This window comes from Wenyingzhuangia sp. IMCC45574 (assembly GCF_054182685.1).
In genome coordinates, this window is the sequence record NZ_CM135169.1 from 114,592 (window position 1) to 170,484 (window position 55,893).

Here is a 55,893-nt window from a genome sequence, read left to right on the forward strand (position 1 = left end):
ATAATTTCATAAAGCACTTTTTCATTATCAAACTTAACCTCTGTTTTGGTAGGGTGTATGTTAATGTCAATAGTATGTGTGGGTACTTCTAAATATAAAAAGTATCCTGGGTGGTATTCTCTATCTAACAAACCATCAAACGCACTGTTAATAGCATGGTGTAAGTAAGGACTTTTTATAAAACGGTCGTTTACAAAAAAGAACTGTTCTCCTCTTTTTTTCTTTGCAAATTCAGGTTTTATAATAAATCCTTGCACTTTTACTACATCCGTTTCTTCGTCTATAGGAATTAAGCGCTCGTTGGTTTTATGACCAAAAATATTTACAATTCGTTGTTTTAAATTTCCCGATGGAAGATTAAAAATTTCTGTATTGTTGTGGTTTAATACAAAAGCAACATCAAAATGAACCAAGGCAACGCGTTGAAATTCATCAATAATATGACGGGTTTCTACGGCATCAGACTTTAAAAAGTTTCTACGTGCAGGGATGTTAAAAAATAAATTTTTAACAGCGGTATTGGTTCCAATAGCAGTGGTTGTTACTTCTTGGTTGGTAATTCTACTTGCTTCTATTTGAATGCAGGTTCCTAGTTCTGCGGTAGCCAAGCGACTTTTCATTTCTACTTGAGCAATGGCAGCAATAGAAGCCATGGCTTCTCCACGAAATCCTTTGGTGTTTAAGTTAAACAGGTCTTCTGCTTCTCTAATTTTAGAGGTTGCGTGACGTTCAAAACACAAACGGGCATCGGTTTCGGACATACCAGAACCGTCATCAATTACTTGAATTAAGGTTTTTCCGGCATCTTTTAAGATGAGATGTATATTTTTAGCTCCTGCATCAATGGCATTTTCTAATAGCTCTTTTACTACAGATGCAGGTCGTTGTACTACCTCTCCAGCGGCTATTTGATTGGCAACATGGTCAGGTAATAATTGTATAATGTCGGACATTTAAAATTATCTTATTTAGACTTTTGAAAGGAACTCCACATGGTTTCAATTACTTTGGCATATCCTTGTTTGGCACTTTGGATTTTGTCGTAATTAAAAAGGCCCCATGTAATTAAAGAAAGAATTAAAATGATTAACAATAAACGATAGGTAGAACTCTTATCATCAAAAGCAGAAGCTTTGGTTCTAGACCATTCGTTTTTTAAGTTGTTCTTGGTTAATGTAACCTCGTAATCACCGTTGTCTTCTTTATTTCTTTCTACTCTGTATCTGTCTTCTAAAGCTTCTATACGCTCTTTACGCTCGTCGTAATAACGAGGTTTATAATCAAAAACGTAGTGCCCAATGGCTTTAAAAGGGGATTTAAACATAGTGTAAAAAGAAAAACATTATCGTCAAATTTACGAAAAATTCAACAATAATGTTTTAAATATTTAGTTAGTAAAACTACCTTTTATTTAAGGCAGCCATTTTAATTGCGGCAACTGCGCATTCAATTCCTTTATTTCCTAATTTACCACCAGAGCGGTCTAAAGACTGTTGTTGGTTGTTGTCTGTTAACACACAAAAAATAGTAGGAACTTCGTATTGTAAATTTAAGTCTTTAATTCCTTGGGTAACACCATCACATACAAAATCGAAGTGTTTGGTTTCTCCCTGAATTACACAACCAATAGCAATAATAGCATCTACATTTCTACTGTCTAACATTTTTTTACAACCGTAAATCAACTCAAAGCTACCAGGAACTTTCCAAGTAATTATATCCTCTTCAGAGACACCATTGTCTAGCAAAGTATCAATAGCTCCTAAAGTTAAGTTTTCAGTAACTTCAGGGTTCCATTCAGAGGTTACAATTCCAAAACGGAATCCTGTAACATTAGGTAAACTTTCTTTATCGTATGCAGATAAATCTGTAGTAGCCATAATTAGTTAGCGTATTTAGCTTGGTTTAAAAACTTGTCTATGTCGTTTGCTTGACTTGATTTAGGGAAGTCTGCTTTAATTGTGCTAAAGAAGTTTTCTGCAGTACCATAATCTTTTAATTCTAAAGCAACTTTCCCCGCTTTTAATAAGTATACTGGAGCTACAGCCGAGTTTGTTGTTGCTTTTGCAGCATCACTAAAGTAAGATAAAGCTTCTTGCGTATTTCCTTTTGCTAAATAAGCATCACCAATACTTCCTTTAATTACTGTGTTTAAGACAGCATCAGAAACATTTACGTCTTTTAAGTAGTTAATAGCTTCGTCGTATTGCTCTAATTTTAAGTGAGAAATACCAGCGTAGTATTTAGCTAAGTTTCCAGCATCTGTTCCTCCAAAGTTTTTAGCTACGTCTGTTAATCCGTATTTTCCTTCGGCACCTTCTAATGCTACAGTGTATAAAGAAGTATCTTCTGCTTTAGTTGCTTTGGTAAATTCTTGTTTTGCGAATGCCAATGCGTTAGCAGCTTCTTTTTCTTGTGGAGCAACTACAAATTGCTTGTACCCCATGTATCCAAATATAACAGCAACAACGGCAATTAATCCAATGAATAAAACCTTACTGTTGTTTTCTATCCATTTTTCTGATTTATTGGCAGTTTCGTCTAATGTATTAAATACTTCTGCGGTTGTACTGTTCTCCAGGTTTCCATCATTATTCTCCACGATTACTTCTTCTTCTCCTTCAACCGACTTTTTGTAACCTCTTTTTTGGTAAGTAGCCATATGCTATGTATTGTTTAAATATTTATTTTTTTATCTGAGTTGGACAAAAATAGTTTTTTTAATCGAATATCAAAACAGGGTTTTCATCAAAAAATGATAAATTGCAAGCCCTTTCAAATGGAACCCAATAGCAGATGCATCTTCAGAAATTATCCTTAGTGAACTTTAAAAATATTTCATCAGAATTATTCGATTTTGATGCAAAGATTAATTGTTTTGTTGGAAACAACGGGGTAGGGAAAACCAATGTGTTAGATGCTATTTATTATCTCTCTTATACCAAAAGTTACTTTAATGCCGTTGCTACTCAGAATATTAAGCATGGCGAAGACTTTTTTATGATAGAAGGAGACTATTTGCTAGAAGAAGAACGTTTGGAGAAAATTCTGTGTAGTCTTAAGAAGGGAACTAAGAAAGTAGTAAAAAGAAATGGAAAAGCGTACGATAAATTTTCGGATCATATTGGTAGTTTTCCATTGGTAATGATTTCTCCTGCAGACAGAGATTTAATTATTGAAGGAAGCGAAACGCGCAGAAAATTTATGGATGGGGTCATTTCTCAGCAAGATAGAAGCTATTTGCAAAACTTAGTGAATTACAATAAGTTACTAACGCAAAGAAATGCATTGTTAAAATATTTTGCTGCAAACCGTACTTTTGATGCCTTGAATTTGAATGTGTATAATGAACAGTTATCGGATTTAAGTATTAAAATTTACCAGAAACGAGTTTGGTTCTTAGAGGAATTTAGCCCTATTTTTACTTCCTGTTATCAAGAAATAAGCAATTCTAAAGAGGAGGTTGGTTTGTTGTACAAAACACAGTTACACGAAAAGCCTTTATTAACCTTGTTTGATGAGTTTTTAGAGAAAGATAGAGTTTTACAATATACATCGGTAGGAGTTCATAAAGACGATTTACAGTTTGAATTGAATGGATACCCGATTAAAAAATTTGGTTCTCAGGGACAGCAAAAGTCTTATTTAATTGCTTTAAAGCTTGCTCAGTTTGAGTTTATGAAACAATTAACAGGTAGAAAACCTATTTTGTTATTCGATGATATTTTTGACAAGCTAGATGAAAACAGAGTGTCACAAGTAATTAATTTGGTGAATAAAGATCATTTTGGACAGATTTTTATAAGTGATACGCACGGAGAAAGAACAGAAAACGTGGTAAAGCAAACCCAACAACCCTATAAAATTTTCCACCTATAATGGTTAAGAAAAAATCAGATTCAATTACTGAAAGAAGAAACGAAGCAAATCCTATGAGTGCTTTAATGAAGCATTTTATTAAGGCAAACAACCTAGAAAAAGGTTTTCAGAAAATTTCTGTAGAAGAAGAATGGGAAAAGTTAATGGGACCAGGGGTTAAGGCTTATACAGATAAGATTACTTTAAAAGCTGGAGTGTTAATTGTGAATATATCTTCTGCAGCACTAAGAACTGAGTTGGATTACGGAAAAGAAAAAATTCAGAGTATGATGAACGAAGCTTTAGGAGAAGACATTATTCAGAAAGTAATCTTACGTTAATTGCAATTCAGTATCTAAAATCTACAGTTCGGTTACAACTAATTTTTAAAACGTCTATTTAGCAGCACTTTTGATAAAAAATCAAAACAGTGTCATGAAAACATATAGACTATTTATCTTAATTTCATTCTTTTCTTTACTTGGGTATAGCCAAACTAAAATTAACGGACAGGTGTTAGACAAGCACCAGGAACCCATTCCTTTTGCTAGTATTTTTATAAAAGGTACTTACGATGGTACTACTACCGATGAAAATGGAGAATTTCAATTCTTAACTCAAGTAAAAGAAACACAAACCTTAGTTGTTAGTAATTTAGGATACCAGTCCAAAGAGATTACTAAAAAGGTAGGTGAATTACATCACCTAAAAATTAAGTTAAAAGAAAGTATCAACTCGTTAAATACTGTAGTTATTAGTGCCGGAACTTTTAGTGCCGGAGAAAAAAGTAAAACCACTACATTAAAACCTTTAGATATTGTTACCACTGCGGGTTCTTTGGCAGATCCTATTGCTGCTTTTCAGACAATGCCGGGTACTAGTACTGTAGCAGAAGATGGAAGATTGTTTGTTAGGGGAGGAAGAGCAGAAGAAACACAGATTTTTATAGATGGAATAAGAGTTTTTACACCTTATGTAGTTACAGTAAACAATGCTCCTACACGTGGAAGGTACTCTCCATTTTTGTTTAAAGGGATGTCTTTTTCTACCGGGGGATATTCTGCCGAGTACGGACAAGCATTGTCGGGAGTGTTGGTAATGAATACCCAAGACGAACCCGAAAATGAGCGAACAGATATAAGTGTAATGAGTGTGGGAGTTGGTGTAGGAAGTACTCAAATTTGGGACAAGAGTTCGTTAACTGTTAATACTTCTTATATCAACTTAGGTCCGTATACGGCATTGTATGCAGACAGTAACCAATGGAACAAACCTTATGAATCTTTTGCAGGGGAGTCGGTTTATAGAAGAAAATTTAAAAAGGGTTTGTGGAAATTATATGCTGCTTTTGATGCCGCTAATTTTGATATTACACAAACAAATATTAACAATCCAAATGGGTTGAATTTTAATACCAATGCTAAGAACGGATATTTAAATACGTCTTATACGCATAAAGTAAACAAACGCTGGTCTACTTTTTATGGGCTTAGTTACACTTTAGCAAACACAAAGTCGTTTGTTAATTCGGATAAAATTGAGAATACACAACAAGCAATCCATCTAAAAGCAAAAGCCAATTATAAAATAGGGAGTTTTTACAAGTTAAACTTTGGTGCAGAATCTTTTTTACAAGATGTAGAAGAAAATTATAGGAGTCAAGATTCAGATTTTGATTATGGATTCGATAATAGTTTGTCTGCAATCTATCAAGAGTCTACTTTTCAGTTTTCTAGAAATTTTGCTTTACAAACAGGAGCGAGGTTCTCTTACAACAATCTAACGAATAAATTCTATTTTGCAAGCCGTCTTTCTATGGCCTATAAATTGGGGAAAAGAGGTCAATTGTCTTTGGCTACAGGTACTTTTCATCAGAATCCATTAGAAAATGTGTTAAAATTTACGCAGAATGTTACTCCAGAGGAGTCTAAACAATATATTTTAAACTATCAGTACAACAAAGAAGGTAAGATTTTTAGAGCCGAAGCTTTTTATAAAAAATACAAAGACTTAATTAAATACAATACGGATTTACCACAGTTTGATAGTGACTACAACAACAATGGAAAAGGATATGCACATGGAGTAGATGTGTTTTGGAGAGATAATAAGGGGATTAAGAATTTAGATTATTGGCTTAGTTATTCGTTTTTAGATACCAAAAGAGATTTTAGAAATTATACAGATAGCTTTCAGCCCAGTTTTGCAAACAAACACAACGCTTCTATAGTTACTAAGTATTGGTTAGAAAATTGGAAAAGTCAAGTAGGTTTAACGTACAGGTTTGCATCGGGTAGAACCTATACTAACAAAAATACCACAGGCTTTTTAAATGATAAAACAAAAGCTTTTAACTCTTTAAATTTTAACTGGGCATATTTAATTAGCCCACAGAAAATATTGTTTTTTTCTGCAACTAATTTATTGGGAACTAAAAATGTAAATGGTTATAGGTATGCAAACACAGCAGATGCCAATGGTGTATTCCAAAGAGAGGCAATTAGACCCAATGCAGATCGTTTCTTTTTTGTAGGGTTCTTTTGGACGTTGAGTAAAAAAGAAACCGATAATCAATTAGATCAGTTGTAATCTTTATAGTCTGTAGGAGAGGTGCCATACCAGCGGGTAAAAGCATGTGTAAAGGCACTGGCATCGGAATAGCCAAGCAAGTATGAAATTTCTTTGACACTAAGATTTTGTTGCAAATATTCTTTTGCCATGGATTTTTTAATTGAGTTTGTTATGTGGGAGTAAGACGTATGTTCACTGGCCAATCTTCTTTGTAAACTTCGTTCTGATGTGTCTAGCTGGTTGGCCACTGATTTTATTGATGGGAAATAAGGGTCTATTAAAGAATAGATTAAAGTAATTACTTTATTGGAGTATGATTGGAGTTCTAATTTTTGATCTGTAATACGTTTGCAAGCTAATTTCTCTAAGTGTAACATTAACTTATAATCGGCATATAAAATAGGTTGATTTAAATTGTCTTTATGAAAGTAAATTGCATTTTCTGAAGCCATTATATCTATGTCGCATTCAAAAATAGTGTTTAATTCTTCTAGGTTTTTGGGATCAAAATCAAGAGTTAGTTTTAAGGGTTTTGCTTTAGAAAAAGTTAAGTAACAAATTTCCTTAAAAGAAAAATAGAGCGAGCTAATTATTAATTGTTCTAGTACTTTAGGATATTGTTTATAGGTTGGTTGATGTGGTGTGAATTTTAATTGAACATGGTTTTTATGCTGAGTTAATTCTAAAGTTATGGCATTGCTAATTAAATTAAAATAATTGCAGGCATGGTGTAATGCTTCTTCTAAAGTTCTGGAGCTTTGAATGATTTGTCCTACAATTCCCAACGCAGCAATATTGGATTGTTCTCCAAATTTTAAACCTAAATTGTTGGCTTTAGATTGTTCTAAAATAGATGTTACTAATAAAGCGTAAGTAGCAAAAGGCACCGTTGTTTCTTGTTCCGGAATTTTAATTCTGTCCAATACAATTCCTAAATCAATATTTTGTAAGCTAGCTAAGTGTATCCACTTTAGTAAAATAGTTTTATCTATAACAATGGTTTCCATATTACAAATATGAGACAAAGTAAGAAAGAAATCAAAGCTTGTCGTGTTTTAACATTTGGTTGTCGTCTGTAAACATCTCTAAAGGATGTATAGCGTTTATTTTTGATTTTGAATCTATGTGAAATTAAAATCAAAATAAAATGAAAGAATTACAAAAGTGGTTGCGTGTAAATGCGTTGTTTTCTACCACAAGTGCTGTATTAATGATAATTCTTAACGAAAAATTACAAGTGTTTTTTGGGTTTCGTAACTATTGGGTTTTTCCAATAATAGGAGGGAACTTAATTGTGTTTGCAATGGTAATCTTTTGGGTACTTAAATTCAGGTTACATCAGCGTAAATGGGTTTATCTTATAACTTTTTTCGATGTGTTATGGGTGTTAGGAAGTATGGTTTTAGTGTTTGTAAAGCCATTTAGTTTGTACAATAATGCATATATAATAATAACGAGTATTGCTTTAATTGTTGGTTTTTTAGGATGGAAACAATTTAAAAGCGTGCTGTAGAAAAATATTAAATAGCAATGATAGATCGAGTCCTGTATAACTTTTGTTATGCAGGGCTTTACTTTTTTAGGGATTGTTTTCAAAGGTTTTTTAATAATTACAGTTCAGTATTAAGATTCTACAGTTGAGTAGTTCGCTTTTTTAAAACGCATACATCTACAAGATCTTTACACTATCAAAATAATTCATCAACATAAAAGTTAAAAAGTCATGAAAAAAGTAATTATTGTATTGTTCGTTATTCTTGGAGTTGCAGCCAATGCTCAAAGTCCATATGAATCAAAAATGAAAGAAGCGTTTGGGCTATGGGGGCAAAATAAATCGGTAGAAGCAAGTCAGGTGTTTGAAAGAATTGCCAAAGTAGAAACCAAAAACTGGTTACCATATTACTATGCCGCACAGACCTTAATTACATCGGGTTTTGCCATTAAAGACGAAGAAGTTTTAAAAACAAGGTTAGACAAAGCTCAAGTGTTTTTAGACAAAGCAAAAGAGATTAGTCCTAAAAATGCAGAAATTTTAGTAGCACAAGCCACCTGGTATATTGTATGGGTTGCTTACGATGGAGCTACCTATGGAGCTATGTATTCTGGTAAAGTAGCTAAAATTTATAAGAAAGCATTTAAAATTGCACCTAATAACCCAAGAGTTGTGTTTGGTAAAGCAGAGTGGGATATGGGAACAGCAAGATTCTTTGGAAAAGATACTTCGCCTTATTGTAAAGAAATAGAGAAAGCCATAGAACTTTTTGATAAATTTGAGAAACCTACACCTTTTTACCCAATGTACGGAAAAGAAAGAGCACAACAGGTTTTGGCTCAGTGTGGTAAACAAAAATAATTATGATACAAAAACTCGTTAAATATATTTTTACCTGTGTTATTATTGGAATTGTTGTATTCTTTATAAGTACTAGTTTGTTTAGTACTTGGGAGTTTATTTCTGCGAATTGGTTGTTAAGAGTCCTTGCATTTAATATTATGTATGCATTAGTTTTAGGATTTTCCAATGCAGGTTATTTTTTCTTATTAGGAAAGTACAAGTGGAAAGAGCATCAATCTAAATTAAGAGTAATTATAGGTATTGTCGGTTCAATTCCAATTACATTAATTGGTCTGTTCTTCTTAAAGATGTTCGAAATGATGTACTTAGAAGGCCATGATTTTAATTACTTTCTAAGCCATCAAAGATTATCAAATTATGTGTTTGGATCCTTAATATCACTAGTTATAGTAATTATTTTCCATGCCATTTATTTCTATAAACAAGCACAAGAAAGAAAGGTAAAAGATTCCCAAATAGTAGCAAAGACAGAATCTGCAAAGTTTGAATCTTTAAAAAGTCAGTTAGATCCTCACTTTTTGTTTAATAGTTTAAATGTATTAACGAGTTTAATAGAAGAAAACCCTAGAGGAGCAGAGAAGTTTACAACTGGGTTGTCTAAGATATACAGATATATTTTAGAACAGAAGGATAAAGACGTGGTTGCTGTAACAGACGAACTCACCTTTGCCAACACCTATATGCGACTATTAAAAACTAGGTTTGAAGAAGGAATTGAGTTTGAAATTACAGAGGATTTAAAAGAATTAGAGTTTAAAATAGTGCCTTTGTCTTTACAGTTGTTGTTAGAAAATGCAGTAAAACACAATGCAATTACGCCTCAAAAACCTTTAGTAATTAAAATTTATCAGGAAAATAATAAGCTGGTGGTAGAGAACAGTTTTAATCCAAAGCAAGTATTAGAAAAAAGTACCAAAGTAGGTTTAGAGAATATAAGACAACGCTACAAGCTTATTACCAAAGAAACTGTAGAGGTAGTGCAAGAAAACAAATTGTTTGTTGTTAAACTTCCTTTTTTAACAAAAGACATTAAAATTATGAAAACAAGCTATTTAAACGAATCGGAAAGATATATAAGAGCGCAAAAACGAGTAGAAGAATTGTCTAACTTTTACTGGGCATTAGGATCTTACTTTGTGGTAATTCCATTTTTAATCTTCATTAACTATAAAACCTTTTGGGGCTATCAATGGTTTTGGTTTCCCATGTTTGGATGGGGAATGGGAATGATATTACAGGCAGTTAGGCTTTTTGTACTTGGAAATTCTTGGCAAAATAGAAAGATTAAACAATTAATGGAACAAGAGGACTTTTAAAACATAGGAAATTATGGAAATAATAAACAATTCAGATGAAGAAAAATATTTGAGAGCAAAAAGAAGAGTAGAAGATTTGTATAAATTCTACTGGAACCTCTGTTCTTATATAGTAGTAATTCCGTTTTTAATTTTTATCAACTTTTATGTAACTCCAGGTTTTCATTGGTTTTGGTTTCCAATGTTCGGATGGGGACTAGGACTGGCTTTACATGCGGTTAAGCTTTTTGTGTTAGGTAGTAGTTGGCGAGACAAGAAGGTGCAAGAATTAATGAGAAACGATAAATTTTAAAAAGATTGTAATGGAAATAGTAGAAAACACAGATTATAAATACATAAGAGCTCAGAACAAAGCAGAGGAGATAGCTCAGTTTTATAAAAGACTAACAACTTTTATTGTGATAATGCCTATTCTTATAGTTATTAACTACAGAACAGGATGGTGGCATCAGTGGTTTTGGTTTCCTCTTGCTGGTTGGGGATTCGGTTTGTTAAAAAATGCTGCACAGGTATTTGACTTTAATAAACGTTGGAAAGAAAAGAAGATTAAAGAATTAATGGAAAAAGATAATCTATAGCTTATGAGAGTTATTATTATAGAAGACGAAAAACCGTCGGCAAGACGTTTGGAGCGTATGTTGAATGAAATAGGTATTTCTGTAGCCATTCAATTACATTCGGTAGCAGAGTCTGTGGAGTGGTTAAGTAGCAACGAACATCCAGATTTAATAATGCTAGACATTCAGTTGTCCGATGGTTTAAGCTTTGAGATTTTTGAACACATAAAATTAAAAAGCGCTATTATTTTTACCACTGCTTATGATGAATATGCTTTACGGGCTTTTAAACAAAACAGCATAGATTACCTGCTAAAACCTATAGATAGTGAAGAGTTAGAAAATGCAATTGATAAGTTTAAAGAATTACAGCCCCAAAAAGTGGACTTGCCTTTAGATGTAAATCAGTTACGACAAATGTTGGTGAATCCTTTAGAAGCCAATTATAAAACAAGGTTTACAGTAAAAATAGGGCAGCATTTAAAAATGATTGCAGCGGATGATATTGAGTGTGTGTATAGCGAAAATAAAGGAACGTATTTGTTTACAAATAGTCAAAGAAGCTTTTTGGTTGATGAAACCTTAGAAAGCATAGCATCTAAATTAAACCCAGAACAGTTTTTTAGAGTAAACCGTAAGTTTTATGTGCATGTTGATGCGATTAAAGACATGGTTTCTTATACAAATAGCAGGTTGCAAATTTTTTTAAACAATTTCAATCAAGAAGAAATTATTGTGAGTAGGGAGAAGGTAAAAGCGTTTAAGGAATGGATAAGTTAAAAATGTCGTTTTTCGTTGGATCATTATTCATTGTGGCGATTTGGGTTCATAAATAATTATTCTAGATTGATAAGTTAGACCAAAAATTTCGTTTAAATATTAGTAAATAACATCCCGACTCCGCTCGATGACCGAGTATTATACTGAATTGATTTTTGTATATACGGTGTTCTAGCGTCCCGAAGTTTCGGGAGAGAACTTAGTATGTATTAAATTTTAAATTAAAACAACGTAGTAGATATAAAAATTCTACTTACAAATTTGTTTCCTGGCCTTTGGTAATCATTGGTTAATAAGAAACTACCTCTGTACCCAATACCTATTAAAGCTTGTCTAATATTAAAATAAGTATTGTCAAAAATAATTTCAAACCCAGCAGAATTTTGTTGGGTTTTTACTGTTATTAACTCATTAGGCCTATCTACGTTTACGGCAGAATAGCTAACATTACTAAAGTCTGCAAATAAGTTTGCTCTAATTCTCTTAAAATAAGTAATACCTAAAACCCCAAGATCAGGGTAGAATAGCGGTAATTGATAGTTTAAGGATAGATTAGATGCTTCAACGGCATTGCTAGTTTCAAACCCTCTAGCGTATCTAAAACTGTCTGTTTGTTGTATTTCGTTTTTTAAATAACCAAAAGATGCGTAACTATTGTGATCTTTAAAAAATCCAGGTAAAAATAATCTGTTAAAAGACGAAATATAATTTCCGTTTAAATAACTCCTATTATTAAATCCCTTGTTAAAACTTAGTAACGTTGATACTCCAGCCCTTGCATTAATGTTTTGAACGGCTTTTCTGCGTACACTAGATGCTTGTAATTGTAGTCTTAGATAATTAGAAGTAAGACCGTCTATTTCTATATTTTGATTTGTTTCATCAACCGTAAAATTATGCGCAAATCTGCTTTCTAGTTCGTATCCTAAATTAAGAGCAATGTTGTTGTTGTAATTACCATTTACCTGAGAGTAGGGGATAGTTACACTAGGAACCAATTGCAGCGTTTGAAATTGATGAATTCCGTTAATGATACTATTTTCTAGAGAGTTAAAAGCGGTTCCTTTAAACTCTCTATGCTGGTATTCCAATGCAATATTTAACATAGGAAACCATTTTTGATAAGATGCCATTAGGTTAAAACCAAAAGAGTTTTGTTCGTTTAGGTAAACATTGGTTCCTGCATTTAAAGAAAAATCATTTAACAATGTTGTTGCTGTAACATTGGCTGTAACTTCTTGATCAGAAAGGGTGTAGAGCCAGTCATGGAATTTTAAGTCTTCTAATAGAGAAGTATAACGTTTGGTGCTAAATTGTTGTTTTGGGATGCTGTCTAAAATGTTACCTCCTTCAAAAGCTACAGTTTTATCATTGTTCCAATCCATTAGAATAGGTTCCTTAAAACGTACTTTAACAGGAGCTATGTTTGTAGATGATACTTGAGTACCATTACTTGTTGTTTCTGTAAAATATAATGTGTTATTGCTAACAGATGGTTGGTAAGCTCCTATGGACGAATTGGTTACTTGTTCTAGCTTTTTAGTTCCTTGTAAATCGGTTCTGTAAATATTATCTATCCCATTAAAAGAAGCAGAAAAGTAAACCATGTCGTTTTCCACAAATAGATTGTCTAGGGTGTGACTGGTCCATTGGGTTAACTGAGTTTCTTTAAGGGTATGAACATTGTTGCTAAAAATGGCCAAACGATGATTTTCTTGTTTTAAATAAACCAATGTCTCGTTATTGATGAATTTAGGTCTAGAAATTACGCCTGTTGTAGGTAGGTTGTCTAGCTCATTTCCCTTTTTGTCTAAAATAACCAAGTGATACTTTCCTTCATTCGCTTCTACAGCAACTATCAAGCTATTGTCTGCATTAAAAAAAGGTGAGAAGTATCTTTTTTTAGAGGTGATTTTTCTTCTTTTACCTGTTTTTAAATCGTGAACTAACACATCGCTATAATTGGTGTAATTGTATCTAGGATGGTAAGAAAAACCGGTAAATAAAATTTGGTTATTCTGGTAGTGAAAGTAATTATCTTGGTTGATAATATTGGGCGTTAATTTATGTTCTTCTCCATTAAGATCTATTTCGTAAAAAGTTGGAATTTCGTTTAACTGTGTTTTAAGAGTTATGATATTCCCATTTTCCATTTTTTGAGGAAAATTGTAAACAGCTACTTTAGAATTTGTTTGGGTAATGGCTTGGTATTTTAGAGCATCTAAACTCTCTCTTTGCGTTGCCCATTGTTGTTTATTAGCTTCTGCAGCTTTTTTGTAGAGCCCTTTTGTAGTTAAACCAGTTTCTTTTTTTAATTGATAAGAAAAAGGGTAGAAAGGAAATTGATAAGCTGCTGCTTTATTGGTAATATTATTGATACGAGATGGGTTGAAATGATTTCTATAGTAGTTTAGCATTTGGTAACCATTTAAATAATGATTAGGAACCAAATCTTTAAAAGATCCATTTCTTGTTTTGCTGTAATTGTATAGAATATGGTCTCTATAGAGTGCTCTTTGCAAAGCGGTAAACTTAGGCAAACGACCACGACCACTTTGTGTTAAAGCAGTTTCCATAACTACGGCATCTCCTTCAAAATACCAATCGGGTATAGACAGAACACTACCTAGTCCCCAACCAGATTCCCCAAACAGGTAGTATAAAATTTTTGTAACTCCACTTTTGTGGTTTAAGAATTGCTGCACATGGCGGTACTCATGTATGGCAAGTGTACTAATCCAGTTGGTCGTTCCTAATGAGTTAAATGTTGTTGGTGCGGTGTTAAAGAACTCGCTTCTAAAAGGACTTACGGTTACAAAACCGTTAGATTCTACAGTATTAGAGCGTAATACAATGTCTATAGGCTGGTAGTGAAACCCTATAGACTTAGAGTTGTTTTTTTGAATATAACTAATGGTGTTAGCTATGTCTTGAGCTTCTTTTTCCTGACCAGCTTTGTAAATAACATTTACATAGGTACTGTATAATTTAAACCAGTTTTGAGGCTCGTGTTGGTTTTGAGAGTAAAAACAATTGGTTGCTATTAAACAAATAATTAATATTAGCTTTTTCACTTTTTCTTTGTTTTGGCGGCTACCACCAACTCAATCTTATCCAAAGTGGTTGCAGTGGTAAATAAACCGTAATTTATAGTGACTTTTTTCTTGTCAATTTTTTCAATAGTTCCACATGCTCGTCCATCAATTAATCGCACTTTATCATCAACCTTAAAGATATAACTTGCCTTTTTCTCTTGGGCAATTTTTTCTTCTTTTTTCTTTTCTTTTCTAACTTCAACCACTTTTTTAAGGACCTCTTGCTCTGTTTTCTTTATCACATTTTCTACCTGAACCTTTTCTTTACGTTCCTGTACTTTTTGTGTTTTTGTCTTTTTTACCTTAGGGTTGGCTTTGTCGTATTTCGTTTTTTCAATCAATACCCATTTGTCTAAATCACTTTTAAACTCTTTCTTGTTGTTGGTCTGAAAGTATTTGTTTAACAGCTCGTTAACTTTTCTTCCAACAGATAACATACGTTGATTTTTATCGTACAATGTTTGAAAACTTTCTAGTTTTTCTTGAATTTTAGCTTCTTTTTCTGCTAGTTGGTCTGCATGCTCTTTTGCTTTAGAACTTTGTTGTTCCATTTGTAACGTATTTCGTTGCAAATTCGTACGTTCTTGTTGTAATTTAGAGATGGTCTTATCAAAACGAACTTTGGTTTTGTCTATTTTCTTTTTAGCTCGGTTGATTAAACTATAGGGAATTCCGTTTTTCTGAGCTACCTCAAACGTAAATGAACTACCTGGCTGTCCTATTAGTAATGTAAATAAAGGCTCTAGCGTTCTACTGTCAAAAGCCATATTGGCATTTACTACATTGTCTAGCTCATCTGCCAACACTTTTAAATTGGTGTAGTGGGTTGTAATAACTCCATAAGCCCCACGTTCGTAAAATTCTTCTAGAAATATTTCGGCCAAAGCACCACCCAATTCAGGGTCAGAACCTGTACCAAATTCATCAATTAAGAAAAGAGAGTTTTTGGTACATTTTTTAAGAAAACCACGCATGTTCTTTAGTCTATAGCTATACGTACTTAGTTGATTCTCTATGGATTGATTGTCTCCAATATCTGTTAAAATATGATCAAAGAAATGGGTTGTACTGGTTTCATGTACAGGGATTAAAATACCGCTCTGAATCATTATTTGTAACAATCCAATGGTTTTTAAGGTGATACTTTTCCCTCCTGCGTTAGGTCCAGAAATTACAATAATTTGTTGTTCTTTATGTAGAGAAAGCGATTGTGGAATAACGGGTAAGTGTAAGGCTTTGTTTTTCTCTAATAAAATAGGGTGGTAGGCCTCAACGTAGTTTATTTCCTGATCTTCGGCAAAATCGGGTTTTACACCATTAATTTGCTTTGCATACATTGCTTTTGCCTTAATAACGTCTAAGGCTATTAATAGGTCTAAATATTCCTCTATAAGAGGAGCAAAAGGGCGAATTTGTTCGGTAAGAATTCTTAAAATTCTATCTATTTCTTGTTTCTCCTCTAAAATTAACTCCTGTAATTGCCTGTGGTAGTTTAAAGTACTCTGAGGAGCTATAAAAACAATACTTCCAGTTTTAGAAGTCCCTAAAATACTTCCTTTAATTTTTTTTCTATGAATAGCTTGTACGGCTAATACGGGCTGGTTTTCAATGATAGATTCACGAATATCATCTAAAAATCCAGCTTTGTTGTATTTTGCCAATTCAGCATTAAAAGAAACGCTAATCTGACTACGGACATCGTTTAAGCGTTTGCGAATTTGATGTAACAATTCCGAAGCTTTGTTTTGAACCTCTCCGTAGTTGGTAATAATTTTAGCAATCTCTTCTACAATGGTTGTAGTATACTCAATAGGTGTTGTTAAAATAGCCAGATTAGGATAGTAATCTTTAAATTTTTCAAAGTATTGAATTAGCTCATTAGAGGTATTAGAAATATTAGATATTTTTAAAAATGCTTCAGGAAGTAATTTACTGTTCTCAATTTTTAACAACTTTATTTCTTTGTCTATAGCATCAAAATAGTGGTTTGGAATTCTATTTTCTGCGACCAAAGAACCTAAATATTCATTAACTCTAGCCAATGCAATTTCTAAGTCTGGTTTGTTAGAAAAAGGGAGCAAGCTTTCTACTTTTTCTTTAGCTTTTTCTGAATGACAATATGTTGCAATTGCCGTTAATATTTCTTGAAACTCTAAGTCTTCTAATGTCTTTTTAGCGATGATTCCCATTGAAAAGTTTACTTTTACTTTGTAAAACTGGCACAAAAGTACATATTCAAACATAATTATTATGCAGAATCAACTACCAGATGATTGGAGATTGTTATTAAAAGGTGAATTTACGAAAGAATATTGGCAAGATTTAGAAAAGAAAGTAACCAATGCCTACACTACTACAACTTGTTTTCCTCCAAAAAACGATGTATTCAATGCTTTTAAATTGACCTTTTTAGATAATGTAAAGGTAGTTATTTTAGGGCAAGACCCTTATCATGGAGTTGGCCAGGCAAATGGTTTGTGTTTTTCTTATATAGGTCAAAATAAATTTCCTCCATCGTTAAAGAATATATACAAGGAGGTTAGTTCTGATTTAAATATTAACATGCCAGCTACCAATGGAGATTTAACCTCTTGGGCTAAGCAAGGAGTGTTGTTGTTAAATGTAACTTTAAGTGTTGAAGCGAATAAACCTAACAGCCATAAAGGCTTTGGTTGGGCTAAGTTTACAGACCAAGTAATTCGTAAAATTTCTGAAGAAAAAGAACATGTGGTTTTTTTATTGTGGGGAGGTTTTGCTCACAAAAAAGAGAAATTAATAGATGAGGATAAACATTTAATATTAAAAGCCACACATCCTTCTCCGCTTGGAGCCAATAAAGGAGGTTGGTTTGGCAGTAAACACTTTTCTAAAACAAATTTATATCTAGTTGCTCACAAAAAACAAGAAATTGATTGGCAACTAGAAGAGTTTGATGAACAATTGAATCTGTTCTAGTACAGAAATTATGGTTTGTTTTCAGATAAGATTGGTACTTAAGTATTAGTTTTTAATGCTTGGAATTAGTTAGATTTGATGGTAACATTAAAAAAATGCGGTTATTCTTATTTGTTTTGGCTATTAATTTAGGTTTATAGGGTAGTTGTAGGTTAGTGTCTTAAATTATTAATTTAATGATAGATATAGATAGTCTTATTGAAGAGAAAATTACAGAATTAAGTTTCAGTAGTAGTACTTGTAAAACCTATAAAATATGGGTTTTTAGATTTTTAGAATTCATAGAAATTAAAGATGTAAACTCAATTGAATTCATTCACATTGAAAAATATTTGAATCATATAATTGAAATAAGTAATTATAGTTTATCTTCTCAAAGGCAAGCATATTCTTCCTTAGAGTTTTTATTTAATAAAACATTAGATAAAAATTTTCCTTTTAATAAAATAAAAATTGCTATTGCCCCTTCAAAAATACCTGTTGCTATTCCTAAGGAAGAAGTTTTACAGATTTTAAATCACATTACTAATATTAAACACAAAACGATACTAGCACTTATATATTCTTGTTGTTTGAGTACTGAAGATGTTATAAACATTCAAATTGATGATTATAATTCTGATGAGAAAGTATTAACCATAAGAAAAGACCAAAAAATATATAGAAAAGCTCCAGTTGGAAACATATTAGTTCCAATGTTAACAAATTATATTGATGAATATAATCCGATAAATTACCTTTTTGAAAATAACACAAACCATAAGAAATATTCCAATTCTTCAATTAGAAAAACTTTTAACGATGCAAGAGACAATTTAGGGCTAGATAAAAATTATACATGCCAAAATTTAAAGTATTCATATGTGAAGCACTTAGTTGACGAGGGATTTCAATTAACAGATGTTCTTAACCATATTAAGCTTAAAACTTATGAGAAATATTCTAAAATTGAAGGGTTACATAATTCTATCATAGTCTCTCCTATAGATTCATTGATAAAAAAAAATCCAAAAATAAAACTAAAAATAACTGATGAGCAATCTGAGAACTTCATTTTAACAGACAAACAAACAAAAAGAATGTTAGAAAAAAAACCTAACTTAATAAAATCGTTTATTGAAAATGAAATAAACGATTCTGATATTACAGCTATAGGTTACCGTAAAAAACAATTAGAAGTATTTAAGAACTTACTTACAGATGAGAATTATTTTAAGGATGAACTAACAAGACTTAATATTTCTGGTAAGGAAAATCTTTGGCAATATTTCTTTGAGAAGAATACATGGATTTTTGGTTATGGTCTTAATTTTATTTTTTCAACTAATTTAGAACACAAGAAAATTGAACAAGTAGTGTCAGGATTTTCCTTCAATGAATATGGGAAAAGAGTTGATGGTTTGCTTAAAACTAGAGGTTTAATAAGTTCTCTATGCTTTGTTGAAATTAAAGTACATGATACTAGGCTTTTGAGTAATAGGCCATATCGCTCAGATTGTTGGAGTGTATCAAATGAACTTTCAGGGGCTGTTTCTCAAATTCAGAAAACTGTTCAAAGGTCGATAACAAATTTACCTACGCAAAATAGAATGATAGACAGAGAAGGTAATCCTACTAATGAAACTATATTTTTATACAAACCCAAATCGTATCTTATAATAGGTAACCTTAATGAATTTGTAACTGAGCATGGGGTAAATGAAAGTAAATTCTCGTCATTTGAATTATTCAGACAAAATACAAATTCTCCTGAAATAATAACATATGATGAATTGTATGAAAGGGCAAAATTTTTATTAGATAATAAAATTAATAAGTAAAAAGGTTCATCAACATTAACCATTAATAATATCTAATAATTTTGGATAATAAAAAATAAAAGAAGTTTTATCACTTAAGCCTGACTACCATAACAATCCGTAGTACATTGACAATACTTTCTGTTGTAAATGTGTAAGAAAACCAAAGCTATTGTGGGAACGTAAATAAGAGATTCAGGAATTTTTACCAACTGTACTTGTTCGTTGGTAATAATTGCTGTTAACAAAAACCAAGAAATCCAAAGTGAGTTTTGCATCCAATTTTTAGCACTATTTTTTGTAGATAAGTACACCGCTCCAAAAGAAAATAAAAGGAAAAAAACATCAAAATACTTCCACCAGTATGGTGTATTAGCACAGCAAGGATCTGCTACAGCACAAGATTTAGCTAAAAATAATAAGGGAGTAGCCAAACAGTGAATTAAGCACAATCCGCTTATAAAAGCTCCTATAATATCTGATTTTTGACTTACTGATTTAATGACCATTTGCTGTATTCTAAATTACGGCCACAAAAATAGCAAAATAGCTTAAATATGCAACTGTGTTGCGTTTTTGTTTTGTTTATAAATCTTTTAGGTGAATTTGCTTAGCTTCAAATCTGTAAGTGTTTGGAATTTGTTGCATTTGAAAAAAACTTATATTCCTGTTTTTTAATCTTTTTACAATTATATCCTTGTCGTTTTTTGCCATACGAATTCCGAAATAGATTGCTTTTATGGCGTTTGGAGGATGATAGATTTTACCTGTTGATTTGGAAATAACCCTAAACTCCTTCTCATATTCCCATCTTTTCGATTTACGAAAGGCAGATTTATGTATAATAAAGTTATAACCAAGTAAAATATGTAAAAAATAAACTTTAGGAGGATATTTCTTATAAACAACATTTGAGTATGAATTCTTATTATCTATTAAATAGTTAAAGTCATATTCAATACAAAAGCCTTTATGTGAATCAGAATAATGAGCCCACAATAATTCATCATCAAGGCTTTTGGACAGAGAAAAAATACCTATTTGATTTCTAAGACTTAATTCTTTTTCAATATTTTCTTGAAACAAAATACTATTCTCTTTGGAGTATAGATTAAACTTTTTGAGTAACCAACTACTAAAACTATTGATTTTAGTTTTGTCTGATAATGTATCGCATGGATCATTTAAGTCATTTATATGAGAGGACCAATAATAATTCTCTTCAATCGCTGTTAAATCTCTTTCAAAGGTTTCACCCGCTGGTCGGTATTTAAAAACTCTCATGAGACTGTATAATTTTACACATGCTGATCAATTAAAATCTGATTTCCATCAGGATCGGTTAGCATGATGCTTTCTGGGCCTTTAGAAGAGGTTTTAGCTTGTTTGTCTAAGGTAATCCCATTTTGTTGTAAAGCGTCTTGTATTTCTCTTACATCGTCAAAATCGTTTAGTGCAGTAGCGTTTTCATCCCAACCAGGGTTAAAGGTTAAAATGTTATTGGGAAACATTCCTTGAAACAATCCAATAATAGTGCTTTCGTTTTTAAGAATTAAATAGTTCATTTCTAAACTTCCAGCAAATACAGAGAATCCTAATTTTTCGTAAAACTCTTTTGACTGTTCTAAGTCTTTCACACTTAAACTCACTGAGAATACTCCTAGTTTCATGGTTGTATCGTTTTTTTGTTTTCTACTGTAATATACGAACCTTCTGCGAGCATTACAGAATCGGGTTCCATAGAATTTAAAAACTCAAATTCTCTTCCATACACCAAACCAAAATCAACATTAATTTCATAATTATTTACTGCATAAGCTTCCCATCTAGGGTGTGTAACTTCGTATTCGTTACTTTTTGAATCGTTTACATGTGCATAGCCCCAATAGTGTTCTGTAATAAATTCTGTTTCACTTTCAGTAGGAATTTCAGTTGCTTCTACTTCAGCTTCAACTTTTATAGAGTTCCAGGTATTGTCTTTTTTCCATCGGTATTCAACTGTTCTCTTCAATTCATTTTGATTCCATGAATGAGACATAGGCATAGTCTCATAATTTTCTTTGTAAATGGTATTTGCTACAAAAGTAATAGCGGGTTTGGGTACAATCTCTTTAATAAAAACAACACCTCTTTTCCATTCGCCATTTTCAAAACGTTTTACATAAAAACGAAGGTTTACTTCTTCAAAGTTTACATGCCCTGGGATTTTAATTCCTAAGAGTTTGGTATTTACAAATACAAAGCCAACCAAACTCACATAACATTTTCCATTCCAGAGGTCTAGTTCTGTACCTGCTGGTACATATTTTTCTAATATTTCTGGATTGATATTATAATTGGCAATCACTAACTTTCTCCATTCGGCTTTTAGAAAACTCATATTGTTTTTTTGAGTAAAATTAGAATTTACAAAAGGAATTTGAGTTGTGAAAAATAAAAGAAAAGCTATTTTAGAAGCTCTATGAATAAACAAAAAAGAGTTAGTGTTAACCACCAACTCTTTTTACTTTATAACCGTCTTTTTTTAAGATTTCCATAATTTTATCTCGGTGTTTACCTTGAATAATGATTTCACCGTCTTTAATGCTTCCACCAACACCGCATTTGTTTTTTAATAATTTACCTAATGCTTTTAAATCTTCGTCGGTCCCTATAAAACCACGAATAACAGTAACTGTTTTTCCACCACGTCCTTTGTTAGAAAAAATAGCTTCTAGTTGTTGTTGGTTGTTAGGTAATGTTTCTATTTCGCTGCTACCGTCATCAAATTCGTAATTTTCGTTGGTAGAATATGCAAACTGCCCTAAAGCAGATAAATCGTTTAATTTTTTAGCCATTGTTTTCAGGTTTTATCAATCCTAATTCAATTAATCTTTCTATTAAATAAGCTCCTGCTGTAGTGTCTTCAAACTGTTTAGGGTTTTCCTTGGTTACACAATTTTCTAAGCAAGTTAAGTCCATGGTTGGAATTGGGTGCATAAAAAACGGAATAGAATAACGAGAGGTTCCCCATAGTTCTTTTGGAGGGTTTACTACTTGATGAATGGTGGACTTTAATTTATTATTTGTTAATCTAGATAACATGTCACCTACATTTATCATCAATTCATCGGGTTGTGCTATAGCATCAATCCAAGTTCCTTCTATATTTTGTACTTGCAGGCCTTTTCCTTGAGCCCCCATTAACAACGTAATTAAGTTAATGTCTCCATGGGCTGCAGCTCTTACGGCTCCTTTTGGTTCAGTTTCAATAGGAGGGTAGTGTATAGGTCTTAAAATACTATTACCATTGTAAATGTATTCGTCAAAATAGAATTCATCAATATTTAGATATAGGGCTAGCGCACGTAATACGTATTTGGCTGTTTTCTCTAGTTGTTGATAAACTTCTTTTCCTACTTCGTTAAATTTTGGTAATTCCTCAACAGTTATATTCGGAATTAATGCTTTTTTTAATTCGCCTGTTAAGACTTCTTTATTGGATACATATTGTCCAAAGTGCCAAAATTCCTTTAGGTCTCCTTCTTTTTTACCTTTAGCACTTTCTTTACCAAAAGAAGTATAGCCACGTTGTCCAGCAAGTCCTTCAATTTCGTATTGGTTTTTAGTTTCTTCGGGTAAACTAAAGAAATTCTTTATTTCTTGATATAAATTTTCTACCAATTCATCCGATAGAAAATGTCCTTTTAATGCTACAAAGCCAATGGTGCTAAATGCAGTACCAATTTCATTTACAAATTGTTGTTTGTCGCTTTCTTTGTCTGATAAGAACAAACTTAAATTAACAGATGGTATTTTATGCATGTTTATTTCTTGTATAAAGGGATTCTATAAGATATGGTGTAATTGATATTGGCACCAGATCCGTTTTTGGATATTCTTCCCATTCCAGGAGCGTAAGTGTTGTCAAAATTATCACCCGTTTTTGTAGTGATTAATTTACTGATACTGGCCATAAAACCAAAATATAAATTAGAGAAAATCTCTACTTTAATTCCGGCTACAAATTCTACCCAATGAGCATTTAATCCGCTAAACTCTCTAGAGGTATTTACTTGTTTGGGAGGAAAGAAGTTTTCATTGGTGGTACCATCTCTGGTATTACTTAGGTCTCCGTTTTGATATATTGTGTAATCGTGAAGCGTGTTGCTAAACGTAGCAAAACCATAACGAGCTCCTAGATACAATTCGTTATCCATGTCTAACCAATTTGTAAATAGGTTGTAGTTAATACCCGCTTTTAAATAAGAACCTTTTACCGTATTGTTAAACTGATCTTCTTTTAAATCTCGTTCTATAAAACCAGCTTCCCCAGCTACAAATAAATTTGTTTTTAAACGATAATCAGCAACTATTTCTGCACCATTAAAGTAATCTTTGCTAAACATGTAGATAGGTTTTATAACATCAAACCCTATTCTAAGCCCATAAGTTTTGGGATTGTAAAGAGGGTTGATACTATCTTTAACAGTCTCTACTTTTTCTACAATTTCAGAATTTTTAAGAATGTTGTTTGTAAATTCTTTAGGTGTGTTTTCTTGTGCAAATAATCCTTGAACTCCAAGGCAGATGCAAATACCACTAATGATATATTTTAACATGAGCTTGAGTTTGATCGTTTATTTCATTTGTTACTTGTACAATGCTATCTATCCAGTTGTCTTTGGTACTTTCAATCGTTAAGTTTTTAAAAACACTTTTAAATCCACAAGCTCTAGACACAAAAACATCTTCTACCGTATAGTTAATGGTTAGTATTTCTGTTGATGGAACGCTATCTTGAATAGAAAATTCATAGGTTACAGAAGTATCTTGTGTGTTTATTGGAAAGCTAATAGAATCTCCAGTATTCACATTAAAATACGGAATAGTTACGTCATCAACTTTAGCAACTAAGGCAATACGTTTTGTACTTTCATTAATACTGTCTTTATTGTAAAAACGTATAATTAATTCAGGAGTTGTAGGTTCTACACAGAACTCATCCTGACAGCTATAAAAAGCGGTAAAAATTCCCAAACCAAGTAAGAGAAGGCTAATTTTTTTCATGGATTCAAAGATAAAATATTCTTTTAGGTGTTCTGAATGGAATCCTACAAAAAAGAGGCCTATTTTTCAATAAGCCTCTTTTTTTATTCAGTAAATTTAAATTTAGTCTCTTTTACGTCCCCAAGATTTGTTTTGTACACGGTTAGATCTACCTCTAGATTGGTCACCACCACTGTTTCCAGATCCACCATCTCTTCTACGTCCTCTAAAGTCACCATCGTTTCTACGACCTCTGTCTCCACCACGGTTTCCATCACTTCTTCTACGATCTCCACCACCACTACGGTTTCTATCTCCACGTCCTCTTCCACGACCTCCACCGTTTCCGCCACGACGTTTTTTAGTAATTTCTACATTAACATTTCTTCCTTCAAACTCAGGCTCGTTGCTTAAGAAAGCATCTAAAGTTTCTTGTTCAAAGTTTTTATCTAATTCAAAGAAAGAGAAAGTATCTAAAATTTCAATTTGTCCAATTTCTACGTTGTTGGTAATGTTCTGATCGTTGATCAATCCCATTAAACGAGGAGGAGTTAAATTGTCTTTTCTACCAATGTTGATAAAGAAACGAGTCATGTTTTCGTCATCTCTTTGTCTACCTCTATCATCTCTATCTCTAGTACCACGCGTATCGTTAATATCTCCAGCGTTAGCATAGTATTCTAAGAAAGCGTTAAATTCCATAGAAATAAATTTCTGAATTAACTCTTCTCTAGACAATCCTTCAAATTGTTCGTAGATGTTTTCTAAGTATCCAGAAATAGCTTCTGAGTTGATATCTGTATTTTTTACTTTTTCAACTAATTTGAATAATTGAATTTTACAAATTTCTTCTCCACTAGGAATATCTCTCTTAATAAATTTCTTTTGTATTTTTCTTTCAATAGGTCTTAATTTTCCTACCTCTCTAGAAGTAACCAATACAATAGAAACCCCTTTGTTACCAGCTCTACCTGTACGTCCACTTCGGTGTGTATAAGCTTCGTTTTGGTCTGGTAATTTATGGTTAATTACGTGGGTTAAGTTGTTTACATCTAAACCACGAGCAGCAACATCAGTTGCAACCAACATTTGAATGTTTTTGTTACGGAACTTTACCATTACACTATCACGTTGTGCCTGAGATAAATCTCCGTGTAATGAGTCTGCATTGTAACCGTCTGCAATTAGCTTTTCAGAAACTTCCTGACATTCACGTCTTGTTCTACAAAAGATAATTCCGTAGATATCTGGGTTAATGTCTGCAATACGTTTAATAGCAGCGTAACGATTACGTTCTGTTACCACGTAGTATTCGTTACTTACATTGTCAGAACCTGTGTTTTTTGTACCTGCAGAAATTTCAGCAGGATTGTGCATGTAGTTTCTTGCAATGGCCTCTACTTCTCTAGGGAAGGTTGCAGAGAATAATAATGTTTGTTTGGTTTCTGGAGTAGCTTCTAATACAGTATCCAAATCATCTTTGAACCCCATATTTAACATTTCATCAGCTTCGTCTAAAACCAACCACTGTAAGTTTCCTAATTTTAATTTTCTTCTATTGATTAAATCAACAGTTCTACCAGGAGTACCCACAACAATTTGTGCTCCACGATTCAATTTACGAGCCTGATCTTCTAGACTTGCACCTCCGTAAACAGTAACGGTTTTTAACCCTTTAATGTTTTTAGAAAATTTTTGAATTTGATCTCCAATTTGTACAGCTAATTCACGCGTTGGTGATAAAATAATAGCTTGAACATTGCTGTTCTCTGTATCAATTTGTTGGATGATTGGTAAACTAAAAGCAGCAGTTTTTCCTGTTCCCGTTTGGGCAAAAGCTTTTAAATCGTCTGTAGAATTAATTACTTGAGGAATTGCTTTTTCTTGGATTTCTGAAGGGGTTTCATACCCCATATCAGTTAAGGCAGAAAGAATTTCTTCTTTAAGCCCCAATTCGCTAAATGTCGACATATGGTTTGTTTAGTGACTCACAAACCTATACGACTAGTTTGCAAATCTGATTATAAAAATGCAAAGATACGGTATTTATTTTAGATGGAGGGGTATTAGTAATAATAAGCTGAAAAATATAGGTTTACAATTCTATTTATTCATAATTAAAAGTTAAATTGGTGTCAATAATTAAAAGTTATGTTATTTAGTTTCATAATTGCAGGTATCTACACATACATTAATATTAAAAAAATGAAACCTTTAATAGATAGTGGTAATGTTAAGATATTAAAAAAAAGAAAAGAGTTGTTAAAGGTAATTGGCTATGAAAAAAAGTAAAACCTGCACTACAACAGTTAAAAGATGGTTTTCTATTGCAAACTACTTTTTCTAAAAAGGGGAAGTACGATGTTCATGTAAGGTATAGTAAAGATATACTTTATACCTATGTGGTTAAAGTAAAGTAGCATACACTATAGAAATATCATTAACTTTATAAGAATTCCTTTTTTTATAAAAAAAACAGAACTTTTTAAAAAAGGTAGGGTCTAAACCAATAAGAATGTTTTAGAGATATAACTCTTAACCAATTTTTTTGAAGAACGAAGCAGCATTTATAGAGCGATTATTAAGTCCAAGGCATAGAGATAGAGCTTTTGGAGAATTGTTGGATAGTTACCAAGAGCGATTGTATTGGCACATTCGTAAGTTGGTTCCTAATCACGAAGATGCTGCAGACGTATTACAAAACACATTTGTAAGAGTGTATAAGAGTCTACCAAAGTTTAAACAACAAAGCTCGTTACATACTTGGATGTATAGAATAGCCTATAACGAATCGCTTCGTTTGATAGAGAAAGAAAAAAACAAGTATAGAGCTTCTACAAGTGAAATAGAACAAAAGCATTTGGAAAATTTGGTGGGAAGTTCTTATTTTGACGGATCGGAAATACAGATAAAACTAAAACAAAAAATCTCTGAGTTGAGTGAAAAGCAACGTGTCGTTTTTCAGATGAAGTATTACGATGACTTAAAGTTTAGAGAAATAGCAAGTATATTAGAAATTAAAGAAAATACAGTAAAAACTACTTATTACGCAGCTGCTAGATTGATAGAAAAAAAGATGTTAGAAGTAGAGGCAATTTAAGTGATAAATAGCAATATTATGGAATTAAAGAAGATACATAACCATCCCAAAAAACAAGAAGATGCTTTGTTTGATCAAAAGAACAGAGAACGTCACCAGAATGATTTTGGTTTTGAAGTTCCTGCAGATTTTTTTAAGAATTCTAAAAATGCCATTTTAGAAGAAACAATCCGTAGCAATAGAAAGCAAAGAGTTATTAAGTTGATTCGTTTGTCTACAACAGTTGCAGCTGCCATTGTTTTGTTCTTTACGGTTAAGAATACTACTATTACTACTACACAGGTAGCTTTAAACGATGCTGAAAGTAATATGATGATTAACTCTCTTATTGTAAATGAGAACAAATTAGATAAGATATCAGATACGTATATGTTAGGGGCTTTGTATCCTAATGAAGATCTCTTGAATTAAAAAAAAACAGTTTTTTTAAAACTATTTTAAACTATCAGGTTCTAAGATTACAGAACGTTCAATTAAACAATTATTAATTTAAAAAATACAAAAATGAAGACTTTACAAAAATTAGCCATTGCAGTTTTTACTTTAGCATTAACAGCAGTACATGCACAAGATACTCCTACTAAAGAATCTATTTTTACAGATGCTCAAAAAGAAATGATTCAAGCACAAAGAGAGCAAGTAAAAGCGAACAAAGAAGCTTTAAAGGCTACTTTTACAGCAGAACAATTAGCTATTTTAGAGAACAAAGAGTTAACTAGAAAAGAAAGAAGAGAAGCTTTAAAATCATCTTTTACAGATGCTCAGAAAGAAATGATAGAGACAAATAGAACTGCGGCTAAAGAAGCTAAAGAATCTTTTAGAGCTACTATTACAGAAGAGCAAAAAGAGCAATTGCAAGCAAGAAGAGCTGCAAGAGCAGAAGGAGGTAAAAAAGCAAGAGCTAAAGTAAGAGAAAAAGCACGTAGAAAAGCACGTAGAAAAGCAGCTAAAGAAGATGCAGCTGCAGAATAATCTCAAATTTATTCCCCTAATAAAAGAGTTACATTTAATGTAACTCTTTTGTCGTTTTTGTAATAATTTTAAAAATATTCTATATTTAGAAATCTTAAACGAACCCCCTCCAACCTAACCAAAAATATATGAAGAACCTATTCCTAAGTTTATTTTTATGTATCAGTTTTTTGTCATTTTCTCAAAACAAAGAAGATGAAACCCAACAAACAGATGAAGATTTAATATTGGAATCGTTATTAGACGAGGATGCAGACAAGGATGTTGATGATTTATTAGCAGCACTCTTTAAAGAACAAAAAGATTTGAATGATTTAATGGAATCATTTTCAAACTTTAAATTTTTATACATCTCCGCAAATTATACAAGTGATACCTATTTTGCAGGTAGAGATATTGGTTGGAATGATTATAATTTAAGACCCCAGATAACATATTTAGATGCTAAGGGGTTCTTTGCAAGTATTGGAGGTGCTTATTACGATGGTACTTATTTTGATCCTAGGTGGGATTTTACCTCTTTATCTGCCGGGTATGGTAGAAGTTTTGGAAAGAATAATATATTTCGTGTAAGTGGAGGTTATACACGATTTATTTACAGTAAAAAAGGGTCTAATCCTTTTACCAATTCTATTTCTGCTGGAATAGCGGTACGAAATAAGAAAAGAACCTTAGGAACACGTTTGTCTTTAAATGAATCTTTTGGTGATGATAATTCCTTTCAAATTGGATACTCGGCTTTTGGAGTCATTAATATTTTAGATAAAGAAAAGTATCGTTTACAACTGAGACCAAGATTAAATATATTGGCTGGTCAGCAAACTTTTTTTGAAGAAACGGGAGAGTTTGATATTGAAATTGAAGACGGTATTCCTTATGAGGTTCCTAGATATAATGAGACGAGTGTTTTTGATTTAATGAACGTCCAAATAAGTTTGCCAATTTTATATACTACAGAAAAGTGGGATGTAGAAGTTGGTTTTAATCGAAATTTCCCTTACGAAATTGGAAATGAGACAAAAGAAGACAACACCGGTTTTATAAATGTGTCTGTAGGATATTTATTGGAATTATAAATTATGTATTTTTTTATACTCTAACCAATCCAAATACAAGTCTTCTGTTTTTTGTCTGGCCCAAGCAGTAGTCCTTAAAAATTTAAGACTGCTCTTAAATGTTGGGTTGTTACCAAAACAGCGTATGCCTGTTTCTTTTTCCATTTCTTCCCATCCTAAATTTTCAATCAATTCGGTAAGAATATCTGCTAGTTTAACTCCGTGTAAAGGGTTGTTTGGCTGAGCGTTTTGAGACATAGAATAAAATTTTGTTACAAAAGTAACGCCTTACTATTAATAAAGCTACACATTCTACGAATATTGCAATTTGTGGTTCTTTTTTTATTAAAAGAAAATATTAGTAGAATGAGATCAATAGCATTTAAAGAATTCTCCTACAGTTAATCAATTGTGTTTGTATGTACAATTATCATAACCTAGTTAAACGCAATAGTTTTTACTATGTCTAATTATTGAAAAAATAAACCAAAAATTAAGATTACTTATGAATTGTTTACTGAGACGATTGTTTTTATTGATGTTATTTGTTCTTACAATGTCAGCCAAAGGACAAAATAGCAAAGCACCTAATTTATTGTATATTATAACCGATGAACATAACTTTAGAACAATAGGAGCTTATAGAGAGTTACTATCTAAAGAGGAAGCTTATATGTGGGGAGATATGGTTGTTGAAACTCCTAACTTAGACTTTTTGGCACATAAAGGGGCTATTTTAACGAGTATGTATGCTGCTTCTCCATCCTGTACTCCGTCTAGGGCAGCTATGTTTACTGGGAGTTATCCTCATACGGTAAAGATGCCAAAGAATGGATATGTGCTAGATCATAAAATTCCAACTTTAGCAGATGTATTGGCTAAAAATGGATATAGCACAGGGTATACAGGTAAACTTCACTTAATAGGGCATCCTAAACCTATGTGGAATCCTGAATATGGTTATGGGTTTCAGCACAAGAAATATATGTTTAATGGAGGACATTGGAAAAAGTTTGAATTGGACAAAAACGGTCTGCCTAAGGTAGGAAGTACCAATGCAGAAGGAAAACCCAACACAAAATTAAATGGTGCCAATGAAAAGTCTTTTGCTACAGACTGGTTAACCGATAGAGCTTTGGAGTTTTTTGATGCACAAAAAGGAACAGGAAAACCTTTCTTCGAGGTTGTTAGTTTTCCAGATCCACATACAAGTAATGTGGTTAGAGCTCCATATAATACCATGTATGATATTAAGAAAGTAAAGTTACCTAAGACTTTTAATTTAGAGTATAGCAAGGAATTACCAGCATGGAAAAACCCTGAATTAGACTTTGCCGTTAATAAAAAATCAAAAGAAAGAAAGTTAAAGAAGAACTATACACCAGAAAAAGCTAAAAGAAAACTTAAAAAAGACATTACTCAATACTTTGGAATGGTAAAGTGTATTGATGATAATATTGGTAAAATGATTCAAAGGTTAAAAAAGAACGGACAGTTAGACAATACCATTATTATATTTACTTCGGATCATGGAGATTTATTAGGGGAGTACGGAAGGGATAATAAAGGAGTGCCACAAGAGGCTTCGGCTAAAATTCCATTTATAGTATATTATCCAAATGCTATTAAAGCAGGTACAGTTGTAAACAAAGCTACCAATAATACCGATTTTATGGATACGGTATTAAGTTTAATGAAAGTAAAAGATTTTGATCCAACTACAACAGATGGTAGAGATATTAGTGACTGGCTAATAGGTAAAAAGAATACGAAACTAAAGGATATGACTTTTGTATCGTATCAATGGTGGACTTCGGTAATGACAGATAGATACAAGTTGATTTTAGATAAAAGTAAAACCAAACCTTGGTTGATCGATTTAGAAAAGAATCCGGATGAGATGATCAACTTTATAGATCATAAAGATTATAAAGAGATACGTAAAAAACTATCGAAAGCTCTTAAAGCGTATGGAGATACCTATAAAGATCCAATAGTATTAGATGAAAGAGTTCAGAGTCAGTTAACAGAGTTGATGTAAAATTTGATTAAAGAATAATAGAAACGGTTTGTATTAAGATACAAGCCGTTTTTTAATGGTTTAAAAAGTCCTCTAAATTTAATTGTTCTTTAGGAATAAAACCTTTTAGTATCATAACAATTCCAAAGGCTACCAAAATAAAACCCATTATTTTTTTTATAATTTGAATGTTTTTTGGAGTTAAAAAACTCTTTAGCTGTTTCGCAAGGATTATTTTTATTATATCGGTTGTAAAATAACCTCCAATAATAGCTGCGAAATACCAAAATATCTGAATAGAAGTCATGTTTAATGTTGGTATAACCACCACAATTAAGCCCAACCAAAAAGCCAACACTCCTACGTTAATGCAGTTTAAGAAAAACCCATGGAATATCAATTTATAATAATTGTTCTTTTTGGGGATTGTTATAGTGGATTCTTCCAAAGTTTCATTTTCCTTTTTCTTCTGTAAAACAGTAATAATCCCGTAAACAAGAATTATGATTCCTCCGAGTATAAATAAACGAGGATCGTCTTTAATTTTGTTCAATACAGGTCTACTTCCAAAGTAAGAAATCAGAATAAAAGCAATATCTCCTAAAATAACTCCGGTATTAAAAGCCAAAGCAACTTTAGCACCTCTTAGAATACTGGTTTGTATTAGCATAAAGAAAACAGGGCCAATCATAAACGAAAGAAAAACACCTGTAAGAATAGCATTTTTAAGCTCTAAAAAACTCATGCGAGCAAAGGTAGAATTTGTATGTAAAGCAATGGTTAAATAATAAGGATTTCTTAATCTATTTTGTACTTTTGCAGCAAATTAAAAATCAGTTTTATGTTAACAGTTTCAAATTTATCGGTACAATTTGGAAAAAGAGTATTGTTTGATGAAGTAAACACAAAGTTTACCCAAGGAAATTGCTACGGAATTATTGGAGCAAATGGAGCAGGGAAGTCTACTTTTTTAAAGATTTTATCGGGAACAATGGAGGCTACTTCTGGACATGTAAGTTTAGATCCTGGAAAACGTATGTCTGTTTTAACTCAGGATCACTATGCCTTTGATGAGTACACAGTACTAGAGGCAGTGTTAATGGGGAATAAAGAGTTGTATAAAATTAAGGCCCAAATAGATGCCTTGTATGCTGATTATACGGATGAAAATGCCGAAAAAATTGGAGAGTTACAAGTAATCTTTGAGGAAATGGATGGATGGAATGCAGATTCTGCTGCAGCTACTATGTTATCTAACCTAGGGATTAAGGATGATATGCACTACACTTTGTTGGCAGATTTAGACGGTAAAGCTAAAGTACGTGTGTTGTTAGCACAGTGTTTATTTGGTAATCCTGATGTATTGATTATGGATGAGCCTACCAACGACTTGGATTTTGAAACCATTTCTTGGTTAGAAAACTTTTTAGCAAATTATGAGAATACGGTAATTGTAGTTTCGCATGACCGTCACTTTTTAGATGCTGTTTGTACGCATATTTCAGATATCGATTTTGGAAAAATCAACCATTACTCAGGAAACTATTCTTTCTGGTATGAATCTTCTCAGTTAGCGGCTAAACAACGTCAGCAAGCAAATAAAAAAGCAGAAGACAAAAAGAAAGAATTGGAAGATTTTATTCGTCGTTTCTCTGCAAACGTTGCAAAGTCTAAACAAGCAACTTCTCGTAAGAAAATGATTGAGAAGTTAAATGTTGATGAAATTAAGCCATCAAGTAGAAGATACCCAGCTATTATTTTTGATAGAGATAGAGAAGCTGGAGATCAAATTTTAAATATTGAAAACTTATCTAAAACTTTTGAAGGAGAAACTTTATTTAAAGGGATAGATATTAACTTATCAAAAGGAGATAAGGTATTAGTAGTTTCTAGAAATTCTAAAGCAGTAAGTACGTTCTACCAAATTATTATGGGGAACGAATCTGCAGAAACAGGAGAGTATAAATGGGGAATTACAACCAACCAATCTTACTTACCATCTGATAATTCTGAGTTCTTTACTAATGAAAGTTTAAACTTAGTAGATTGGTTACGTCAATATGCTAAAACAGAAGAGGAAAGAGAAGAGGTTTTCTTAAGAGGATTCTTAGGGAAAATGATCTTTAGTGGAGAGGAAGCTTTAAAAAAGTGTAATGTATTATCTGGAGGTGAGAAAGTACGTTGTATGTTGTCTAGAATGATGATGACAAGAGCAAACGTATTGGTGTTAGATGAACCTACAAACCACTTAGACTTAGAATCTATTCAGGCATTAAACAACTCTTTAAAGAACTTTAAAGGAACTGTGTTGTTCTCTACACATGACCACGAGTTTGCACAAACTGTTGCCAATAGAATTATAGAAATTACTCCTAAAGGAATTATTGATAAATATGCTACGTTTGATGAGTATTTAGACGATCCTAAAGTGAAGGAATTAAGAGCTAAGATGTATCAATAGTAGTTCTTTCTAGAATGATATTTTTAACCCCTTCAATTTAAAATTGAAGGGGTTCTTTTTGGTTATTTTTTTATCCCAAAATCGTAAACAATTACTTCTTTGTATGTATGATTAGGTTCTAATAGAGTTGATGGAAAACTCTCTTGATTGGGTGCATTAGGAAATCCATGCGGTTCTATGCAAAATGCAATGTGTGGTTTGTATTGAATATTATATTTTCCAGTTATGTTTTTTAAGCCATTGCTAGCATAAAAGGTTAAGCCTAGGTTTGTAGTAGATACATCTAATGTTCTTCCAGAGGTAGGTTCTATAATAGAGACAACTTTTTTTAGTTCCTTTTTTTCGTTATTTAAAATATAGTAATGGTGATATCCGTTTAAAGGAATTTTATTGATGTTATCTCCCAGTCGCGTTGGTTTTTTTAAATCCCAGTTTTTGTTTCTTAATGATAAAATTTTACCTGTAGGTAATGCTTCAATGGTATCATATTCTAAGAATTTATCTGCTTCTATATCTACAATATGATCATAAATTAAATCTTTAGCTCCATTTAAATTAAAGTAACTATGTTGAGTTAAACTTACGTGGGTTGCTTTGTCTGTAGTAGCCTCTAAGGTAACATGTATGGCATCTTGATCTGTTAATATATACGTAACATAGGTATCTAAGTTTCCTGGAAATCCTTTGGTTCCATCTTTAGAGATATAGTGTAACTTTATTCCTTTTCCAATTTCATTTTCTACAATTTTTGATTGCCAAATTACATGATTAAATTCTCCACCACCATGTAGATTGTGTCCATCATTGTTGTCTGTTAATTGATGTTGAATTGAGTCTATAGAAAAAATAGCATTTGTAATTCTGTTAGAGAAACGACCTACTGTAGCTCCAAAATAGGGATTGGGTTTAGTATAGGGTGCTAAATTATTATAACCTAAAACTACATCCTCTATCTTTCCATTTTTGTCAGGTACATGGATGGAAGTAATGATACCACCATAGTTGGTGATTTTAACTTCCATTCCGTTGTTGTTAGATAAAGTGTATAGTAAAACTGAACTATCTTTAACAGTACCCCAAACTTCTTTAGTTACTAAAATTGATTTTTTGCTACAATTACTAAACGTAAGTAAGCTTAATAATAAAATAGGGAATAAATTGTAGTGTTTTTTCTTTTTCATTTGCGGTTAAGAATTAAGAAGTCATCTACAATTTATAAAATTTTATTAAGTTTTAAATCCTTGTTAGCCTAGTAATTATTTCTGAGTGGCTAGGGAAAAGATTACTTAATTCCTTTCTATCTGCCAGTACAAAATCATCAAAATCAAAACCTGGAGCTACGGTGCAGCCCACTAAAGCATAAGAATTACTTTCTATAACATCGGCAGCAAACCAGTATTGGGCAGGAACCACAAATTGTGGTACTTCTCCGTTGTTAAAGTTATTTCCAATTAATACAGAGGAATATTCACCCTCTGGAGAAATCATATGTAATTTGATGGTAGTTCCTTTATAAAAATGCCAAAACTCGTCTTGGTTGATTTTATGAAAGGCTGAAAAAGTATCTGAGGTCAACAAGAAATAAATAGCAGTACTGTGGTTTCTATCTCCAGAAAACTCTTTAGACAAACTCGCTTTTGGAATACTTTGGGTACTTCTGTAGGTTTCTTTAAAATAACCTCCTTCTGGATGAGGTAGCAAGTTAAGTTGCTCAATAATTTGTTGGATTTCTTTTTCCATCTCTATTTAGGTTTCTACAAACCTAAACGATTATTTTTTATGTTCATAAGTATAGGCCTTAAAATAATCTTGTAAGTTAAAACCTCTATCTTCAAAAGTTTCGGGTAGAATTTTAAAGTGTTGAATTCTATCAATTCTAAAGGCTCTGTATTCGTTTCGTAAATAACACCAAGCAATTAAAATCCACTTATGATTGGTAGAGTAGAAGGCATAGGGTTCTATCTTTCGGAACGTAATATTGGGATCGTCTGCTTTTTTGTAGTTGATTTCTACAAAGTTGAGGTTGGTAATGGCCAACTGAATTTCAGACAAGGCATTACTTTGGATATTCTCATAGTAATTGTGGTCAAACACATGAATTTGACGTTCTAGACGTTCACTTTTTTCTTGAATAGAAGTTCTAAAGACAGATTTTATTTTGGTTAAAGCTTCGCTAAAATCACGCATAAAAGATTCGTCTTTGGTTTGCTTTACCAAATGTTGCGCTGTAATGAGTGCATTGGCCTGTTTTTCCGTAAACTGAACGGGGGCAATGTTATAACCTTCCATTAAAGAATAACCTCTTCCTTCTATGGTAGTTACGGGTACACCAGCTTCTTCTAGTTTGCGAATGTCTCTGTAGATGGTTCTTACGCTTACATCATACTTATCTGCCAATTCAGTTGCTGTGAGTAACCTTTTAGAGCGTAAGAGTGTTAGAATAGATATCAATCTAGGTAGTTGAGACATTGTGCAAATTAAAATATGAAATGATTGAAGAATTCAATGAATTTAGAGTGAAGATAGTAAATGTTTAGAAGCTTGAAAAGCGTATAGCTTATAGCTTAAAGTAAAACCATCGGTGTTAGCCGATGGTTTTAATAAATTAATTCCAAGAATGTAGAGCCAATCTATTCCCTTCAGAATCGATAAACTGAGCCATAAAACCATTCTCTCCAATGTCTGTTTTAGGCATAATTACTTTTCCTCCGGCAGCTTCTACTTTGCTTAAAGCAACGGATAAATCGTCACCACCATTTAAATAAATAGTAGGTCCATCCGTTGTTGGAGTTAACCCTTCCATTACAGCAATTCCCCCACCAACACCGTCACTATCCTTATCGTAAGGAAGCATACCGTATTTTACATTTTGTTCTGGCATATGATGATCTTCTACTTGTATGTCTAATACAGTTGTGTAGAATTCTTTTGCTCTTTCGTAGTTAGTTGCTGGAATTTCGAACCAATTGATTGCGTTTTTCATTTTATTTTTTGATGTATAAATTAAACTTACCAGCAAAATTAGGAGCCTAAGTGTCTGAATGTGTCAGGGGTGAAATTATTTCTTTCGATAAATGGAAGAACAAGAACCTTTGCTTCTTCCACCTCCACCAATTGAGAAACCCAACTCATTTATACTGTACTCAACCTTTAAAAAATTAGCAGAAATAGCAATTCGAGTTCGTTCAAACTGATGAACATATAAGATTGGCATAAATGGAATGATTAATATCTTAGCATTTAAGTAAAAATAGCCCTTGTAAATTTTTCCTTTTATAATTTCTTCAAAAACTAGCTTATCATCTCGATATACTTTAGCTAAGATTTTTCTACTAGAAATAACTTGAAGTTTTACTTCTACATTTCCTGTAATTTTTTGAAAATTTTGATCATACCAAAAGTTCTCAGGTTTTTTTAGTCTTAACAACACAGTTAAGTCATTATAGCTATTAATATTATTATAAAGTCCAGGGGAGTCATTAATACAACCAATAATAGAATCTGCTTTTATATTGTACTGACCGTTGAGTAGATTTATATTTTCCTTTGTTAAGTTTTGTTTTTGAATAGAGTCTATGTTGTATCTGTATAAAGAAATACAGCTTTGCAAGAGTAAAATAGATGTGATAAAAATATATATATGTAGCTTATCCATTAAAATAAATATTACGTTTAAAATCAATCCCTTTTCTAATTAAAAATGCGTGGTAAGCACTTGGAACATCATGTGTCCATTTGGGTAAGATTAAAACGATTAGAATTCGATCTACATGAGATAGTAAGCCCATAACAATTGTAGCATGAAAAGGAATGCCTGCATGGTTAAAACCAATTAACGATGTAAAAGCAATTAACAAGCTAATTCCCCAGAGTTTGGATAAGAAAGCATGTGTGCAAGTTTCTTTTTTAAATTTTACAAAACTAATTAGATAACAACCTATTTCCATAGCTAATATGGCTCTAATAGGGAAGATATTACTCATAATAAGCTCAGGGAATAGAATCCATGTAGCAAAACCGCACGACAACCAAAAAATCATATCGGTTTGACTGTCTAATCTTCTAAGAGTTTCAGAAGAGATTTGTTGCTTTCTTGCAATAATTCCATCTAAGATATCTGAGATTAAACCCAAATAAATTAAAATAACAATAGTTGTTCTTGAGGCATCTCCAATATAATAAGACAGTCCTACAATGATGGGAGCTAATAAGAAACGAAATAAAATAAGTGCTTTTGGTATGTTCATGATTATTAATTTTAGTATTAAAAATTCCAGTTAATAATTGGTAAAGAGCGTTTTTGGTTTTTGTTCCATAGGCCGAGTTGTATGCCTTTAAAGTTCTTTGCTTCATTGTAGATGCCAATTTGGATTCCGTTGCCTTTTTGAAGTATGTGATTGTCAAAACCAATTTGAATTCCATTGAATATTTTAGTGTGGTTTCCCCATGGACCTGAAATCATAATTCCATTTCCTTCATAAATTCCATTTCCCCCAAATGCTGCAACAATTCCATTGGCTCTTTCAATTGAATTTGTAATACCTGCAATAGAAATCCCGTTGTTTTTTCTACTTTGATGCATGAGTCCAGTAATAGAAATACCATGAGAGTCTATTTCCTCTGGAGTTCCCGTTGATATATTGATACCATAGACTTTCTGAGTTACATCTCCATTTGTAAGTTTTTGTTGGTGGGATGTATTATTACGTGAAATAGAATTGTTTGAAAATAGTAGATAGAGTACAGAGAGTGGTGTTGCTTCTATTCTTAATCCATAGGTGTTTGTGCTATTCTTTTTAGATAACATAAATGATGAGGTTGGGTAAAATCCCAAAGACATACCTACAATATTGGTGTTCTCGCTGTGGGTAAACCAAATAGGACCTCTAGTTTTTTTAGGTGTTGTATCTTGTCCAATCATGCTTAATGAGCAACATAAGAGAAACGATGTGATTATTTTTTTCATAAGATTTATCTTTTATTTCTTCTTCAAAACTATCTCGATAAACACAATTTTAATTTCTTTAAATAAGAATTTGTATTTTTATTTTTGTGAAAATCACAAAAACTATGTTTCAAGAGGAATTATTACATAGAATTAAAAAGCAAATAGGGGATAGTTCTCTAAACGAGGTAGTTGCTCAGGTTTTAGATATTGGTTACGATGCAGCCCATAGACGAACCAGTGGAAAAAGTAAATTATCTTTTGAGGAAGGAATTCTACTGGCCAAACATTTTAATTTGTCGTTAGATAGTTTGTTTTCAGTTAGTTCTAAACAGTTACTAACGGTAGAAAGAACAGCAACTATTACAAAAGAGAAGGAATTAGAAGCTTATTATTTAAGCTCTTACGAATCTTTGGTGCCAATGCTACATAAGAAAGATTGTAGTGTCTTGTATTCTGCTAAGGACATTCCTATTTTTTATACTTCGGAGAATGCACTGTTAAACAAGTTTAAAACCTATGTGTGGCTTAAAATTTTAGATTCCGATTTTAGAGATGTTTCGTTTGAGGATTATTCGCCTAAACCATCGCTTATAAAGGCAGGTAAAAAACTTAGCTCATTATACAATAACGTGAATAAAACAGAGGTTTGGGATGTAACTACAGTGAATAGTGTACTTAAACAGATTCATTTTTATTTTAAAGCCGAACAATTAACTTCTAATTCAGCTTTAGAGGTTTTAGATGGTTTACAACATTTAATAGCTACTATTCAGGACAAATTAAAACAGAACGATGGAACTTTTTTATTGTATTACAACGAAATTTTATTGATGAACAATACTGTTATGGTAAAAACACCTAAGGTAAAATCGTTATACGTACCATTTACCGTTCTAACTTATTTTTTAACCAAAGATATTGTAACCTGTAATGAAGCCGAAGCTTATTTTTCTAAAGAGTTAAAAAGTTCTAAGTTGCTAAATACAGCCGGGGAGAAAGAGCAAAATGTTTTCTTTAATAAAATGTTTAATAAAATAAATACCTTAAAAATGTTAATTAAAGCAACGGTAGATTTTGAGTTTGAATAAGGTTAATTGTTTTCAAACATCTGGATGGTATAATCTAATAACCCCATTCCACCTTCTTTTCCATGACCAGGAACTACAATTTGTAAGTTTGGGTATGCCGTTTTAATTTTAGCTACGGTTTTAGACCATTCTTTGGTGTTGGCATCACCTAGGTAGCCCTTACCAGATTTTAAAGCTTTTAACAAACATCCCCCAAACAAAGCTTTTTCAGAGGGAATATAACCAACAACATTATCTTCTGTATGTCCTTCCCCAAAGTATTTTACAATTACGTTCTCCTTTCCTATTCTAAATTTCTTTTGGGTTTTAAAACGTTTTTTAGGTAAAACAGTTTGAGTACTGTCTTTTTGTATCAGTTCAAATGTTTTCTTAGATACATAAGATTTAATGCTCTTTTCATGAAATGCTTTAATGCCTCCCAAACAATCATCATGGAAATGGGTAATGATAACAGCTTTTATTTTTGTGTTTTTTTCTTTTTGAATCCAATCAATTAATTCTTTAGAACTAGCATTGTCTATTGCGGTATCAAAAACAATTGCTTCCTTATTATTTATATAAATCATTCCATTACACCCTACTTTTCCAAAAGATTCTGTTTGAAGAAAAGAAACGTGTTTAAAAATAGTAGGAGTTATTTGTTTGACTTTTAGGATTTCGGAGTTGTAAGCATACTTTTTAGATTGGGAGAAAGAAGTTGTGCTAATTAAAATAATAGCGATTAGTAAAAGGGTGAGTTGTTTTGTCATAAGTAATACGAAAAGAAAATAGCTAGTGGAATTATATTCATTAAAACAAAAGGAATAATAGCTATAACGCTTTTTAAATATGAAAAATTGTTAAACCTTTTTATTCCTTTCAGAAGAATATTAAAATTGACGAACAAACATACATATAAAATAAAGTTTCTAAGATAGACTGTGTTCCATTCTTTTTCTAGGTATATTTTATTTTTAAGCAGGTAAACTAAAACTAAAAAGAGTATAGAAGGAGCTAGCTGATGTGCAAAAACCGAAATGATATCCGTGTGGTCTGCTTTACCTTTTAGTTTTTTTCCAATCCAATATATAAGTAAACTCATTAAGTTATACGCGATAATTGAAGAACTAATATTAAGGAACAATTCCCAGAAGAATTGAAAATTGAAGACATTAAATGTGAAATCATTTTTTGTTAAGAAGCTAAAAAATCCATAAAAGCCAAAAACAAAAAGGTTTTTTCTATATGATTCATCCTCGTAACTATTTTCAATAATCTCAAAAGCTTTTTTTGGACTAAAAGGAGCAATTAAATAGGAAATCATTTTAGCGCATTTTTTTTGATATTAAAGATATAAAATTATATAAACAGAATGTATTTCTTCCACTCATGTTTTAAGTGATGATTAGAGATGTTTATTTTAGCATATAATCCTGTGTTTAAGGAAACAACAACTTGAAATTTATCATGGCAAAGGCTCTGTAAATTCAAAGTGAGTTAATTATCATGAATTATAGCTTCGTAGCGGATTTCTTGTAAAAAGTTCTTAATCGTTGTGTACCATAAGTAGGAGCTATGTTGTCTTCTGCCATAAGTGTTAAGAAAAATTCTAAAGGACCATAGGTTTTTACGGACGTAAAAGTTCTTAAAATCCACAGTGTAAGTTTCCTCGTCCAATCGGGTAAGTGGATGATTTTTACGGGTTTGTTTAAGGAGGTAAAAGCAAGTCTTGCTATTTCGTTTAGACTTAATACATCTGGTCCTCCAATGTTGAATTCAGGATTGTTTTTAGCAATGTTATTAAGGATTGCAAAAGCAAGATCTTGTCCGTGAATAGGGTTAAATTTTTGTTCACCATTTCCAAATAAGTAAACTTTACCTGTATTGGCCATTGCTAAAAAATTTTTCATGTCCGAAAAGAAGCCATTGGGTCTAACAATAGTGTAATTCAAACCAGATGCTTTTAATGCATCCACAAATTTTTCTTTGGCTTGGAATATTTTTAAATGTCTGTATTTATCTCCATTAATGGCAGAAACGTAAATGAATTTTTCTACGTTCGCTTTTTTAGCTTCTTGTAATAAATTTAAATTGGCCTGATAATCAACATCTATATAGCTTAATCCATCTTTTTGACGAGTAATTCCAACGGTTGAAATTACAATATCAATATTTAGACAACTGTTTTTTAAGGTTGCTGCTTTTGTAATTTCGGCTTCTATTATTTTTACCGGTTTTTCAAAATTTAGTTTATTCTTAGAGGCTTTTCTTACAATAATATTTGTGCAGATATCGTGTGCTAATAATTCATGTAAAATATAATTTCCTAAATATCCAGAAGCACCAGCAAGTAATACGGTCTTATGTTTTAAATGTTCCATATTTGTGTAGTATTAAAAGTGTAAAATTCTTTTGATACGACAAAGTTGGGTGAATATAATAAGAGAATCGTCTTGTATTATAATTCCGAACGTTTTAGTGTATAAAAAAACTGACACATTTAGTTTGTAACAAAACGTGTCAGTTAACTAATAGAAAAGATTGGGTTTTATACTCTTAGAGTTTTCTTTAATAAGGTCTCTATATAGTTGGGGTAAACGAGTTTTAACCTGTCTTTTAATAGGTGTGGGGTAATTGGTAAATAAATGAGGTACGGGGTAGTACTTTAATTATTCGAGTTTTTCATTTAAATCTTATAAATGATCGTCTATGGCTTGAACCGATAACGAAAAATAAGAAGTTTTAGGGGGTGTCGAATTTTGACTCAAGTGGTTGACACTTGGGTTCGTAGCAATAAACTTTTTCATAGGGTATTTTTTTTCTTTTTTAAGATACATAAAAAAAACGATTAAAAATGATAAAAGTTATTTTTTTTGATGAAATAATTATAGAATATAGAATTTGAAGTAGTAAATTTGAAAGCATTGCTAGTGAGCAAAAGCTTAAAAAGTGTAAGTATAAGAAAGGGATGTAGATGAATAAACAGACTGAGAGTATCCAATTGTTAGCGTTAGAAAAATATAAAACTCAATTTTATACTACTTTAAACAAGTATGCTGTAGTTAGTCAAGAGTCCATAAACGAATTATGGAGTTTTGCTAAGGTAAGATCCATAAAAAAAGGAGAAACCATTCTAAGAAAAGGTCAAACTGCAACCAAAATGTATTTTGTTTGTAAAGGAATTCTTATTTCACAGTGGATAGATAATGATGCCAATGTACATATTAAAAATTTTTTCTTAGAAGGAAACCTAGCAGCTTCTACCGTTTCCTTATTACAAAATTCATCATCGGAGTTTGGATTGGAGTGTGTAGAGGATGGGGTGGTGTTAGAAATGGATTTTAGAAAGTACGAACAGCTTATTAAATCTAGAGACGATTTAAAAAACTTTTACATAGCCTACTTGGAACAGAGCTGGATTATAAAAAATGAAAAAAGACAAATTTCATTTGCTGCTCAGAGTGCAACAGAACGTTATCAAGATTTTTTATTGAATTATCCAACTTTATCGGTACGAGTACCTCAATGGATAATTGCTTCGTACTTAGGAATTACACCTACGCAGTTGAGTAGGATTCGAAAAAAAATGAAATTAAAAGCTTCGTATCAACATATGTAAATGCCCACTTTGTATTTGCACAGTACTTTTGGTTTACAATAGAAAATACAATGAATCAATTAGTACTATTTCTTTTAGCAATCATAGGAGGTGTTTTTTTAAGTGCTCATGGGGCGTTAAATGCAGGTTTGGGGGTTTGGCTAAAGAATCCTCTATTAGCATCGTTAGTAACTTTTGCGGTTAGTGCAGTATTTTCTACATTCCTTGTTGCGGCAAGTTTTAAAAGCTTTCCAAATGTTACAGAATTAAAAAAGATTCCAACATATCTATGGTTTACAGGTGGTATGTGTAGTGTTGTTGGAATAAGTTTGTACTATTATACCATTCCTAAACTAGGGCTTTCTACAATGATTTCTTTTGGACTCTTTGGCCAACTATTGTTTTCTGTAATTGCGGGACATTTTGGGTGGTTGGGCTTGCCTGTAGAACCTATAGCATTTAAGCGATTGTTGGGAATTGTATTGTTGTTATGTGGAATTGTAATTATTAATAAATAAGGTATGAGTTTGATAAATAAAAATATAGAGAATTTAGTGGCTATATGGAGCTTGGTAAACACACATATGAAAACATATCAAGAAACAGATGAGTTAGCATATGGGGTTTTAAATAATTCTCAATGGCCCAATAGGGTTTGGTTTAAAAACACAATTTCTCAAGAAAACTTAGAGGAAGCCATAAAGCTGTTAAAAAGTGCTGAAGCTCCTTTGCTAATTCCATGTTGGGATATTTATAATAAAAATGCTTACAAGTTGCTAGAGGCGAAAGGTTTGAACAAAAGGATTACACAAGTAGGTATGTCTTTAGCGTTATCGCAACAAGAATATGTGGTAGATGCTATTAGATTAGAAAAAGTAGATACAAGAACAAAAGCTGAATTGTGGAGTGAGTTGTTTACCAAAGCTTTTAAATATGTAATTGCTACAGAGGTGATAGAAGCAAATAAAAATCACTTAGATTTTGTAATAGCTTATCATAAAAATATACCTGTAGGAACAGTACTCTTGTATAAGAGTCACACAAATATATTAGGAATACATGCCATGGGAGTGGTGCCAGAACAAAGAAGAAAAGGTTTTGCAGAACAATTAATGAAGAGTATTTTAAACGATGCTGTTGCCAAAGGAATAAAGCATGCGGTGTTACAAGCTTCGGATGCAGGTAAAGGTTTGTATATAAAATTAGGGTTTAAAGAAGAGTTTTTGGTTAGAACTTATAGTCTTTAGAAAAATAATGAGCAAATAGTATTATAAAGCTATCTTTGTGCTTTATTTAAGATTGTTCTATGCCAGTTAAACTTCTACTAGTAACTCCACCTTTTACACAATTAAATACTGCTTACCCTGCAACTGCTTATTTAAAGGGGTTTTTAGAGTCTAAAGGAGTAGAAGTAACTCAAATGGATTTAAGTATAGAATTGTTTACTTCTATATTTACAGGAGAGTTTATAGATGCTGTTTTTAAGCAAGCTGAGTTGTTAGAAAATAATGATTTTCCTTTGGTGTGGAAATTTAGGGAAGATTACATCTCTAAAGTAGATACAGTAATGGACTATTTAAGAGTTCAAGAAGTAACAGCAGCTTACCAAATTGTACATAAAGATTTTTTACCGCAAGGGCATAGGAGAGTAAAACTAGAAAAAGATTTAAGTACTGAGTTTGGGCTACTAGGAATTTTAGACAAAGCCAAACATGTTGCGACACTGTTTGTAGAGGAGTTAGGAGATTTTATACAGGCAAATGTAGACGAGTTTTTTTCGTTTACGCGTTATGCAGAAAGTATAGCCAGAGCAGCATCTAGTTTTGATGAGATTGATGATTTATTGCAATATGAAACAACGCTGATTGAAGATGAAATGTTGTATTTACTAGAACAACAACTTCAGCAAGCGGACTATGATATGGTAGGCTTTACAGTTCCTTTTCCTGGAAATTTATTTTCGGCATTGCGTTGTGCACAGTACATTAAACAGGAGTTCCCAGCTATTAAAGTAGATATGGGGGGAGGATATTGTAATACAGAATTAAGAAGATTATCAGATCCTCGTATTTTTAACTATGTAGACTTTATTTCTTTAGACGATGGAGAAGGTCCGTTTTTAAGAATAACAGAGTATATAGAAGGGAAAATAAGTGCAAATGAATTAGAAAGAACCTATGTACTAGAAGAAAATAAGGTTGTCTACAAAGATAAGCAGCCCAATACTATTTTTCATCATAAGAATTTACCAGCACCTAGTTATGTAGGATTACCGCACGATAAGTATTTGTCTTTTTTAGATGTTATGAACCCAATGCACAGAATGTGGTCTGATGGTAGATGGAATAAGTTAACCATTTCGCATGGTTGCTACTGGAAACAGTGCTCTTTTTGTGATGTAACCTTAGATTATATAGGAAATTACCAAAATACAACTGCGTATGATTTGGTAAATAAAATAGAAAAGATTGTAAGTGAAACGGGTGTTACTGGTTTTCATTTTGTAGACGAGGCTGCACCTCCAAAGATGTTGAGAGCATTGGCGAATAAGCTAATTGAAAGAAAAGTATTTATAACTTGGTGGACCAACATTCGTTTTGAAAAAACATTTACATCGGAATTGTGCGATTTGTTAGCCAAATCTGGATGTATAGCAGTTACAGGAGGTTTAGAAGTAGCTTCTGATAGATTGCTAGCTAAAATGAAAAAGGGAGTGGATATTGCCCAAGTAGCAAGAGTCACTAGAGCTTTTTCGGATGCGGGGGTTATGGTACACGCATACCTTATGTATGGTTTTCCAACGCAAACAGCTCAAGAAACCATAGATTCTTTAGAAGTGGTTCGTCAACTCTTTCAAAATGGTTGTATTCAGTCAGCCTTTTGGCATCAGTTTGCTTGTACGGCACATAGTCCGGTAGGTAAAAATCCAGAAGAATTTCAAATAGAAATTGTTGGGCCTGAATTTAAAGGGTTTGCCGAAAATGATTTATTTCACAAAGATCCTAAAGGAACCAAGCATCATAAATTTAGTCAGGGGTTAAATATTGCTCTGCACAATTACCTAAACCATAAAGGATTTGAGATTCCTTTACCGGAGTATTTTGAATTTAAAGTACCAAGTACCACTCATCAAAGAGATTTGATTAAAGTGGCTCTTCAGTAAAATTATTCTACTTCAAAAAAGCTAAACATACAACCTCCGTAGCGTTTAGATTGGGTAAAATAAGGAGCGTTAGATAAATCTGTTTCTTGTGAGTGTTCTATAACCAAAGTTCCTCTCTCACTTAATAAATCATTCTCAAAAACCAGCGTTGCTATTTTCGAAAACTGTTCTTCTGTAAAGTCATAAGGAGGATCAGCAAAAACAACATCATAACTACCTTTGTGTTTTTCTAAAAAAGAATAAACATCTGTTTTTAAGGTTTGAATGTTTAAATCTAAATCTGTAGCCGTTTTGTTTATAAAATGAATACAACCACTGTGTTGATCTACAGCTAAGATATCTTCTGTACCTCTAGAGGCAAATTCAAAGCTAATATTCCCAGTACCCGAGAACAGGTCTAACACCTTTAATTCGTGAAAATAATACCAGTTGTTTAAAATATTAAACAGCCCTTCTTTGGCCATATCTGTAGTAGGCCTAACAGGTAAGTTTTTGGGAGCTACCAATCTCCTAGATTTATATTTTCCTGAGATAATTCTCATAGGTGTAATTGTAATAAATTAAAATTTTCTTGTGGAGAAGCTTGTATTGTGTCAGAGAGTTGCTCGTTTACTTTGGCATAAATAAGAATATTTCTGACATAGTTATACAATAACTGATAGTTTGGGTCTTCTTCGTTAATTTCGCCAAATAAATGTAAGTTAAATTCATTTGGGTTCATTTTTAACTGTTCTGCTACAAACAATATATAATAAGCAAAGTCTTCTTTGGTAGCATAACTAAAATGATTGTGTAATACCAATTTGTTGTTTTCTAACACAAAAAGCTGAAAATTATTTGCATACACATTTACAAACATCGTTTTAACATCTACTGTAAATGCTTTTAAAATATTTTCTAAGAAAACAGTAGAAGAGTGTAAGTAGGTAAACTCCCCAAAAGAATCAAAAATATAGTTGTTAATATTTACATAAGGAATGTAAACATTATTGGCTTCTACTTTGGGAATTTCATCGTAGCTAACAAAATCGTTTCTAAAGGTTTTAACCGTGTTTTTTAAATACTCGTGAACCAAGTCTTCATCAAAGTGAATTTTAGGAACAAACGTGTTTAAATCATTATGGTGAATTAATGTTAGTTCACCGTAATGTTGATGTAGTAATTCTTCTGTTTCAAAAACAGTTTTTACTTCGGCTAGCAATTCATTAGGAAGCGAAATCCTTTTGCTAAAAGGGATGTGTACTAAATTCTCGTACACATTAGTCGTTGTATTATACACACAAAAAGAAAATCCATCCGAACTAAGTTGGATGGATAAACTTTTATGATTGTATGAGTTATGCTCGTTACTCATTTTTTATCATTGCATCATATAAAGGAGGCCAATTTCCATTAACACTAACCTCGTCTAAAGAACCAATAGCAATTACTCCACCAGGAATATCATCTCCTCCTAAAGCTTCTTTCTCTTGCTTAATTAAAGATTTGCTTAATCCTTCTAAAATATCTGCTTTGTCAATTTGAACTTCAAATACAGAAGCTAAAACTTTATTAGCTCTTAAAATAGCAGAAGTTTCAATCTTAAATTGCTTGTCTGTTCCAGGAACAGTTAGCATGTTTTGATAGTCACGACCTTTAAAGATTTTGTCTTTAACAGGTTCCCATCCTACAGTATCTGTTACTTTTACTTCTACTTCAACCATTAAAGGAGACCAACTAGTACCTCTGTTCTCTTCTTGTATTTCAATACGAGAACTTGTAATAGGAAACTTCGCTGTATCAATGAATTGAATTAATCCTTCTCCGCTACTTGTAAACTTTCCTAAAATTGAGTTGTGTGCATCTTGTGCATCAGCAATCATTTTTAATTGTTTAATCACTTTTGCATAACGTACTTTCTTCTCTTTGTGGAACTTAATAGGTTCCATAATTCCACTATAGATTAAGTAAGATAAGTATCCAGCAGACGCTAATAAAACAATCGAAATAACTGGAGTTAATTTTACAGGCACAAATTTTACAATTACCAACGCTAACGCAACTGCAACGATTACCCCTAAAAGAATAAATAATATCATTTTTTCTAGATTAATTTTGAATGAACGAGAACAAATCTACAATTTTTTTTCATTCATAAAAACTTTTAAGACATTTTCAATCTTTATATTTGTGTAAAGCTTTTATATGATAAAATCTGCCTCTGAGTTTTATAAAAAACTGTACAAGAAGTTCCCTTTTGAACCTACCCAAATTCAGCAAAATCTGTTACAGCAGTTGGCTGAATTTTCTTTTGATAAAGATGATGATGCAATTTTTGTGCTAAAAGGGTATGCTGGTACCGGAAAAACGACCATAATGAGTACCTATGTAAATAATTTATGGGAGGTAGGTAAAAAGTTTGTTTTGTTAGCACCAACCGGTAGAGCTGCAAAAGTAATTTCTAATTACTCTAAGAAAAAAGCGTACACCATACACAAGAAAATATACCATCCCAAGAAACAGTCTAATGGAAATGTTGCTTTTGTAAAACAACCTAATAAGCATACCAATACCTTTTTTATAGTAGATGAGTCCTCTATGATAGCAGATGGTTCTGGTGATGTAACGCTATTTGATAAGAATTCTCTTTTAGACGATTTAATGGAGTATGTGTACAATGGTATGAATTGTAAATTGATTTTTATAGGTGATACTGCTCAGCTTCCTCCTGTAAAATCTGAATTGAGTCCTGCTTTATCTGATGAAACATTAGCGATAAACTACGACAAGAACCCTTATTTATTAGAGCTAGACGAAGTTACAAGACAGCACAAAAACTCAGGGATTTTAAACAATGCTACAGTTCTAAGGAATCATTTAGATGAAGACTTCTATTTAGATTTCCAGTTTAATTTAGATTTTCCAGATATCATCCGTTTGCAAGATGGTTACGATATAGAAGAAGCCATTGTAAATGCATACGATAGAGCAGGAGTAGAAGATACTGCATTTATTGTGCGTTCTAATAAAAGAGCCAACCAATACAATCAGCAAATTAGAACGAAGATACGTGGTCAAGAAAGTGAAATTTCTGCTGGCGATTATGTAATGATTGTTAAAAACAATTATTTCTGGTTAAAAGATAGTACAGAAGCAGATTTTATTGCCAATGGTGATATTGCTGAGGTTCAAGAAATATATGCTATTAAGGAATTATATGGTTTCCGTTTTGCCGAAGTTAGGCTTAGGTTAATTGATTACGTAGACTTAAAACCTATTGATACAGTACTCTTATTAGATACATTAACTTCCGAAACCCCTTCTTTATCTTACGAAGAGTCTAACCGTTTGTATAACGAAGTATTGTTGGACTATGCAGAAGAAAGGTCTAAGTATAGACAAATGTTGTCTGTTAAGAACAATCATTACTTTAATGCCCTACAAATAAAGTTTGCTTATGCTATGACCTGTCATAAATCTCAGGGAGGACAATGGGATACTATTTTTATAGAGCAACCTTACTTGCCCGATGGTTTGAATAGAGACAGCATGCGTTGGTTGTATACTGCGGTTACGCGTGCCAAAGAAAAGGTTTATTTAATAGGTTTTGGTAAAGAATATTTTGAACAAGATTAGTTTTACGGTTTAATGTGTAATGATTTAAAATAAACACATACTAAAGCTTTAGTTTTGTACTTGGAATTGTATGTTTTCTTTTGCATTTTATTAACAGTGTCAAACAAATTAGATAACCTAAGAATTTATTCTTTTATGTTGAATACCCAAAAATGGAAAAATTGGTCTAGTTCTTTTGAATCTACTCCAGATGTTATTTTGTATCCTACAACAGAAGAGGAAATTCTTGCCGTTGTTACAAGTGCTATAGAAACAAAACAAACTGTTAAGGTAGTTGGATCTGGGCATTCTTGGTCTAAAATAGGGCAGACTAAAGGTGGGTACTTACTCAATTTAAAAGCGTATAATAAAATTTTAAGTTGTAATTCTGATACTGGAATTGTTACGGTACAAGCGGGAGCTAGTTTAGAAGAAATAGCCAAATTTGCATTAGAGAACAATTTAGCTTTTGATAATTTGGGAACTATAGTGGTTCAGAGTATTGCGGGAGCTATTGCAACTGGTACTCATGGTTCTGGGGTAACACACGGTTCTTTAGATCAGAGTATTTTGGCTTTTACGGTAATAACTGCCAATGGAACTATCAAAACTTTTGATAAAGAAGTAGATGTAGAAAAATTTAATACAGCTGTTGTAGGATTGGGGGCCTTGGGAATTGTTTCTACAGTAACGTTAAAATTAGTTCCTAACTACAATTTAAAAATCACCACCAAATCGCTTTCTTTTGATGAGATGTTGGCAAACATTCCCAAAGCACTAACGGATGATTATATGCGTTTTTGGTGGGTGCCTCATGTAAATAAGGTACAGTATTGGGAGGCACATAAAACAACAGAAAGTACTTCTCAACAAAATTCTTTTAACAACTGGTATACCGATTTATTTCTAGGGAATTTTGTACACGAATTAGGATTGTGGTTTACCTCTTTCTTTAAAAAGAAGGTTCCTGCGTTAAATAACTTTATGTTTCAGAAGTTGCTAAGCAAAGAAGGTACTTACACAACGGATTTTTTAGATGCATTTACGTTGCCTATAAAAGTAAAACAAAAGGTAATGGAGTATGGAGTTCCTTTTGAAGCAACAGAAAGCGTATTAAAAAAAATAGAGCAACTGCTAAAAGAAAAGAAATACAATGTTCACATGCCTATAGAGGTCCGATTTGCACCAGAAAACAATGCTGCTTTAAGTATGGCTCACGGTCGCTTAACATGTTATATAGGAATTATTGCCTATCAACCTTTTGGAAAGGTACCAGATTATGATGCTTATTTTAAAGACGTTCATACTATTTTTGCAGCCCATGCTGGGAGGCCACACTGGGCAAAAGCAACACATTATACCAAAGATGAGTTGGTTTCTTTATATCCAAAATGGCAAGAATTTAGCACTTTACGTACTTATTTAGACCCTAAGGGTATGTTTATGAACGATTTCTTAAAAAGATTGTTTTAATAAACCTATGTCATTACTTTTCTACTTAAATATTTCTATTTTAACCCATGAAATAGTTAAGTAGTTTATATGGATATTAATGCGGATTTAGGAGAGGGTTTTTTGTTTGATGAAGAGTTAATGCAATTAATTTCATCGTGCAATATAGCTTGTGGAGGACATACAGGAACAGAAAACTCCATGCGGGCAACCATTCGTTTGGCTAAGGCTAACGGGGTTACCATCGGTGCGCATCCGTCTTATCCAGATCTAGAAAATTTTGGACGTAAGGAAATGGAAATTACACCAGAGTTTTTAAAAATTACGTTAAGAAAACAAATTCACGATTTAATAAATATTGCCAGAGAAGAAGGAACTGTAGTTAGGTATGTAAAACCTCATGGAGCTTTGTATAATAAAGCGGCAAAAGATTTACAAATGGCAACGTTGTTGGTAGATGTTATAAAAGAGATTGAGCCTAGTGTTGGTTTAATGGGATTGGCAGGGTCTGTTTTAGAAGAAGTTGCAAAACAGCATTATCTATTTTTTATAAAAGAAGCTTTTGCAGATAGAAAATACCATCAAGATGGAAGTTTGGTATCTAGAGATCATGTAAAAGGAGTATTGCATCAGAAAGAGGAGGTATGGGAGCAAGTAAAAACAATGGTACTTAACAACCACATAATAAGTATAGAAGAAAGAACGTTATCTGTAGATATAGACAGTATTTGTTTTCATGGAGATACACCAGAGGCTTTGGAGTTATTGTCCTTTGTTTCTAATAAATGTAAAGAAAATCATATAGAGATTAAAAATGCAATATGAGGTAATACCATATGGAGAGACCGCTTTTTTAATGAAATTTGAAAATTCAATTTCATTAGAGATACATTTATGTATCAAAGCTTCGTATCAGCAATTAAAAAAGATAAACTTAAAAGGAATTGTTTCTTTAATTCCTGCCTACAACTCGCTTACGGTTGTTTTTAATCCTAATGAGATAGATGCAGCGTTTTTACAGTTGTTTTTAGAAAAAACCAAGTTCAATACTACAAATACCAAAGAGACTTCAACGGTTATAGAAATACCAGTTTGTTACGAAGAACCTTATGCTTTAGACATACAAGAGGTGTCTAGTAAAACAGGACTTTTTATTGATGAAATTATAGAAATACATACTGCTAAACCTTATTTGGTTTATCTATTGGGCTTTGCTCCTGGGTTTATGTATTTAGGAGGTTTAGATAAAAGACTTTTTACACCTAGAAAAGAAACTCCAAGAGTAAAAATAGAAAAGGGAGCTGTTGGCTTGGCAGATCAACAAACGGGAATTTATCCATTAGAAACTCCGGGAGGTTGGCAAATTATAGGCCAAACACCAATTCAGTTATTTTCTAAAGACCAGCCTTCTTTGGCACAAATGGGAGATTATATAAAGTTTGTTCCTATTTCTGCTAAAGAATTTACTAAAATCAAAAAAAGATGAGCATAGAAATTATTTCTCCAGGAGTTTCATCTACGTTGCAAGATGGAGGTAGGTATGGATTTCAGGATATGGGAATTCCTGTAAGTGGTTTTATGGATACAAGAGCTGCAATGTTGGCCAATTTATTAGTAGACAATCCTAAGGATACAGTATTGATAGAGATGACCTTATTGGGGATTAAATTTAAAGCACAAGAGAATATAACCATTGCAATAACTGGAGCTAACATGCAACCCAAACAAAATGGTAAGAACGTAGCTATGTACAAGGCTTTAGAAATATCTAAAGGAGACATTGTTATACTATCTGGTGCAAAAACAGGAGTATATGGATATTTGGCTGTAGCGGGTGGTTTTAATGTAGAAAGAGACTTGGGAAGTAAATCTACTTACCTACCTGCTAAATTAGGAGGTTTGGAAGGCAGAAAACTACAAAAAGGAGATATATTGCCTTTAAATAACAAATACTTACAACAAAACATATCTAAACTTAAACCAGCAGAACATAAAAATAAAGTAAAGCTAGATTGTTTACCAGGTCCAGAATGGGATTGGTTTTCCCAAGAAAGTAAAAATACATTTTTTAACACCCAATTTAAAGTACACCAAAATAGCAATAGAATTGGTGTTCGCTTAGAAGGGGCTTTTGTTGAATTGCCCAAACGCGACGAAATAATTTCATCGGGTATTGTTAAAGGAACCGTACAAATAACCAAAGGAGGTCAGCCAATAGTAATGATGGCAGACGCTCCAACTACCGGTGGTTATTTAAGAATGGTAAATTTAACAGAGCAAGCATGTAATATCTTGGCTCAAGTACCTGTTGGAGGTCAAGTTCAATTTAAACGAATGTAGTTTTAATAAATAAAAGCCAAGTGTTGGTCTTGCTGACTTAAATACATTCCTTTAAACTCTTGTTCTCTTTTTTCTTCTTTGGCTTCTAATTTTTGATTGGCAGAAATCCAATCTTGCATAGCGCTATCATATTCTTTTTCTGACAAATGCGGATTGCTGATAATAGCATCAAAAATTTGGTTCAATCTTTTTCTTTGTTCGTGTAATGTTAAAGCTTTCATAAGGTGAAATATTTAAGGTTATAATTTTAATCATTTAATTCTTTTACAAAGATGTTGGTTATGTGTGTTGTGTTTCTGCACAATTCATTATTTTTGATGAAAACAATCCAAAACCTATTAGATGGCTACCAATAAAAATGCAATTATCCGTTACCAAGCGTTAGACAAATGTTTTAGAAATACAGGAAAGAGATATGCCATGAAAGATTTGATTGAAGCTTGTAATCAGGCTTTGTATGATTTTAATGGTAGTACCGACGGTGTTAAGCGTAGACAGGTGTACGATGATATTAATTTTATGAAGAGTGAGCAAGGGTACGGAGTTGAATTGGAAATTACCAAGGAGGGGAGAAGTGCTTATTATCAATATGCAGATACTAATTTTTCTATTAACAGCCAGCCTATGAACGAAACAGAGGCTCAGCAATTAAAAGAAGCCTTGTTAACACTAAATCGTATTAAAGGATTGCCGCAATTTGGTTGGGTAGAAGAATTAACACTAAAGCTAGAAAAAGATTTTGGAATTCATGAAAGCCCAAGGGAGATTCTAGGTTTTGAAACCAATCCGTTTTTAAAAGGATTAGAGCATTTAAATACTTTATTCAATGCCATTTTATATCAAAAAGTATTACATATAGAGTATCAGACTTTTCGTAACGAGGGAGTAGAGTTGTTCTCCATGCATCCACAATATTTAAAGCAATATGATAATAGATGGTTTGTATTGGGGACACATTCAAAATACAACCCTATTACCACTTTGTCTATTGATAGAATTGTGTCTATAAAAGAAGTGAATGAACCTTATTTAGTTTCTGATATTGATTTTATAGAGCGTTATGAGGATGTTATTGGTGTAACCAGAGGCTTAGAAGCGGATATTACAACAATTACTTTACAGGCTAATAAAAGTTTGGCAGCTTATATGTTAACACAACCTATGCATGGAAGTCAGAAAAATGGAGTGCTAAATGAAAAAGGATTGACTTTTACGTTGGATGTAATTCCTAACTACGAACTAGAACAACAAATTTTGTCTTTTGGAGAGGCTTTAAAAGTTGTTTCTCCTCCAGATTTTGTGACGATTATTAAGGAGCGAATTAAAGCGAGTTTAGAAAATTATGAATAAAAAAAGGCTATCTGTATAGATAGCCTTAAATGTAATAATTACTTCTTATTATTTTTTCTCCAAGCTTGTCTTAATGCTTGTTTTTGCTCTTCAGAAAGCAACTCGTTTACCTTTGTGTTTTTTTCTTTTAATTGAGGTTTTAAAGCAGCCCATAATTCTTTTTTGTCTTTAATGGTCTTTCCCTTTTCAGCTCTTATCAAAGCAAATTCTTTATAAATTGCTTTTATTTTTACTGTTTGCTCCTCTGTTAACACTAACGCTTTGTCTGTTTCTGTTAACATTTTGTTAGTTTTAGCTAATTCGTTGTTTACTTGATTGTCTATCCATTTTTGTGAGAAAACACTAGTAGATACTACCAATGCCAATCCAAGTACTAATTTTTTAACGTTCATGGGTTATTATATTTTTGGTTAATTCTAGTTCAAAAATAATTCTGAAACTAAATTAATATGACTTCT

61 protein-coding genes (1 of these 61 only partly in view) are annotated in these 55,893 nt (G+C 32.3%); 28 read left to right on the forward strand and 33 right to left on the reverse strand.

Features of this window, described 5'->3' with window-relative positions; translation table 11 throughout:
• The 4 genes from mutL to ACXHHC_RS00590 all read right to left on the reverse strand — a co-directional run.
• A protein-coding gene (mutL, locus tag ACXHHC_RS00575; protein WP_458227704.1) for a DNA mismatch repair endonuclease MutL crosses the window boundary here: on the reverse strand, positions 1-953 show its 5' end (the start). It extends 964 nt beyond the left edge of the window; the window shows 953 of its 1,917 coding nt (coding positions 1-953); it begins with the start codon at positions 951-953; its stop codon lies off the left edge, out of view.
• An 11-nt stretch (positions 954-964) separates the two neighbouring features.
• Positions 965-1,324, reverse strand: coding sequence for a hypothetical protein (locus ACXHHC_RS00580; protein WP_458227705.1), 360 nt, complete (start codon positions 1,322-1,324; stop codon positions 965-967).
• Positions 1,325-1,400: 76 nt separating this feature from the next.
• Positions 1,401-1,880: a 6,7-dimethyl-8-ribityllumazine synthase gene (gene ribH / locus ACXHHC_RS00585; RefSeq protein WP_458227706.1), complete on the reverse strand. Its 480-nt coding sequence runs from the start codon at positions 1,878-1,880 to the stop codon at positions 1,401-1,403.
• Between the two features lie 2 nt (positions 1,881-1,882).
• Positions 1,883-2,662: a hypothetical protein gene (locus tag ACXHHC_RS00590; protein ID WP_458227707.1), complete on the reverse strand. Its 780-nt coding sequence runs from the start codon at positions 2,660-2,662 to the stop codon at positions 1,883-1,885.
• A gap of 134 nt (positions 2,663-2,796) precedes the next feature.
• Here ACXHHC_RS00590 and recF point away from each other — a divergent pair, with 134 nt between their 5' ends.
• The 3 genes from recF (at position 2,797) to ACXHHC_RS00605 (ending at position 6,447) form a co-directional block, all read left to right on the forward strand.
• A complete protein-coding gene (recF, locus tag ACXHHC_RS00595; RefSeq protein ID WP_458227708.1) occupies positions 2,797-3,879 on the forward strand; it encodes a DNA replication/repair protein RecF in 1,083 nt (360 codons plus the stop codon).
• A complete protein-coding gene (locus ACXHHC_RS00600) occupies positions 3,879-4,199 on the forward strand; it encodes a DUF721 domain-containing protein (protein ID WP_458227709.1) in 321 nt (106 codons plus the stop codon). The genes recF and ACXHHC_RS00600 overlap by 1 nt, the downstream gene beginning before the upstream one ends.
• A gap of 94 nt (positions 4,200-4,293) precedes the next feature.
• Complete coding sequence (locus tag ACXHHC_RS00605; protein ID WP_458227710.1) at positions 4,294-6,447, forward strand: TonB-dependent receptor; 2,154 nt, start codon at positions 4,294-4,296, stop codon at positions 6,445-6,447.
• Here the strand turns inward: ACXHHC_RS00605 and ACXHHC_RS00610 are convergent.
• Positions 6,438-7,436, reverse strand: coding sequence for an AraC family transcriptional regulator ligand-binding domain-containing protein (locus ACXHHC_RS00610; protein WP_458227711.1), 999 nt, complete (start codon positions 7,434-7,436; stop codon positions 6,438-6,440). The two genes, ACXHHC_RS00605 and ACXHHC_RS00610, sit on opposite strands and share 10 nt — an antisense overlap.
• A gap of 140 nt (positions 7,437-7,576) precedes the next feature.
• On the opposite strand from ACXHHC_RS00610, the gene ACXHHC_RS00615 reads away from it, so the two are divergent.
• The 6 genes from ACXHHC_RS00615 (at position 7,577) to ACXHHC_RS00640 (ending at position 11,438) form a co-directional block, all read left to right on the forward strand.
• Complete coding sequence (locus ACXHHC_RS00615; protein ID WP_458227712.1) at positions 7,577-7,942, forward strand: hypothetical protein; 366 nt, start codon at positions 7,577-7,579, stop codon at positions 7,940-7,942.
• A 210-nt stretch (positions 7,943-8,152) separates the two neighbouring features.
• Complete coding sequence (locus ACXHHC_RS00620) at positions 8,153-8,782, forward strand: tetratricopeptide repeat protein (RefSeq protein ID WP_458227713.1); 630 nt, start codon at positions 8,153-8,155, stop codon at positions 8,780-8,782.
• A 2-nt stretch (positions 8,783-8,784) separates the two neighbouring features.
• The gene (locus ACXHHC_RS00625) at positions 8,785-10,101 is read left to right on the forward strand and encodes a histidine kinase (RefSeq protein ID WP_458227714.1); all 1,317 of its coding nucleotides are present in this window, start codon (positions 8,785-8,787) and stop codon (positions 10,099-10,101) included.
• A gap of 13 nt (positions 10,102-10,114) precedes the next feature.
• Positions 10,115-10,393 carry a 2TM domain-containing protein gene (locus ACXHHC_RS00630; protein ID WP_458227715.1) on the forward strand — a complete coding sequence of 93 codons (279 nt, stop codon included), beginning with the start codon at positions 10,115-10,117 and terminating at the stop codon, positions 10,391-10,393.
• A 10-nt stretch (positions 10,394-10,403) separates the two neighbouring features.
• Entirely contained in the window at positions 10,404-10,679 is a 276-nt protein-coding gene (locus ACXHHC_RS00635) for a 2TM domain-containing protein (protein WP_458227716.1), read from the forward strand.
• Between the two features lie 3 nt (positions 10,680-10,682).
• Positions 10,683-11,438, forward strand: a complete 756-nt coding sequence (locus ACXHHC_RS00640; RefSeq protein WP_458227717.1) for a LytR/AlgR family response regulator transcription factor — start codon at positions 10,683-10,685, stop codon at positions 11,436-11,438.
• A gap of 221 nt (positions 11,439-11,659) precedes the next feature.
• Here ACXHHC_RS00640 and ACXHHC_RS00645 read toward each other — a convergent pair whose 3' ends face one another.
• Both ACXHHC_RS00645 and ACXHHC_RS00650 read right to left on the reverse strand, forming a co-directional pair.
• Positions 11,660-14,512 (reverse strand): hypothetical protein, encoded by a 2,853-nt coding sequence (locus ACXHHC_RS00645; RefSeq protein ID WP_458227718.1) that lies wholly within the window; start codon positions 14,510-14,512, stop codon positions 11,660-11,662.
• Positions 14,509-16,722, reverse strand: coding sequence for an endonuclease MutS2 (locus ACXHHC_RS00650; RefSeq protein WP_458227719.1), 2,214 nt, complete (start codon positions 16,720-16,722; stop codon positions 14,509-14,511). Before ACXHHC_RS00650 ends, ACXHHC_RS00645 begins: the two co-directional genes overlap by 4 nt.
• 61 nt (positions 16,723-16,783) lie before the next feature.
• On the opposite strand from ACXHHC_RS00650, the gene ung reads away from it, so the two are divergent.
• Both ung and ACXHHC_RS00660 read left to right on the forward strand, forming a co-directional pair.
• Complete coding sequence (gene ung, locus ACXHHC_RS00655) at positions 16,784-17,488, forward strand: uracil-DNA glycosylase (RefSeq protein WP_458227720.1); 705 nt, start codon at positions 16,784-16,786, stop codon at positions 17,486-17,488.
• Positions 17,489-17,664: 176 nt separating this feature from the next.
• On the forward strand, positions 17,665-19,308 hold the full coding sequence (locus tag ACXHHC_RS00660) for a Shedu anti-phage system protein SduA domain-containing protein (RefSeq protein ID WP_458227721.1): 1,644 nt from the start codon (positions 17,665-17,667) through the stop codon (positions 19,306-19,308).
• A 74-nt stretch (positions 19,309-19,382) separates the two neighbouring features.
• Here the strand turns inward: ACXHHC_RS00660 and ACXHHC_RS00665 are convergent, their stop codons facing one another.
• From ACXHHC_RS00665 to ACXHHC_RS00705, 9 genes are all read right to left on the reverse strand, one after another.
• Complete coding sequence (locus tag ACXHHC_RS00665; RefSeq protein WP_458227722.1) at positions 19,383-19,796, reverse strand: MerC domain-containing protein; 414 nt, start codon at positions 19,794-19,796, stop codon at positions 19,383-19,385.
• Positions 19,797-19,872: 76 nt separating this feature from the next.
• On the reverse strand, positions 19,873-20,571 hold the full coding sequence (locus ACXHHC_RS00670; RefSeq protein WP_458227723.1) for a DUF2971 domain-containing protein: 699 nt from the start codon (positions 20,569-20,571) through the stop codon (positions 19,873-19,875).
• Between the two features lie 14 nt (positions 20,572-20,585).
• The gene (locus ACXHHC_RS00675; RefSeq protein WP_458227724.1) at positions 20,586-20,957 is read right to left on the reverse strand and encodes a VOC family protein; all 372 of its coding nucleotides are present in this window, start codon (positions 20,955-20,957) and stop codon (positions 20,586-20,588) included.
• A complete protein-coding gene (locus tag ACXHHC_RS00680; protein ID WP_458227725.1) occupies positions 20,954-21,667 on the reverse strand; it encodes a YqjF family protein in 714 nt (237 codons plus the stop codon). The genes ACXHHC_RS00675 and ACXHHC_RS00680 overlap by 4 nt, the downstream gene beginning before the upstream one ends.
• Before the next feature lie 106 nt (positions 21,668-21,773).
• Entirely contained in the window at positions 21,774-22,124 is a 351-nt protein-coding gene (locus ACXHHC_RS00685) for a translation initiation factor (RefSeq protein ID WP_458227726.1), read from the reverse strand.
• Positions 22,117-23,091, reverse strand: coding sequence for an isopenicillin N synthase family dioxygenase (locus tag ACXHHC_RS00690; RefSeq protein WP_458227727.1), 975 nt, complete (start codon positions 23,089-23,091; stop codon positions 22,117-22,119). The genes ACXHHC_RS00685 and ACXHHC_RS00690 overlap by 8 nt, the downstream gene beginning before the upstream one ends.
• Positions 23,092-23,093: 2 nt before the next feature.
• The gene (locus ACXHHC_RS00695; protein WP_458227728.1) at positions 23,094-23,888 is read right to left on the reverse strand and encodes a DUF6048 family protein; all 795 of its coding nucleotides are present in this window, start codon (positions 23,886-23,888) and stop codon (positions 23,094-23,096) included.
• Positions 23,869-24,336, reverse strand: a complete 468-nt coding sequence (locus ACXHHC_RS00700; RefSeq protein ID WP_458227729.1) for a DUF6452 family protein — start codon at positions 24,334-24,336, stop codon at positions 23,869-23,871. The genes ACXHHC_RS00695 and ACXHHC_RS00700 overlap by 20 nt, the downstream gene beginning before the upstream one ends.
• Positions 24,337-24,438: 102 nt before the next feature.
• Positions 24,439-26,286: a DEAD/DEAH box helicase gene (locus ACXHHC_RS00705; RefSeq protein WP_458227730.1), complete on the reverse strand. Its 1,848-nt coding sequence runs from the start codon at positions 26,284-26,286 to the stop codon at positions 24,439-24,441.
• A gap of 577 nt (positions 26,287-26,863) precedes the next feature.
• Here ACXHHC_RS00705 and ACXHHC_RS00710 point away from each other — a divergent pair.
• From ACXHHC_RS00710 to ACXHHC_RS00725, 4 genes are all read left to right on the forward strand, one after another.
• Positions 26,864-27,415 (forward strand): RNA polymerase sigma factor, encoded by a 552-nt coding sequence (locus ACXHHC_RS00710; protein ID WP_458227731.1) that lies wholly within the window; start codon positions 26,864-26,866, stop codon positions 27,413-27,415.
• Positions 27,416-27,433: 18 nt separating this feature from the next.
• On the forward strand, positions 27,434-27,826 hold the full coding sequence (locus tag ACXHHC_RS00715) for a hypothetical protein (RefSeq protein WP_458227732.1): 393 nt from the start codon (positions 27,434-27,436) through the stop codon (positions 27,824-27,826).
• Positions 27,827-27,919: 93 nt separating this feature from the next.
• Entirely contained in the window at positions 27,920-28,387 is a 468-nt protein-coding gene (locus ACXHHC_RS00720; RefSeq protein ID WP_458227733.1) for a hypothetical protein, read from the forward strand.
• A 128-nt stretch (positions 28,388-28,515) separates the two neighbouring features.
• Positions 28,516-29,463: a hypothetical protein gene (locus tag ACXHHC_RS00725; protein WP_458227734.1), complete on the forward strand. Its 948-nt coding sequence runs from the start codon at positions 28,516-28,518 to the stop codon at positions 29,461-29,463.
• On the opposite strand, the gene ACXHHC_RS00730 is transcribed toward ACXHHC_RS00725, so the two are convergent.
• Positions 29,458-29,700 (reverse strand): VF530 family protein, encoded by a 243-nt coding sequence (locus tag ACXHHC_RS00730; protein ID WP_458227735.1) that lies wholly within the window; start codon positions 29,698-29,700, stop codon positions 29,458-29,460. The genes ACXHHC_RS00725 and ACXHHC_RS00730 overlap by 6 nt on opposite strands.
• Positions 29,701-29,947: 247 nt before the next feature.
• Here ACXHHC_RS00730 and ACXHHC_RS00735 point away from each other — a divergent pair, with 247 nt between their 5' ends.
• A complete protein-coding gene (locus ACXHHC_RS00735) occupies positions 29,948-31,483 on the forward strand; it encodes a sulfatase family protein (protein WP_458227736.1) in 1,536 nt (511 codons plus the stop codon).
• A gap of 52 nt (positions 31,484-31,535) precedes the next feature.
• On the opposite strand, the gene ACXHHC_RS00740 is transcribed toward ACXHHC_RS00735, so the two are convergent.
• On the reverse strand, positions 31,536-32,207 hold the full coding sequence (locus tag ACXHHC_RS00740) for a LysE family translocator (protein WP_458227737.1): 672 nt from the start codon (positions 32,205-32,207) through the stop codon (positions 31,536-31,538).
• Between the two features lie 96 nt (positions 32,208-32,303).
• On the opposite strand from ACXHHC_RS00740, the gene ACXHHC_RS00745 reads away from it, so the two are divergent.
• Positions 32,304-33,923 carry an ABC-F family ATP-binding cassette domain-containing protein gene (locus ACXHHC_RS00745; RefSeq protein WP_458227738.1) on the forward strand — a complete coding sequence of 540 codons (1,620 nt, stop codon included), beginning with the start codon at positions 32,304-32,306 and terminating at the stop codon, positions 33,921-33,923.
• Between the two features lie 62 nt (positions 33,924-33,985).
• Here ACXHHC_RS00745 and ACXHHC_RS00750 read toward each other — a convergent pair whose 3' ends face one another.
• The 7 genes from ACXHHC_RS00750 to ACXHHC_RS00780 form a co-directional block, all read right to left on the reverse strand.
• Positions 33,986-35,104, reverse strand: coding sequence for an aldose epimerase family protein (locus ACXHHC_RS00750; protein ID WP_458227739.1), 1,119 nt, complete (start codon positions 35,102-35,104; stop codon positions 33,986-33,988).
• Positions 35,105-35,156: 52 nt separating this feature from the next.
• On the reverse strand, positions 35,157-35,663 hold the full coding sequence (locus tag ACXHHC_RS00755; RefSeq protein ID WP_458227740.1) for a cupin domain-containing protein: 507 nt from the start codon (positions 35,661-35,663) through the stop codon (positions 35,157-35,159).
• 30 nt (positions 35,664-35,693) lie between these two features.
• Positions 35,694-36,392: a helix-turn-helix transcriptional regulator gene (locus tag ACXHHC_RS00760; protein ID WP_458227741.1), complete on the reverse strand. Its 699-nt coding sequence runs from the start codon at positions 36,390-36,392 to the stop codon at positions 35,694-35,696.
• Between the two features lie 136 nt (positions 36,393-36,528).
• Positions 36,529-36,906: a VOC family protein gene (locus ACXHHC_RS00765; RefSeq protein ID WP_458227742.1), complete on the reverse strand. Its 378-nt coding sequence runs from the start codon at positions 36,904-36,906 to the stop codon at positions 36,529-36,531.
• A gap of 75 nt (positions 36,907-36,981) precedes the next feature.
• Complete coding sequence (locus ACXHHC_RS00770) at positions 36,982-37,578, reverse strand: hypothetical protein (protein ID WP_458227743.1); 597 nt, start codon at positions 37,576-37,578, stop codon at positions 36,982-36,984.
• Positions 37,571-38,170: a CDP-alcohol phosphatidyltransferase family protein gene (locus ACXHHC_RS00775; protein WP_458227744.1), complete on the reverse strand. Its 600-nt coding sequence runs from the start codon at positions 38,168-38,170 to the stop codon at positions 37,571-37,573. Before ACXHHC_RS00775 ends, ACXHHC_RS00770 begins: the two co-directional genes overlap by 8 nt.
• A gap of 17 nt (positions 38,171-38,187) precedes the next feature.
• Positions 38,188-38,889 carry an LA_2272 family surface repeat-containing protein gene (locus ACXHHC_RS00780; protein ID WP_458227745.1) on the reverse strand — a complete coding sequence of 234 codons (702 nt, stop codon included), beginning with the start codon at positions 38,887-38,889 and terminating at the stop codon, positions 38,188-38,190.
• 104 nt (positions 38,890-38,993) lie between these two features.
• Between ACXHHC_RS00780 and ACXHHC_RS00785 the strand changes: the two genes are divergently transcribed.
• Positions 38,994-39,959, forward strand: a complete 966-nt coding sequence (locus ACXHHC_RS00785; RefSeq protein WP_458227746.1) for a hypothetical protein — start codon at positions 38,994-38,996, stop codon at positions 39,957-39,959.
• Positions 39,960-39,961: 2 nt separating this feature from the next.
• Here the strand turns inward: ACXHHC_RS00785 and bla are convergent, their stop codons facing one another.
• From bla to ACXHHC_RS00800, 3 genes are all read right to left on the reverse strand, one after another.
• Positions 39,962-40,708 (reverse strand): subclass B1 metallo-beta-lactamase, encoded by a 747-nt coding sequence (gene bla / locus ACXHHC_RS00790; protein ID WP_458227747.1) that lies wholly within the window; start codon positions 40,706-40,708, stop codon positions 39,962-39,964.
• Entirely contained in the window at positions 40,705-41,262 is a 558-nt protein-coding gene (locus ACXHHC_RS00795) for a YIP1 family protein (RefSeq protein ID WP_458227748.1), read from the reverse strand. Before ACXHHC_RS00795 ends, bla begins: the two co-directional genes overlap by 4 nt.
• Positions 41,263-41,449: 187 nt before the next feature.
• Positions 41,450-42,319, reverse strand: coding sequence for an SDR family oxidoreductase (locus ACXHHC_RS00800; protein ID WP_458227749.1), 870 nt, complete (start codon positions 42,317-42,319; stop codon positions 41,450-41,452).
• 593 nt (positions 42,320-42,912) lie between these two features.
• Here ACXHHC_RS00800 and ACXHHC_RS00805 point away from each other — a divergent pair.
• Genes ACXHHC_RS00805 through ACXHHC_RS00820 form a run of 4 tightly spaced genes read left to right on the forward strand, consistent with a single transcriptional unit; the run spans position 42,913 to position 46,699 of the window.
• Positions 42,913-43,557 (forward strand): Crp/Fnr family transcriptional regulator, encoded by a 645-nt coding sequence (locus ACXHHC_RS00805; protein WP_458227750.1) that lies wholly within the window; start codon positions 42,913-42,915, stop codon positions 43,555-43,557.
• Between the two features lie 50 nt (positions 43,558-43,607).
• On the forward strand, positions 43,608-44,054 hold the full coding sequence (locus ACXHHC_RS00810; protein WP_458227751.1) for a DMT family transporter: 447 nt from the start codon (positions 43,608-43,610) through the stop codon (positions 44,052-44,054).
• 3 nt (positions 44,055-44,057) lie between these two features.
• Complete coding sequence (locus ACXHHC_RS00815) at positions 44,058-44,783, forward strand: GNAT family N-acetyltransferase (RefSeq protein WP_458227752.1); 726 nt, start codon at positions 44,058-44,060, stop codon at positions 44,781-44,783.
• Between the two features lie 59 nt (positions 44,784-44,842).
• The gene (locus ACXHHC_RS00820; protein WP_458227753.1) at positions 44,843-46,699 is read left to right on the forward strand and encodes a B12-binding domain-containing radical SAM protein; all 1,857 of its coding nucleotides are present in this window, start codon (positions 44,843-44,845) and stop codon (positions 46,697-46,699) included.
• 2 nt (positions 46,700-46,701) lie between these two features.
• On the opposite strand, the gene ACXHHC_RS00825 is transcribed toward ACXHHC_RS00820, so the two are convergent.
• From ACXHHC_RS00825 to ACXHHC_RS00835, 3 genes are read right to left on the reverse strand one after another with little or no spacing between them, the layout of a single operon-like run.
• Complete coding sequence (locus ACXHHC_RS00825; protein ID WP_458227754.1) at positions 46,702-47,241, reverse strand: RsmD family RNA methyltransferase; 540 nt, start codon at positions 47,239-47,241, stop codon at positions 46,702-46,704.
• Entirely contained in the window at positions 47,238-48,053 is an 816-nt protein-coding gene (locus tag ACXHHC_RS00830) for a DUF3822 family protein (protein WP_458227755.1), read from the reverse strand. Before ACXHHC_RS00830 ends, ACXHHC_RS00825 begins: the two co-directional genes overlap by 4 nt.
• The gene (locus ACXHHC_RS00835) at positions 48,046-48,777 is read right to left on the reverse strand and encodes a hypothetical protein (RefSeq protein ID WP_458227756.1); all 732 of its coding nucleotides are present in this window, start codon (positions 48,775-48,777) and stop codon (positions 48,046-48,048) included. The genes ACXHHC_RS00830 and ACXHHC_RS00835 overlap by 8 nt, the downstream gene beginning before the upstream one ends.
• A 106-nt stretch (positions 48,778-48,883) precedes the next feature.
• Here ACXHHC_RS00835 and ACXHHC_RS00840 point away from each other — a divergent pair, with 106 nt between their 5' ends.
• The 5 genes from ACXHHC_RS00840 (at position 48,884) to ACXHHC_RS00860 (ending at position 54,085) form a co-directional block, all read left to right on the forward strand.
• Entirely contained in the window at positions 48,884-50,314 is a 1,431-nt protein-coding gene (locus tag ACXHHC_RS00840) for an ATP-dependent DNA helicase (protein ID WP_458227757.1), read from the forward strand.
• A 135-nt stretch (positions 50,315-50,449) separates the two neighbouring features.
• Positions 50,450-51,766 (forward strand): D-arabinono-1,4-lactone oxidase, encoded by a 1,317-nt coding sequence (locus ACXHHC_RS00845; RefSeq protein ID WP_458227758.1) that lies wholly within the window; start codon positions 50,450-50,452, stop codon positions 51,764-51,766.
• Positions 51,767-51,835: 69 nt separating this feature from the next.
• Positions 51,836-52,570, forward strand: coding sequence for a 5-oxoprolinase subunit PxpA (gene pxpA / locus ACXHHC_RS00850; protein WP_458227759.1), 735 nt, complete (start codon positions 51,836-51,838; stop codon positions 52,568-52,570).
• Entirely contained in the window at positions 52,560-53,231 is a 672-nt protein-coding gene (gene pxpB, locus ACXHHC_RS00855; RefSeq protein ID WP_458227760.1) for a 5-oxoprolinase subunit PxpB, read from the forward strand. Before pxpA ends, pxpB begins: the two co-directional genes overlap by 11 nt.
• A complete protein-coding gene (locus ACXHHC_RS00860) occupies positions 53,228-54,085 on the forward strand; it encodes a 5-oxoprolinase subunit C family protein (RefSeq protein WP_458227761.1) in 858 nt (285 codons plus the stop codon). Before pxpB ends, ACXHHC_RS00860 begins: the two co-directional genes overlap by 4 nt.
• A gap of 2 nt (positions 54,086-54,087) precedes the next feature.
• Here the strand turns inward: ACXHHC_RS00860 and ACXHHC_RS00865 are convergent, their stop codons facing one another.
• A complete protein-coding gene (locus tag ACXHHC_RS00865) occupies positions 54,088-54,306 on the reverse strand; it encodes a hypothetical protein (protein ID WP_458227762.1) in 219 nt (72 codons plus the stop codon).
• A gap of 121 nt (positions 54,307-54,427) precedes the next feature.
• On the opposite strand from ACXHHC_RS00865, the gene ACXHHC_RS00870 reads away from it, so the two are divergent.
• Complete coding sequence (locus tag ACXHHC_RS00870) at positions 54,428-55,435, forward strand: helix-turn-helix transcriptional regulator (protein WP_458227763.1); 1,008 nt, start codon at positions 54,428-54,430, stop codon at positions 55,433-55,435.
• Between the two features lie 38 nt (positions 55,436-55,473).
• Here ACXHHC_RS00870 and ACXHHC_RS00875 read toward each other — a convergent pair whose 3' ends face one another.
• A complete protein-coding gene (locus ACXHHC_RS00875; RefSeq protein WP_458227764.1) occupies positions 55,474-55,827 on the reverse strand; it encodes a hypothetical protein in 354 nt (117 codons plus the stop codon).
• Positions 55,828-55,893: the final 66 nt, after the last annotated feature.

Excerpts from the sequence above, each read along its gene's own strand:
- ACXHHC_RS00580 (WP_458227705.1), bottom strand. The coding sequence starts at position 1,324 with ATGTTTAAATCCCCTTTTAAAGCCATTGGGCACTACGTTTTTGATTAT.
- ribH (WP_458227706.1), bottom strand. The coding sequence starts at position 1,880 with ATGGCTACTACAGATTTATCTGCATACGATAAAGAAAGTTTACCTAAT.
- ACXHHC_RS00590 (WP_458227707.1), bottom strand. The coding sequence starts at position 2,662 with ATGGCTACTTACCAAAAAAGAGGTTACAAAAAGTCGGTTGAAGGAGAA.
- recF (WP_458227708.1), top strand. The coding sequence starts at position 2,797 with ATGCATCTTCAGAAATTATCCTTAGTGAACTTTAAAAATATTTCATCA.
- ACXHHC_RS00600 (WP_458227709.1), top strand. The coding sequence starts at position 3,879 with ATGGTTAAGAAAAAATCAGATTCAATTACTGAAAGAAGAAACGAAGCA.
- ACXHHC_RS00605 (WP_458227710.1), top strand. The coding sequence starts at position 4,294 with ATGAAAACATATAGACTATTTATCTTAATTTCATTCTTTTCTTTACTT.
- ACXHHC_RS00610 (WP_458227711.1), bottom strand. The coding sequence starts at position 7,436 with ATGGAAACCATTGTTATAGATAAAACTATTTTACTAAAGTGGATACAC.
- ACXHHC_RS00615 (WP_458227712.1), top strand. The coding sequence starts at position 7,577 with ATGAAAGAATTACAAAAGTGGTTGCGTGTAAATGCGTTGTTTTCTACC.
- ACXHHC_RS00620 (WP_458227713.1), top strand. The coding sequence starts at position 8,153 with ATGAAAAAAGTAATTATTGTATTGTTCGTTATTCTTGGAGTTGCAGCC.
- ACXHHC_RS00625 (WP_458227714.1), top strand. The coding sequence starts at position 8,785 with ATGATACAAAAACTCGTTAAATATATTTTTACCTGTGTTATTATTGGA.
- ACXHHC_RS00630 (WP_458227715.1), top strand. The coding sequence starts at position 10,115 with ATGGAAATAATAAACAATTCAGATGAAGAAAAATATTTGAGAGCAAAA.
- ACXHHC_RS00635 (WP_458227716.1), top strand. The coding sequence starts at position 10,404 with ATGGAAATAGTAGAAAACACAGATTATAAATACATAAGAGCTCAGAAC.
- ACXHHC_RS00640 (WP_458227717.1), top strand. The coding sequence starts at position 10,683 with ATGAGAGTTATTATTATAGAAGACGAAAAACCGTCGGCAAGACGTTTG.
- ACXHHC_RS00650 (WP_458227719.1), bottom strand. The coding sequence starts at position 16,722 with ATGGGAATCATCGCTAAAAAGACATTAGAAGACTTAGAGTTTCAAGAA.
- ung (WP_458227720.1), top strand. The coding sequence starts at position 16,784 with ATGCAGAATCAACTACCAGATGATTGGAGATTGTTATTAAAAGGTGAA.
- ACXHHC_RS00660 (WP_458227721.1), top strand. The coding sequence starts at position 17,665 with ATGATAGATATAGATAGTCTTATTGAAGAGAAAATTACAGAATTAAGT.
- ACXHHC_RS00665 (WP_458227722.1), bottom strand. The coding sequence starts at position 19,796 with ATGGTCATTAAATCAGTAAGTCAAAAATCAGATATTATAGGAGCTTTT.
- ACXHHC_RS00670 (WP_458227723.1), bottom strand. The coding sequence starts at position 20,571 with ATGAGAGTTTTTAAATACCGACCAGCGGGTGAAACCTTTGAAAGAGAT.
- ACXHHC_RS00675 (WP_458227724.1), bottom strand. The coding sequence starts at position 20,957 with ATGAAACTAGGAGTATTCTCAGTGAGTTTAAGTGTGAAAGACTTAGAA.
- ACXHHC_RS00680 (WP_458227725.1), bottom strand. The coding sequence starts at position 21,667 with ATGAGTTTTCTAAAAGCCGAATGGAGAAAGTTAGTGATTGCCAATTAT.
- ACXHHC_RS00685 (WP_458227726.1), bottom strand. The coding sequence starts at position 22,124 with ATGGCTAAAAAATTAAACGATTTATCTGCTTTAGGGCAGTTTGCATAT.
- ACXHHC_RS00690 (WP_458227727.1), bottom strand. The coding sequence starts at position 23,091 with ATGCATAAAATACCATCTGTTAATTTAAGTTTGTTCTTATCAGACAAA.
- ACXHHC_RS00695 (WP_458227728.1), bottom strand. The coding sequence starts at position 23,888 with ATGTTAAAATATATCATTAGTGGTATTTGCATCTGCCTTGGAGTTCAA.
- ACXHHC_RS00700 (WP_458227729.1), bottom strand. The coding sequence starts at position 24,336 with ATGAAAAAAATTAGCCTTCTCTTACTTGGTTTGGGAATTTTTACCGCT.
- ACXHHC_RS00705 (WP_458227730.1), bottom strand. The coding sequence starts at position 26,286 with ATGTCGACATTTAGCGAATTGGGGCTTAAAGAAGAAATTCTTTCTGCC.
- ACXHHC_RS00715 (WP_458227732.1), top strand. The coding sequence starts at position 27,434 with ATGGAATTAAAGAAGATACATAACCATCCCAAAAAACAAGAAGATGCT.
- ACXHHC_RS00720 (WP_458227733.1), top strand. The coding sequence starts at position 27,920 with ATGAAGACTTTACAAAAATTAGCCATTGCAGTTTTTACTTTAGCATTA.
- ACXHHC_RS00725 (WP_458227734.1), top strand. The coding sequence starts at position 28,516 with ATGAAGAACCTATTCCTAAGTTTATTTTTATGTATCAGTTTTTTGTCA.
- ACXHHC_RS00730 (WP_458227735.1), bottom strand. The coding sequence starts at position 29,700 with ATGTCTCAAAACGCTCAGCCAAACAACCCTTTACACGGAGTTAAACTA.
- ACXHHC_RS00735 (WP_458227736.1), top strand. The coding sequence starts at position 29,948 with ATGAATTGTTTACTGAGACGATTGTTTTTATTGATGTTATTTGTTCTT.
- ACXHHC_RS00740 (WP_458227737.1), bottom strand. The coding sequence starts at position 32,207 with ATGAGTTTTTTAGAGCTTAAAAATGCTATTCTTACAGGTGTTTTTCTT.
- ACXHHC_RS00745 (WP_458227738.1), top strand. The coding sequence starts at position 32,304 with ATGTTAACAGTTTCAAATTTATCGGTACAATTTGGAAAAAGAGTATTG.
- ACXHHC_RS00750 (WP_458227739.1), bottom strand. The coding sequence starts at position 35,104 with ATGAAAAAGAAAAAACACTACAATTTATTCCCTATTTTATTATTAAGC.
- ACXHHC_RS00755 (WP_458227740.1), bottom strand. The coding sequence starts at position 35,663 with ATGGAAAAAGAAATCCAACAAATTATTGAGCAACTTAACTTGCTACCT.
- ACXHHC_RS00760 (WP_458227741.1), bottom strand. The coding sequence starts at position 36,392 with ATGTCTCAACTACCTAGATTGATATCTATTCTAACACTCTTACGCTCT.
- ACXHHC_RS00765 (WP_458227742.1), bottom strand. The coding sequence starts at position 36,906 with ATGAAAAACGCAATCAATTGGTTCGAAATTCCAGCAACTAACTACGAA.
- ACXHHC_RS00770 (WP_458227743.1), bottom strand. The coding sequence starts at position 37,578 with ATGGATAAGCTACATATATATATTTTTATCACATCTATTTTACTCTTG.
- ACXHHC_RS00775 (WP_458227744.1), bottom strand. The coding sequence starts at position 38,170 with ATGAACATACCAAAAGCACTTATTTTATTTCGTTTCTTATTAGCTCCC.
- ACXHHC_RS00780 (WP_458227745.1), bottom strand. The coding sequence starts at position 38,889 with ATGAAAAAAATAATCACATCGTTTCTCTTATGTTGCTCATTAAGCATG.
- ACXHHC_RS00785 (WP_458227746.1), top strand. The coding sequence starts at position 38,994 with ATGTTTCAAGAGGAATTATTACATAGAATTAAAAAGCAAATAGGGGAT.
- bla (WP_458227747.1), bottom strand. The coding sequence starts at position 40,708 with ATGACAAAACAACTCACCCTTTTACTAATCGCTATTATTTTAATTAGC.
- ACXHHC_RS00795 (WP_458227748.1), bottom strand. The coding sequence starts at position 41,262 with ATGATTTCCTATTTAATTGCTCCTTTTAGTCCAAAAAAAGCTTTTGAG.
- ACXHHC_RS00800 (WP_458227749.1), bottom strand. The coding sequence starts at position 42,319 with ATGGAACATTTAAAACATAAGACCGTATTACTTGCTGGTGCTTCTGGA.
- ACXHHC_RS00805 (WP_458227750.1), top strand. The coding sequence starts at position 42,913 with ATGAATAAACAGACTGAGAGTATCCAATTGTTAGCGTTAGAAAAATAT.
- ACXHHC_RS00810 (WP_458227751.1), top strand. The coding sequence starts at position 43,608 with ATGAATCAATTAGTACTATTTCTTTTAGCAATCATAGGAGGTGTTTTT.
- ACXHHC_RS00815 (WP_458227752.1), top strand. The coding sequence starts at position 44,058 with ATGAGTTTGATAAATAAAAATATAGAGAATTTAGTGGCTATATGGAGC.
- ACXHHC_RS00820 (WP_458227753.1), top strand. The coding sequence starts at position 44,843 with ATGCCAGTTAAACTTCTACTAGTAACTCCACCTTTTACACAATTAAAT.
- ACXHHC_RS00825 (WP_458227754.1), bottom strand. The coding sequence starts at position 47,241 with ATGAGAATTATCTCAGGAAAATATAAATCTAGGAGATTGGTAGCTCCC.
- ACXHHC_RS00830 (WP_458227755.1), bottom strand. The coding sequence starts at position 48,053 with ATGAGTAACGAGCATAACTCATACAATCATAAAAGTTTATCCATCCAA.
- ACXHHC_RS00835 (WP_458227756.1), bottom strand. The coding sequence starts at position 48,777 with ATGATATTATTTATTCTTTTAGGGGTAATCGTTGCAGTTGCGTTAGCG.
- ACXHHC_RS00840 (WP_458227757.1), top strand. The coding sequence starts at position 48,884 with ATGATAAAATCTGCCTCTGAGTTTTATAAAAAACTGTACAAGAAGTTC.
- ACXHHC_RS00845 (WP_458227758.1), top strand. The coding sequence starts at position 50,450 with ATGTTGAATACCCAAAAATGGAAAAATTGGTCTAGTTCTTTTGAATCT.
- pxpA (WP_458227759.1), top strand. The coding sequence starts at position 51,836 with ATGGATATTAATGCGGATTTAGGAGAGGGTTTTTTGTTTGATGAAGAG.
- pxpB (WP_458227760.1), top strand. The coding sequence starts at position 52,560 with ATGCAATATGAGGTAATACCATATGGAGAGACCGCTTTTTTAATGAAA.
- ACXHHC_RS00860 (WP_458227761.1), top strand. The coding sequence starts at position 53,228 with ATGAGCATAGAAATTATTTCTCCAGGAGTTTCATCTACGTTGCAAGAT.
- ACXHHC_RS00865 (WP_458227762.1), bottom strand. The coding sequence starts at position 54,306 with ATGAAAGCTTTAACATTACACGAACAAAGAAAAAGATTGAACCAAATT.
- ACXHHC_RS00870 (WP_458227763.1), top strand. The coding sequence starts at position 54,428 with ATGGCTACCAATAAAAATGCAATTATCCGTTACCAAGCGTTAGACAAA.
- ACXHHC_RS00875 (WP_458227764.1), bottom strand. The coding sequence starts at position 55,827 with ATGAACGTTAAAAAATTAGTACTTGGATTGGCATTGGTAGTATCTACT.